General features: G+C 72.7%; 43 protein-coding genes. 32 read left to right on the top strand and 11 right to left on the bottom strand.

The annotated features are described in order from the left end of the window. Window positions 1-572: 572 nt before the first annotated feature. The 12 genes from OHL10_RS17970 to OHL10_RS18025 all read left to right on the top strand — a co-directional run bounded on the left by OHL10_RS17970 (window position 573) and on the right by OHL10_RS18025 (window position 13,529). Window positions 573-1,238 carry a tetratricopeptide repeat protein gene (locus tag OHL10_RS17970; protein ID WP_265523624.1) on the top strand — a complete coding sequence of 222 codons (666 nt, stop codon included), beginning with the start codon at window positions 573-575 and terminating at the stop codon, window positions 1,236-1,238. Then, entirely contained in the window at window positions 1,235-2,254 is a 1,020-nt protein-coding gene (locus OHL10_RS17975; RefSeq protein WP_265523625.1) for an HAD-IIA family hydrolase, read from the top strand. The genes OHL10_RS17970 and OHL10_RS17975 overlap by 4 nt, the downstream gene beginning before the upstream one ends. A gap of 132 nt (window positions 2,255-2,386) precedes the next feature. Continuing rightward, on the top strand, window positions 2,387-2,614 hold the full coding sequence (locus OHL10_RS17980) for a hypothetical protein (protein ID WP_265523626.1): 228 nt from the start codon (window positions 2,387-2,389) through the stop codon (window positions 2,612-2,614). Further along, the gene (locus OHL10_RS17985) at window positions 2,611-3,564 is read left to right on the top strand and encodes a TlyA family RNA methyltransferase (RefSeq protein ID WP_265523627.1); all 954 of its coding nucleotides are present in this window, start codon (window positions 2,611-2,613) and stop codon (window positions 3,562-3,564) included. Before OHL10_RS17980 ends, OHL10_RS17985 begins: the two co-directional genes overlap by 4 nt. Continuing rightward, complete coding sequence (locus OHL10_RS17990) at window positions 3,561-4,571, top strand: NAD kinase (protein WP_265523628.1); 1,011 nt, start codon at window positions 3,561-3,563, stop codon at window positions 4,569-4,571. Before OHL10_RS17985 ends, OHL10_RS17990 begins: the two co-directional genes overlap by 4 nt. 1 nt (window position 4,572) lies before the next feature. Then, on the top strand, window positions 4,573-6,327 hold the full coding sequence (gene recN, locus OHL10_RS17995; RefSeq protein ID WP_265523629.1) for a DNA repair protein RecN: 1,755 nt from the start codon (window positions 4,573-4,575) through the stop codon (window positions 6,325-6,327). A 6-nt stretch (window positions 6,328-6,333) separates the two neighbouring features. Next, the gene (steA, locus tag OHL10_RS18000) at window positions 6,334-7,518 is read left to right on the top strand and encodes a putative cytokinetic ring protein SteA (RefSeq protein WP_265523630.1); all 1,185 of its coding nucleotides are present in this window, start codon (window positions 6,334-6,336) and stop codon (window positions 7,516-7,518) included. Between the two features lie 79 nt (window positions 7,519-7,597). Next, on the top strand, window positions 7,598-8,671 hold the full coding sequence (locus OHL10_RS18005) for a copper transporter (protein WP_265523631.1): 1,074 nt from the start codon (window positions 7,598-7,600) through the stop codon (window positions 8,669-8,671). Window positions 8,672-8,673: 2 nt separating this feature from the next. Then, a complete protein-coding gene (locus OHL10_RS18010; protein WP_265523632.1) occupies window positions 8,674-9,528 on the top strand; it encodes a hypothetical protein in 855 nt (284 codons plus the stop codon). After that, the gene (gene murJ, locus OHL10_RS18015) at window positions 9,525-11,159 is read left to right on the top strand and encodes a murein biosynthesis integral membrane protein MurJ (RefSeq protein WP_265523633.1); all 1,635 of its coding nucleotides are present in this window, start codon (window positions 9,525-9,527) and stop codon (window positions 11,157-11,159) included. The genes OHL10_RS18010 and murJ overlap by 4 nt, the downstream gene beginning before the upstream one ends. 71 nt (window positions 11,160-11,230) lie before the next feature. Next, window positions 11,231-12,904 (top strand): CTP synthase, encoded by a 1,674-nt coding sequence (gene pyrG, locus OHL10_RS18020; protein ID WP_265523634.1) that lies wholly within the window; start codon window positions 11,231-11,233, stop codon window positions 12,902-12,904. A 1-nt stretch (window position 12,905) separates the two neighbouring features. Continuing rightward, entirely contained in the window at window positions 12,906-13,529 is a 624-nt protein-coding gene (locus OHL10_RS18025; protein WP_265523635.1) for an NUDIX domain-containing protein, read from the top strand. Here OHL10_RS18025 and OHL10_RS18030 read toward each other — a convergent pair. The 3 genes from OHL10_RS18030 to OHL10_RS18040 form a co-directional block, all read right to left on the bottom strand. After that, window positions 13,526-14,527: a COX15/CtaA family protein gene (locus OHL10_RS18030; protein ID WP_265523636.1), complete on the bottom strand. Its 1,002-nt coding sequence runs from the start codon at window positions 14,525-14,527 to the stop codon at window positions 13,526-13,528. The genes OHL10_RS18025 and OHL10_RS18030 overlap by 4 nt on opposite strands. Window positions 14,528-14,690: 163 nt before the next feature. Then, window positions 14,691-15,494, bottom strand: coding sequence for an ABC transporter permease (locus tag OHL10_RS18035; RefSeq protein ID WP_265523637.1), 804 nt, complete (start codon window positions 15,492-15,494; stop codon window positions 14,691-14,693). Then, window positions 15,491-16,435 (bottom strand): ABC transporter ATP-binding protein, encoded by a 945-nt coding sequence (locus OHL10_RS18040; protein WP_265523638.1) that lies wholly within the window; start codon window positions 16,433-16,435, stop codon window positions 15,491-15,493. Before OHL10_RS18040 ends, OHL10_RS18035 begins: the two co-directional genes overlap by 4 nt. A 269-nt stretch (window positions 16,436-16,704) precedes the next feature. Between OHL10_RS18040 and OHL10_RS18045 the strand changes: the two genes are divergently transcribed. The 8 genes from OHL10_RS18045 to OHL10_RS18080 all read left to right on the top strand — a co-directional run bounded on the left by OHL10_RS18045 (window position 16,705) and on the right by OHL10_RS18080 (window position 23,744). Continuing rightward, complete coding sequence (locus OHL10_RS18045; protein WP_265523639.1) at window positions 16,705-17,439, top strand: helix-turn-helix transcriptional regulator; 735 nt, start codon at window positions 16,705-16,707, stop codon at window positions 17,437-17,439. A gap of 55 nt (window positions 17,440-17,494) precedes the next feature. After that, entirely contained in the window at window positions 17,495-18,964 is a 1,470-nt protein-coding gene (gene sufB, locus OHL10_RS18050; RefSeq protein WP_265523640.1) for a Fe-S cluster assembly protein SufB, read from the top strand. After that, a complete protein-coding gene (sufD, locus tag OHL10_RS18055; protein WP_265523641.1) occupies window positions 18,965-20,257 on the top strand; it encodes a Fe-S cluster assembly protein SufD in 1,293 nt (430 codons plus the stop codon). Next, window positions 20,254-20,607: a non-heme iron oxygenase ferredoxin subunit gene (locus OHL10_RS18060; RefSeq protein ID WP_265523642.1), complete on the top strand. Its 354-nt coding sequence runs from the start codon at window positions 20,254-20,256 to the stop codon at window positions 20,605-20,607. The genes sufD and OHL10_RS18060 overlap by 4 nt, the downstream gene beginning before the upstream one ends. A gap of 72 nt (window positions 20,608-20,679) precedes the next feature. After that, on the top strand, window positions 20,680-21,441 hold the full coding sequence (gene sufC, locus OHL10_RS18065) for a Fe-S cluster assembly ATPase SufC (protein WP_265523643.1): 762 nt from the start codon (window positions 20,680-20,682) through the stop codon (window positions 21,439-21,441). A gap of 29 nt (window positions 21,442-21,470) precedes the next feature. Further along, on the top strand, window positions 21,471-22,775 hold the full coding sequence (locus tag OHL10_RS18070; protein WP_265523644.1) for a cysteine desulfurase: 1,305 nt from the start codon (window positions 21,471-21,473) through the stop codon (window positions 22,773-22,775). A gap of 10 nt (window positions 22,776-22,785) precedes the next feature. After that, a complete protein-coding gene (gene sufU, locus OHL10_RS18075) occupies window positions 22,786-23,409 on the top strand; it encodes a Fe-S cluster assembly sulfur transfer protein SufU (RefSeq protein WP_322645591.1) in 624 nt (207 codons plus the stop codon). Next, on the top strand, window positions 23,406-23,744 hold the full coding sequence (locus OHL10_RS18080; RefSeq protein WP_265523645.1) for a metal-sulfur cluster assembly factor: 339 nt from the start codon (window positions 23,406-23,408) through the stop codon (window positions 23,742-23,744). The genes sufU and OHL10_RS18080 overlap by 4 nt, the downstream gene beginning before the upstream one ends. Before the next feature lie 49 nt (window positions 23,745-23,793). On the opposite strand, the gene OHL10_RS18085 is transcribed toward OHL10_RS18080, so the two are convergent. Together OHL10_RS18085 and ypfJ are read right to left on the bottom strand one after the other, a co-directional pair. Beyond that, on the bottom strand, window positions 23,794-24,723 hold the full coding sequence (locus OHL10_RS18085; protein WP_265523646.1) for a DUF559 domain-containing protein: 930 nt from the start codon (window positions 24,721-24,723) through the stop codon (window positions 23,794-23,796). A gap of 139 nt (window positions 24,724-24,862) precedes the next feature. Then, window positions 24,863-25,753, bottom strand: a complete 891-nt coding sequence (gene ypfJ, locus OHL10_RS18090; protein ID WP_265523647.1) for a KPN_02809 family neutral zinc metallopeptidase — start codon at window positions 25,751-25,753, stop codon at window positions 24,863-24,865. Between the two features lie 101 nt (window positions 25,754-25,854). Here ypfJ and OHL10_RS18095 point away from each other — a divergent pair, with 101 nt between their 5' ends. Then, a complete protein-coding gene (locus tag OHL10_RS18095) occupies window positions 25,855-27,453 on the top strand; it encodes an ABC-F family ATP-binding cassette domain-containing protein (RefSeq protein WP_265523648.1) in 1,599 nt (532 codons plus the stop codon). A 21-nt stretch (window positions 27,454-27,474) separates the two neighbouring features. On the opposite strand, the gene OHL10_RS18100 is transcribed toward OHL10_RS18095, so the two are convergent. The 3 genes from OHL10_RS18100 to OHL10_RS18110 are packed head-to-tail and all read right to left on the bottom strand — an operon-like array spanning window position 27,475 to window position 29,122. Then, complete coding sequence (locus OHL10_RS18100) at window positions 27,475-28,455, bottom strand: SURF1 family cytochrome oxidase biogenesis protein (protein ID WP_265523649.1); 981 nt, start codon at window positions 28,453-28,455, stop codon at window positions 27,475-27,477. Continuing rightward, window positions 28,452-28,697: a hypothetical protein gene (locus tag OHL10_RS18105; protein ID WP_265523650.1), complete on the bottom strand. Its 246-nt coding sequence runs from the start codon at window positions 28,695-28,697 to the stop codon at window positions 28,452-28,454. The genes OHL10_RS18100 and OHL10_RS18105 overlap by 4 nt, the downstream gene beginning before the upstream one ends. After that, window positions 28,694-29,122: a DUF3099 domain-containing protein gene (locus OHL10_RS18110; protein ID WP_265523651.1), complete on the bottom strand. Its 429-nt coding sequence runs from the start codon at window positions 29,120-29,122 to the stop codon at window positions 28,694-28,696. Before OHL10_RS18110 ends, OHL10_RS18105 begins: the two co-directional genes overlap by 4 nt. 244 nt (window positions 29,123-29,366) lie before the next feature. Here OHL10_RS18110 and OHL10_RS18115 point away from each other — a divergent pair, with 244 nt between their 5' ends. From OHL10_RS18115 to OHL10_RS18125, 3 genes are all read left to right on the top strand, one after another. Continuing rightward, window positions 29,367-30,107, top strand: a complete 741-nt coding sequence (locus tag OHL10_RS18115) for a beta-ketoacyl-ACP reductase (protein WP_265523652.1) — start codon at window positions 29,367-29,369, stop codon at window positions 30,105-30,107. Between the two features lie 135 nt (window positions 30,108-30,242). Then, on the top strand, window positions 30,243-31,010 hold the full coding sequence (fabI, locus tag OHL10_RS18120) for an enoyl-ACP reductase FabI (RefSeq protein ID WP_265523653.1): 768 nt from the start codon (window positions 30,243-30,245) through the stop codon (window positions 31,008-31,010). A 7-nt stretch (window positions 31,011-31,017) separates the two neighbouring features. Beyond that, a complete protein-coding gene (locus OHL10_RS18125) occupies window positions 31,018-31,548 on the top strand; it encodes a SixA phosphatase family protein (protein ID WP_265523654.1) in 531 nt (176 codons plus the stop codon). 16 nt (window positions 31,549-31,564) lie between these two features. Here the strand turns inward: OHL10_RS18125 and serB are convergent, their stop codons facing one another. Then, window positions 31,565-32,263: a phosphoserine phosphatase SerB gene (gene serB, locus OHL10_RS18130; RefSeq protein ID WP_265523655.1), complete on the bottom strand. Its 699-nt coding sequence runs from the start codon at window positions 32,261-32,263 to the stop codon at window positions 31,565-31,567. Next, the gene (locus OHL10_RS18135) at window positions 32,256-33,494 is read right to left on the bottom strand and encodes a glucose-1-phosphate adenylyltransferase (protein ID WP_265523656.1); all 1,239 of its coding nucleotides are present in this window, start codon (window positions 33,492-33,494) and stop codon (window positions 32,256-32,258) included. Before OHL10_RS18135 ends, serB begins: the two co-directional genes overlap by 8 nt. A gap of 135 nt (window positions 33,495-33,629) precedes the next feature. Here OHL10_RS18135 and glgA point away from each other — a divergent pair, with 135 nt between their 5' ends. Beyond that, window positions 33,630-34,838: a glycogen synthase gene (gene glgA / locus OHL10_RS18140; protein ID WP_265523657.1), complete on the top strand. Its 1,209-nt coding sequence runs from the start codon at window positions 33,630-33,632 to the stop codon at window positions 34,836-34,838. A 28-nt stretch (window positions 34,839-34,866) separates the two neighbouring features. Here the strand turns inward: glgA and OHL10_RS18145 are convergent, their stop codons facing one another. Then, the gene (locus OHL10_RS18145; protein ID WP_265523658.1) at window positions 34,867-35,670 is read right to left on the bottom strand and encodes a hypothetical protein; all 804 of its coding nucleotides are present in this window, start codon (window positions 35,668-35,670) and stop codon (window positions 34,867-34,869) included. Between the two features lie 27 nt (window positions 35,671-35,697). On the opposite strand from OHL10_RS18145, the gene OHL10_RS18150 reads away from it, so the two are divergent. From OHL10_RS18150 to OHL10_RS18180, 7 genes are all read left to right on the top strand, one after another. Next, window positions 35,698-36,486: an ABC transporter ATP-binding protein gene (locus tag OHL10_RS18150; RefSeq protein WP_265523659.1), complete on the top strand. Its 789-nt coding sequence runs from the start codon at window positions 35,698-35,700 to the stop codon at window positions 36,484-36,486. 109 nt (window positions 36,487-36,595) lie between these two features. Then, window positions 36,596-37,075 carry an NfeD family protein gene (locus tag OHL10_RS18155; protein ID WP_265523660.1) on the top strand — a complete coding sequence of 160 codons (480 nt, stop codon included), beginning with the start codon at window positions 36,596-36,598 and terminating at the stop codon, window positions 37,073-37,075. A gap of 54 nt (window positions 37,076-37,129) precedes the next feature. After that, window positions 37,130-38,350 carry an SPFH domain-containing protein gene (locus tag OHL10_RS18160; protein WP_265523661.1) on the top strand — a complete coding sequence of 407 codons (1,221 nt, stop codon included), beginning with the start codon at window positions 37,130-37,132 and terminating at the stop codon, window positions 38,348-38,350. A 117-nt stretch (window positions 38,351-38,467) separates the two neighbouring features. Next, on the top strand, window positions 38,468-40,204 hold the full coding sequence (locus OHL10_RS18165) for an ABC transporter ATP-binding protein (RefSeq protein ID WP_265523662.1): 1,737 nt from the start codon (window positions 38,468-38,470) through the stop codon (window positions 40,202-40,204). Window positions 40,205-40,257: 53 nt separating this feature from the next. Next, window positions 40,258-42,216 (top strand): ABC transporter ATP-binding protein, encoded by a 1,959-nt coding sequence (locus OHL10_RS18170; protein WP_265523665.1) that lies wholly within the window; start codon window positions 40,258-40,260, stop codon window positions 42,214-42,216. Between the two features lie 42 nt (window positions 42,217-42,258). Continuing rightward, complete coding sequence (locus tag OHL10_RS18175; RefSeq protein WP_265523663.1) at window positions 42,259-43,218, top strand: TrmH family RNA methyltransferase; 960 nt, start codon at window positions 42,259-42,261, stop codon at window positions 43,216-43,218. A gap of 42 nt (window positions 43,219-43,260) precedes the next feature. Continuing rightward, entirely contained in the window at window positions 43,261-44,130 is an 870-nt protein-coding gene (locus tag OHL10_RS18180; protein WP_265523664.1) for a TrmH family RNA methyltransferase, read from the top strand. Window positions 44,131-44,187 lie beyond the last annotated feature (57 nt).

A 44,187-nucleotide genomic window follows, 5' to 3' on the forward strand; every position in this document is an offset into this window, starting at 1 on the left:
CCGGAAGCTAAGCCCTTCAGCGCCGATGGTACTGCCCTGGAGACGGGGTGGGAGAGTAGGACGCCGCCGAACACCCATTCACCAAAGGCCCACCCCACCGGGGTGGGCCTTTGGCATACCCCCACACCCCCCCCACGCGTGGGATGATGATGGGCGCACCACACGGATCGAAGGGACAGCTAGTGAACGACAGGCCACATCGGTCCGACGACGCCCGCGGCGATCGCCGCCCGCCACGCGACGACGCCCGCGGCGATCGCCGCCCGCCACGCGACGGCGAACGCCAAGGCGGTTCCCGCGGCGGTGACCGCGCGGGCGGTTCCCGCGGCGGCGCCGGTCGGTCGGGTGTCTCTGGACGGAGCGGAGCGGAGGGGCGTGGGCCCGCTCGCTCGGGTGGCCGGTCCGGTGGCGACGATCGCCCCGCTCGCCCTCGTCGTGACACTCCCGAGCCTCGAGACCCCGGGCCGGAGATCGCGGAGGACGTCCAGTTCTCCGACCTCGACCGGACCGTCCGCGGTCGCCTGCGCACGCTGAGCAAGGAGAACGCGGAGGCGGTCGGTCGCCACCTCGTGATGGCCGGACGGCTCATCGACGACGAGCCGGAGCTCGCCTACGAGCACGCCCAGGCCGCGGTGCGCCGTGCGGGCCGGGTCGACGTCGTGCGTGAGGCCGCGGGTCTTGCCGCCTACCGCACTGGACGGTACGCCGAGGCGTTGCGTGAGCTGCGGACCGTGCGTCGGCTCAACGGTTCGTCCGAGCACCTGGCGGTCATGGCCGACTGCGAGCGGGGACTCGGGCGGCCGGAGCGTGCGCTCGCCCTCGCGTCGTCCGACGAGGCCGGCACCCTCGACCCTGTCGGCCGTGCCGAGCTCGCGATCGTCGTCAGCGGCGCCCGGCTCGACCTCGGTGAGCACGAGGCCGCGCTCGCAGCGCTGGACCAGGTGTCCGCTGCCCCGACCACCGAGCTCGGGCTCCGGGTCCTGCAGGCCCGCGCCGGCGTGCTCGAGGCCTCCGGCCGTGACGCCGAGGCCGTCGAGCTGCTCGCGTCGGTCGACCCTCGAGCACTGGCCGCCGCGATCGGTGCCGACCTGGGGGACGAGGACGTCGTCGTCTACGACCTGCAGGACGAGACGGAGGGCGTCGGCGACGAATCCGACGAGGCGTCCGACGACACCGGGAGCCGTGACGGCCCCGCTGCGCGGGGCTCCGCACCGGCCGCGGGACGGGGTGAGCGATGACCGCCGGACTGCTCGGCTCCGACGTCCCGCTCGCGCAGAAGTACGACCTCGCCCTCGTCGACCTCGACGGGGTCGCGTACCGCGGGCACGAGCCGATCGCGCACGCCGCGCCCAGCCTCGCTGGTGCCCGCAGGGCCGGGATGCGGCTCGTCTTCGTGACGAACAACGCCTCGCGCGAGCCCGGTTCCGTGGCCGAGCAGCTCACGGGGCTCGACATCCCGACGACCGCCGACGAGGTGATGACGGCCGCGCAGGCTGCCGCCGCGCTGCTGCGGACGCGGCTCGAGCCAGGCGCCCGGGTCCTCGTGGTGGGTGGTGCAGGTCTGATCACCGCGGTGCACGACGCGGGGTTCGTCATCGTGGAGTCCGCCGACGACGAGCCGGTCGCGGTCGCCCAGGGCTTCGCGCCCGAGCTCGGCTGGGCACAGCTCGCCGAGGCCGCGTACGCGGTCGGTCGGGGTGCCTGGCACGTCGCGAGCAACCTCGACCTCTCGTTGCCGACCGCTCGGGGATTCGCCCCGGGCAACGGATCGCTCGTCGGAGCGGTCCAGGCCGCGACCGGGGTCCGACCGGACAGCGCGGGCAAGCCCTCCCCGACGATGTACCGGTTGGCCGTCGAGCGGGCGGGCGCCGCGGCACCGCTCGTGATCGGTGACCGCCTCGACACCGATCTCGCCGGAGCGCGGGCCGGTGACTACCCGGGTCTGCACGTGCTCACCGGTGTCAGCACGGCGCGCGACACGATCCTCGCCGCACCCGGTCTGCGCCCGCACTTCGTGGGTGAAGACCTGCGCTCCCTGCTCGAGACGCACCCGCTCCCTGCGCGCACCGACGGCTGGTGGACCTGCGGGTCGGCGGCCGCGCGCGTGGTGGACGGTCGGCTCGAGCTCGACGAACGGGCGCCAGCGGACCTCGACACCGTGCGTGCGGCGGCCGCGGCAGCCTGGGCCGCGACCGACCAAGGGGTGCAGCTCGACGCCGCCAGCGTGCCGGACCTCCCGGTCGGCCACCACTAGGTCTCCACAAGTGCCTGTCGGAGGCGCCTGGCACCCTCTCACGGCGGGTAGCGTGGACGCGGGATCCACGGAGGGTCCCGGGCGGATGTCCGGCGCGCCGGGCTCCCGGCGGGAAGCGACGAGGGGTGACGGATGCGGCAGCAGGGCGACCACGAGACTCCCGTGCCCGGGCCGCCCAGGAGCGTGCCGACCACCGGGCCGGGTGAGCCAGGCCAGGATGGCGCGGTCGCCGAGGCCCTCGCCCGCCTGGAAGGCCTCGACGACGCGCCCCTGCGCGACCACGTCGCGGCGTTCGAGGTCATCCACGAGTCGCTCCAGCGGCAGCTGACCGAACCCGCGGACGAGCGGGGCGGCGTGTGAACCTGCGCGTCGACGCCGAGCTCGTGCGCCGCGGGCTCGCCCGGTCCCGTGGGCACGCCGCAGCACTGATCGGTGAGGGCCGGGTCCGGGTCGGGGAGACCGTCGTCACGAAGCCCGCAGCACCTGTGACGGCGGCGCACGTGCTCGTGGTGGAGCCGGACCCGGCCGACCCGGGGTACGCGTCGCGCGCGGCCTACAAGCTCGCGGGTGCGTTCGACGCCCTCGCAAGCGAGGAGGGTCGCGCCCTGGGTGGCGTCCACGTGTCCGGCGCCTACTGCGTGGACCTCGGTGCCTCGACGGGCGGCTTCACCGACGTCCTGCTGCGCCGCGGCGCACGGCACGTCGTGGCGGTCGACGTGGGGCACGGCCAGCTCGTCGAGGCGCTGCGGACGGACCCGCGCGTGACCGTCCACGAGGGCCTCAACGTTCGCGACCTGTCGACCGCCCAGGTGAAGGAGACCCCCGGGCTCGTGGTGGCCGACCTGTCCTTCATCTCCTTGACGACCGTGCTGCCGGCCGTCGCGGGCGTCGTCGGGCCGTCGACCGACCTGCTGCTGATGGTCAAGCCGCAGTTCGAGGTCGGCAGGGAGCGCCTCGGCAGCGGGGGAGTCGTCCGTGACCCCGCGCTGCACGCGCTCGCCGTCGAGACGGTGGCGTCGAGGGCGGCCGGTCTGGGCCTGCGTCCTCTGGGCATCGTCCCGAGCCCGTTGCCCGGGCCGAGCGGGAACCGGGAGTTCTTCTGGTGGCTGCGGGCAGCGCCGCACCTCGGGCGCGTGCAGGTCGACGTCCGAGACCTCGCGAGGGTCGCGACCGACGCCGTGTCGTGGAAGCCTGCTGCGGCCTCGTCGTCCGGCCCCGCCGGCCCCGGGGTGCCGCCGCTCTTCACGCTCGGTACGACCTCGCCGCCGTCCCGCTCGACGATCTCGTCCCCGACCGGAGGAACCTCGTGACCCGAAGAGTGCTCATCGTGACCCACGGCGGCCGCCCGGAGGCGGTCGTGGCCCTGAGCGAGGCCGTCAAGGAGCTCGAGAGCGCGGGCTTCGAGGTCGGGCTGCACGACGACGAGCTTGCCGAGACGTTCGGCGACCACATGGCCCGGAACCGGGTCCGTGAAGGTGTGACCGAGTCCGAGGTCGTGATGGTGCTCGGCGGCGACGGCACGATCCTGCGCGCGGCCGAGCTCACGCACGGCACGGGCGTCCCGTTGCTCGGGGTGAACCTCGGGCACGTCGGGTTCCTCGCGGAGAGCGAGCGCGAGGACCTGCACGCGGCCGTGCAGCGGCTGGCGGCGAACGACTACGTCGTCGAGGAGCGGCAGGTCGTCGACGTCCGCGTCCACCTCCCGGGCGTCGTGGAGCCCGTGGTGGGCTGGGCGCTCAACGAGGCGACGGTCGAGAAGGCGCAGCGCGAGCGGATGATCGAGGTGGCCATCGGGGTCGACGGTCGCCCGTTGTCCTCGTTCGGCTGCGACGGGGTCGTCGTGTCGACCGCGACCGGGTCGACCGCGCACGCGTTCTCGGCCGGTGGCCCCGTGATGTGGCCCGACGTGGACGCCGTGCTGCTCGTCCCTCTGGCCGCGCACGCGCTGTTCGCCCGGCCGCTGGTGGTCGGCCCGTCGTCGACGTGCTTCATCGACGTGCTGGATCGGTCCGCCTCTCCAGGGGTGCTGACCTGCGACGGGCGGCGGCGCATCGACCTGCCGGTCGGCGCACGCGTCGAGATCCGGCGCGGGGCGGTGCCCATCCGGCTGGCGCGCCTGAGCCCGGCCCCGTTCACCGACCGGCTCGTCTCGAAGTTCTCGCTCCCCGTCGTCGGGTGGCGGGAGCGCGCCGCGGCACGCACCGCGAGCGACCTCGCCCGGGAGGACCGTTCCGGTGAGGCTGACGGGTCGGTCGAAGCCTCGGCCGCGGTGACCGACGACCCCGCCGCCGACCCGACCGCCACCAGGGAGGTGTGACGTGCTCGAGGAGATCGCGATCGAGAACCTCGGGGTGATCCGGTCCGCACGGGTCCCCCTGGGGCCAGGGCTCACCGTCATCACGGGGGAGACCGGCGCGGGCAAGACCATGGTGCTCACGGGTCTTGGCCTGCTCATGGGGGGCAAGGCCGACCCGGCGACCGTCCGCCCGGGCGCGCCGTCCGCGGCGGTCGAAGGTCGCGTCCACGTGGCAGCACGACCCGAGGTGCTGCGGCGGGTGGACGAGGCCGGCGGGACGGTGGACGACGACGGCACGGTCGTCATCCTGCGGACGGTCGCGGCCGAAGGCCGGTCGCGGGCGCACCTCGGGGGGCGCAGCGTGCCGCAGGGTGTGCTGGCGGACATCGCCGACGAGCTGGTGACCGTGCACGGCCAGTCCGACCAGCTGAGGCTGCGCACCGCGAGCCACCAGCGGAGCGCGCTGGACGCGTTCGCCGGCGCCGACCACTCGCGCCTCCTCGAGTCGTACCGGACCGGGTGGACGGAGCGCTCGGCGGTGCTGGCGGAGGTCGAAGACCTCACGGCCCGTGCGAAGGAGCGTGCGCGGGAGGCGGAGCTGCTCAAGCTCGGTCTCGCCGAGATAGAACGGATCGACCCGTCGCCGGGGGAGGACGCCGAGCTCACCGCTCTCGTGGCCCGGCTCGGCCACGCCGAGGAGCTGCGCCAGGCGGCGCAGCAGGCCCACGAGGCGATCGTCGGCGACGAGACGGGCGAGCCGCAGGAGAACGCCGTCGTCGCCGTCGACCGGGCACGACGCGCGCTGGAGGCTGCGAGCCACACGGACCCCTCCCTGGGACGGTTCGTCGAACGGCTCGCTGAGGTGGGGTACGTGCTCGCGGACGTCGCGACCGATGTGTCGTCCTACGCCGAGGACCTCCAGGCGGACCCGACGGGTCTGGAGACCGCGCACACGCGCCTCGCCGACCTGGGGACGCTCACGCGCAGCTACGGGGAGACGATCGACGACGTGCTCGCCTGGGCGAGCGACGCCGGACTGCGCCTGATCGACCTGGACGACGGCGGCGAGCGGTTACGGGCACTGACCGAGCGGCGCGACGAGCTCACCGCGCGCCTCGCGGAGCTCGCGGAGCAGATCAGCGCGTCACGCCGGGCAGCTGCCGCGGCGCTCGCCGAGGCGGTGACCGCTGAGCTCAACGGGCTCGCGATGGCGGGTGCGAGCCTGGTCGTGGACGTCGACCCCGCAGAGGAGCCCGGCCCGTTCGGCGCCGACGCGGTGACCTTCTCCCTCGTGCCGCACCCGGGGTCGCCCCCCCGCGCGCTCGGCAAGGGTGCCTCGGGCGGCGAGCTCTCACGCGTGATGCTCGCGATCGAGGTGGCGCTCGCAACGGCTGGTGCGGCGCAGGACGGCTCGGCCTCCCTGCCGACCTTCGTGTTCGACGAGGTCGACGCCGGGGTGGGCGGCCGGGCCGCCGTCGAGGTCGGGCGCCGCCTGGCGTCCCTGGCGCGCAGCGCGCAGGTCGTCGTGGTGACCCACCTCGCCCAGGTGGCTGCCTTCGCGGACTCCCAGCTCGTCGTGACGAAGACCGCGGACCCAGCGGGCGAAGGGCCGGGCGGTCCCGGATCCGGCGACGGTGTGACCGTCACGGGCGTGCGCGAGGTCACGAGCGAGGAGCGGGTCCGCGAGCTCGCGCGGATGCTGTCGGGCCAGGAGGAGTCCGACGCCGCGCGCCAGCACGCGGTGGAGCTGCTCCGGTCATCGGTCGTGGGACGATAGTGCACGATGAGACTCACCCTGCGCAGATCTGCTGCTCCGACGACGGACCCGGGCTCCACCGGTCCGGCACGTGTCGACACCCGCACCAAGGCCCTGACGAAGCGTCTGCGACCTGGTGACATCGCGGTCATCGACCATCTCGACATCGACCGGGTCGCCGCCGACGCCCTCGTGTCCGCCAAGCCGCTCGCCGTGCTCAACGCGTCGCGGTCCATCTCCGGCAGGTACCCGAACCTCGGTCCGGACATCCTCGTCGAGGCCGGCATCATCCTCATCGACGACCTCGGTGACGCGATCATGCAGGTCCCCGACGGGCGTCCGCTGCGCCTGGACGGTGACCGAGTGCTCGACGGCGACACGCTGGTCGCGCAGGGCGAGCTCCAGACCACGGAGTCGGTGGCGGCGTACCTGGAGAAGGCCCGGGAAGGCCTGTCGCTCGAGATCGAGTCGTTCGCCGCGAACACGATGGACTACCTACGACGCGAGCGCGCGCTGCTGCTCGACGGTGTCGGTGTGCCCGACATCCGCACGTCGATCGACGGCCGTCAGGTGCTCATCGTCGTGCGCGGGTACCACTACCGGGAAGACCTCGCGACACTGCGGCCCTACATCAAGGAGTACCGCCCGGTGCTCATCGGTGTCGACGGCGGCGCCGACGCGATCCTCGACGCCGGCTGGAAGCCCGACATGATCGTCGGTGACATGGACTCGGTCTCCGACCGCGCCCTGAGCTGCGGCGCGGAGATCGTGGTCCACGCGTACCGCGACGGCAAGGCACCGGGGCTCGAGCGGGTGCGCGAGCTCGGCGTCGACCCCGTCGTCTTCCCCGCGACCGGCACGAGCGAGGACATCGCGATGCTGCTCGCCGACGACAAGGGCGCCGAGGTCATCGTCGCCGTGGGCACCCACGCCACGCTCGTCGAGTTCCTCGACAAGGGCCGCGCCGGGATGGCCAGCACGTTCCTCACCCGTCTGCGGGTCGGCGGCAAGCTCGTCGACGCCAAGGGCGTGTCCCGGCTGTACCGGCACCGCATCTCCAACGTCCAGCTCACGCTGCTCTCCGTCGCCGGGATCTTCGCCGTCGTCATGGCACTGATGTCGACGTCGGCCGGGCAGACGTTCTTCGGGATCATCGGAGCCCGCATCGACGACTTCACGTCGTGGATTGGCTCGCTCGTCGGCGCTGCCTGAGCCGGCACGCCCGGGACCGCCGTCGCTCCCGCACCTCACCGCACGTCATTCCGCACGGACAGAAGGACCACACCGCACCGTGATCGACTTCAGGTACCACATCGTCTCGCTGATCTCCGTCTTCCTCGCGCTCGCGGTCGGCATCATCCTCGGCGCCGGCCCTCTCCAGGGCGCGATCGGCGACCAGCTCACCGGCCAGGTGGAGCAGCTGCGCGTGGAGCGCAACGAGCTCCGCGACCAGCTGGACGCAGCCACCGTGACGGTGGGCAACGACACGGAGTTCATCGAGGCGACGGGTCCGCAGCTCCTCGCCGACTCCCTGACGGACCGGCGGGTGGCCGTGGTCGACCTCGGCGCCGTCGACGCCGAGCGCTACGACGTCATCGCCGGCAAGCTCGAGGCGGCCGGCGCGTCGGTCGCCGGCCACGTCCAGATCACCGACCAGTGGACCGCGGAGTCGGAGGAGTCTGCCCGCCGCACGGTGGCCGAGGGGCTCGGCGAGTACCTCGACCCGGTGGAGGACGCCGCCCCGGAGCAACGCCTGGCGACGGCGCTCGCGGTCGCGCTCACGGAGGCTTCGTCGACCGACGCCGACGCTCGCAGCGAGACCGCGATCGAGCTCGAGTCCCTCCTCGTGAGGTTCGACCTGCTCACCGTCACCAACGAGCAGAGCGAGCCCGCCGACGTCATCCTGCTCCTCTCCGGTGCGGCACCCGTGCCGACCACCCCGCAGGAGCTCGACGAGGCCGAGGAGGGCGCCGAGCAGGTCGAGCCCGACACGTACGTGGTCGACATCGAGGTCGAGCTCGCCGTCGCCGCGCAGCAGGTCTCCCAGGCCGCGCTCGTCGTCGGTCCCACGGCCGTCTCAGGGGACCTCGTGTCCACGATCCGTGGCCGGGACGAGGTGGCGCGTACGGTGAGCACCGTGAGCGGTGTCGAGGCCGAGCCGGGGCGCATCGCGGTGCCGCTCGCGCTCGCCGCCCGGCTCGACGGTCAGGTCGGCCAGTTCGGGTTCGAGGAGAACGCGACCGCGGTCCTCCCGCCGAGCGTCGAGCTCGAGCCTGTCGACCGCACGCCCGCCGAGAGCGAAACCCCGACGGGCTCCTCGAGCAGCGCGGACCAGCAGAGCACCGACACCGAGGACGAGGGCTGACGATGGGCGCACGTCGTCGCCTCCTGGTCGTCGCCGTCTCCGCCGCCGCGACGGCCGCCGTCCGATCGCTCGCCGGTGCGGCGCTGCCCGCCGGGTCGCCGCGCTGGACACGGACCAACCACCGCGGGGAACCCATCACTCTGCTCGAGGGCCCGGCCGTCGCGGTAGGCCTCGTCGCCGGTGCCGCCGCCGCGGCTCCGGACGCCCGCACCCGTGCCGCTCTCCTCACGGCGACGACCGGAGGTGCGGCGTTCGGCCTCGTCGACGACCTGGCGGAGGACGCGTCCACCCGGACCAAAGGGCTGCGCGGGCACCTGGGCGCGCTCGCGCACGGTGAGCTGACCACGGGCGGGCTGAAGGTCCTGGGCATCGGCACGACGTCGTTGCTCGCCGCAGCTGTCGGCACGCCTCGGCGGGGCGGGCTGTTCGGCCACCTGTCGGACGTCGCGCTCAACGGGACGCTCATCGCGACCGGCGCGAACCTCGTCAACCTCCTCGACCTGCGCCCCGGCCGTGCGCTCAAGGCGAGCGCCCTGATGACGCTGCCTCTGGCCGCCGGTCGGACCGGTCCCGTGTCGGGTGCGGTCCTCGGCGCGGGCCTCGCGGCCGCGCCGGGTGACCTCGGCGAGCGGGACATGCTCGGCGACGGGGGAGCCAACGCCCTCGGCGCGCTGCTCGGGACGCAGGTCGCGCTCGGCGCGCCGCGGTCGGTGCGGTGGCTGGCGCTCGCCGGGGTCGTCGGGCTGACGCTCGCGAGCGAGAAGGTCAGCTTCTCCGCCGTCATCGAGCGCACCGACGTGCTGCGCCGGCTCGACGGGTGGGGGCGCCGCCCGGTCGTCGAGGACACGCGCGCTTGAACGCCGGGCGCCTGCGCGGCGCGACGCAGACGCTCGCGGGCGCGGCGGTGATGATCACCGTCGTGACGATCGCTAGTCGGCTGGTCGGGTTCCTGCGGTCGATGGCCCAGGTGAAGTACGTCGGGACCGAGGGGGTCGGCGCCGCCTACGCGGCGGCGAACGTGCTGCCGAACGTGCTGTTCGAGGTGGCTGCCGGTGGAGCGCTCGCGGGCGCCGTCGTGCCGCTCCTGGCGGGGCCGCTCGCTCGCCGTGCCGGGGTGGAGACCTCCCGGATCGCCTCGGCGCTGCTCGGCTGGACCCTGGTCGCGCTCGTGCCGCTCGCGCTGCTCGTCGTCGTCGTCGCGCACCCCGTCGCGTCGTTCCTCTCCGACGACCCCGAGATCGTGCGGCTCGTCGCGGCGTTCCTGCGGGTCTTCGCGCTGCAGGTCCCGCTCTACGGGCTCGCGGTCGTGCTCGGCGGGATCCTGCAGGCGCACAAGCGCTTCTTCTGGCAGGCGGCGGCACCGCTGTTCTCGAGCCTCGTCGTGATCGCCGTCTTCATCGGCTTCGGCGTCCTGGCCCAGGGCGACCCGCGCAGACCGGAGTCGGTCTCGGCCGCGTCCTTGGAGTGGCTGGCGTGGGGGACGACGGCGGGTGTCGCCATGCTGGCGCTGCCGCTCGTCGTCCCCGTGTGGCGGACGGGGGTGCGGCTGCGCCCGACGCTCCGCTTCCCCGGCGGGGAGGGCCGCAGGGCGGCGCACCTCGCCTTCGCGGGCATCGGCGCGCTCGTTGCCCAGCAGGCCTCCGTGCTCGCTGTCATGAAGTCGGCCTTCGACGCCGGGCCGGCGAGCACGTTCGCGGTCTACCTCCAGGCCCAGCAGGTCTACCTCCTGCCGTACGCCGTGCTCGCGTTCCCGTTGGCGACGAGCAGCTTTCCACGCCTCGCGGAGCACGTGGCGCACGCGCGGCACGCGGCCTACCGCCGGCTGCTGTCGACCACGACCAGAGCTCTGCTCACCGTCACCGGCGCCGGGACGGCCGCGCTGGTCGCCGCCAGCGTCCCGGTCGAGTCGGCGTACGCCGACTTCGCGACGGGCTCGGTGCTCGGCATGGCCCTCGCACTGGCGTGGATGGCACCCGGGCTGATCGGCTTCGCGCTGATCCTGCACCTCACCCGCGCCCTGTACGTCATCGACCGGCAGCGGGCGGCCGTCGTCGCCACCGCGTCCGGGTGGGCGGTCGTCGCCGGCGCGGCGCTCGTGCTCCCCACGGCGCTCGGGGCCACCGAGCAGCCGGCGGTCTTGCGCCTGCTCGGTCTGGCGACGACGCTCGGGATGGCCGTGGCGGCGACGGGCCTGCTCGTCGCGGTGCGCCGGGCGGCCGGTGGTGACGCGGTCGCCGGTGTCCCGCGCACGCTGAGCGTGGTGACGGCCGGGACCGCGCTCGGAGCCTGGGCCGGCGCGTCGATCGCCGGGGTGCTCCTGCCCGACGGCGCGTCGCTCCTCGTCGCCCTCGGCGTGGGGATCGTCGCGGCGCTCGTCGCGACCGTCGTGGTTCTCGCGTCGTCGTTCGTGGCCGACCGCGCGGCGCTCGGCGCCATCCTGCGACGGGGCCGTGGGACGCCGTCGGACGTCGAGGCCCAGAGCGACTGAGACGCTCGACACGCCGCGCCGCGAGCCACCCCGAGGGGCCGTCCCGCGAACCGCTGATAGGATCGAGTTCCGTGGCAGACCACTCGAACAGACCTCATTCCCTCAGCGGTGGACGCTCGGACCACACCACACGTCACATCTTCGTGACCGGTGGCGTGGCCTCCTCCCTCGGCAAGGGGCTGACCGCCTCCAGCCTGGGCCGCCTCCTGCGATCGCGCGGACTGCGCGTGACGATGCAGAAGCTCGACCCCTACCTCAACGTCGACCCGGGAACGATGAACCCGTTCCAGCACGGCGAGGTCTTCGTCACCGAGGACGGCGCAGAGACCGACCTGGACATCGGGCACTACGAGCGCTTCCTCGACGTCGACCTCACCTCGTCGTCGAACGTCACGACCGGCCAGGTCTACTCCCAGGTCATCGCCAAGGAGCGCCGGGGGGAGTACCTCGGCGACACGGTCCAGGTGATCCCGCACATCACGGACGAGATCCGCGCACGGATGCGGGCACAGGCCGGGGACGACGTCGACGTCATCATCACCGAGATCGGCGGGACCGTCGGCGACATCGAGTCCCAGCCGTTCCTGGAGTCTGCGCGCCAGGTCCGCCACGAGCTCGGCCGGGACGACGTCTTCTTCCTGCACGTCTCCCTCGTTCCGTACATCGGCCCCTCGGGCGAGCTGAAGACGAAGCCGACGCAGCACTCGGTCGCGGCGCTGCGCAGCATCGGCATCCAGCCGGACGCCATCGTGCTGCGCGCCGACCGCGAGGTCCCCGAGCCCGTCAAGCGCAAGATCGCGCTCATGTGCGACGTCGACAACGAGGCCGTGGTCAACGCGATCGACGCGCCGAGCATCTACGACATCCCGCGCGTCCTGCACTCCGAGGGTCTCGACGCGTACGTCGTGCGTCGCCTCAACCTGCCCTTCCGCGACGTCGACTGGGACGGGTGGTCACAGCTCCTGGAGCGTGTGCACACCCCTGCCCACCAGGTCGAGGTCGCGCTCGTCGGCAAGTACATCGACCTCCCGGACGCCTACCTCTCCGTCACCGAGGCGCTGCGGGCAGGCGGCTTCGCGAACGACGCGAAGGTCGTGATCCGCTGGGTCACGTCCGACGACTGCCAGACGCCCGAGGGCGCGCAGACCGCGCTCGGCGGTGTGGACGCCGTGCTCGTCCCCGGCGGCTTCGGGGTCCGGGGCATCGAGGGCAAGCTCGGTGCCCTGCGGTGGGCGCGCGAGCACAAGGTCCCGACGCTCGGCATCTGCCTCGGCCTGCAGTCGATGGTCATCGAGTACGCCCGCAACGTGCTCGGGATCGCGGACGCGTCCTCGACCGAGTTCGACCCGGACACCACGAACCCGGTGATCGCCACCATGGAGGAGCAGCTGGCGATCGTCGGGGGCGACGGCGACCTCGGTGGCACGATGCGCCTCGGGTCGTACGCCGCCGCGCTCGTCCCGGGATCGGTCGTCGCCACGACCTACGGCTCCGAGCACGTCTCGGAGCGGCACCGGCACCGGTACGAGGTGAACAACACCTTCCGTGCCCAGCTCGAGGAGGCCGGTCTGGTCGTGTCCGGTGCGTCGCCGGACTCGTCGCTCGTCGAGTTCGTCGAGCTCCCCGCGGACGTGCACCCGTACTACGTGAGCACGCAGGCCCACCCGGAGTTCAAGTCGCGCCCGACCCGCGCGCACCCGCTGTTCGCCGGCCTGGTCGCCGCTGCGCTCGCCGCGCGGTCCTGACGTGGACCTCCGCGACGAGGCCGTCGACCGTCCGGTCAGCGCGTCCACGACGGTCCACGACGGTCGGATCTTCGCGCTGCGCTCGGAGACGGTCGACCTCGGCGCCGGGGGGCAGGTGACCCGCGAGTTCCTGGACCACCCCGGCGCCGTGGCGATCGTGGCGCTCGACGACGAGGAGCGGGTGCTGCTCCTGCGGCAGTACCGCCATCCCGTCCGGCGCGAGCTGTGGGAGCCCCCGGCCGGCCTGCTCGACGTCGACGGTGAGGACGCGCAGGCGGCAGCGGCTCGCGAGCTGGCCGAGGAGGCGGACCTGCGCGCTGCGCGTTGGGACGTCCTGGTGGACTACCTGACGACTCCCGGCGGCAGCAACGAGGCCATCCGGGTCTTCCTCGCCCGTGACCTGTCCCTCGTGCCCGAGGGCGAGCGGCACGTGCGCGAGGCGGAGGAGATCGGCATGGAGGCGCGCTGGGTGCCGCTCGACGAGGCGGTCACGGCCGTCCTGGGCGGCGACGTGCACAACCCGTCCGCCGTCGTCGGCATCCTCGCCGCGGCCGCCGCGAGGTCCGCCGGGTGGGCGACCCTCCGGCCGGTGCGCACGCCCTGGCCGGAGCGCCGCGGCGGCTAGGGGACGGGTGACGGGCGTACCGGTGTCCGGACCACCAGGTGGCGCTCGCGCAGGGTGAGCAGCGTCCAGGTGGTCGACACCACGAGCAGAGCGGCCCCGAGCATGTGGAGCCCCACCAGGAGCTCGGGCAGGCCGGTGAAGTACTGCACGTAGCCGATGGCGCCCTGCAGGAGGGTCACGGCGACGAGCACGAGCACGGCGCGGCGTGCCCGGCTCGTCGTCGCGGCGGGCGCGCCTGCTCGCCAGACCAGGACCACGAGGACCGCGAGGGCCACGAGGAACGCCCAGACCGACAGTGCGTGGTAGCGGGTAACGAGCACCGGGTCCAGCGCGAAACGGTAGGGGACGTCGTCGTCGCCGCCGTGCGGCCCCGACCCGGTGACCAGTACGCCGAGCACGAGGACCGGCACGAGCAGCGCCCCGAGCACCCGGCCGGTCCGGGTGGCGGTCGTGCCGACGACCTGCCGCGGAGCGCCGTCCCCCTCGCGATACCGGTACAGCAGGTAGGTCGAGACCCACACCAGGGCCGCCGAGACGAGGAAGTGGACCGCGACCACGGCCGGGTGGAGCTCGAGCAGGACCGTGATGCCGCCGATGACGGCCTGGACCGCGACCCCGGCGAGCGGGACGAGCCCCAGCCGACGGAACGCGTCCGTCCTGGAACGGTCCGTCCACAGCATCACCGCGACGGCCAGCGCGATCACGGCGAGCACTCCGGTCAGCGTCCGGTTGCCGAACTCGATGTACGGGTGCAGCGAGGTGGCCTCGTGGAACACCGGTGTGAACTGCCCGGGCTCGCACTGCGGCCACGTCGAGCACCCGAGACCGGAGCCGGTGAGGCGCACCGCACCGCCCGTGACGATGATCCCGACCTGTGCGACGACGTTCGCGACGAGGAACCCGCGGGTCGTCGGACGCCAACGGGCGAGACGGTCGTGGGGGGCGGCGGTGTCAGGGTCGGTGCGGTCGTCCGCCGTCGCGGCTGGCTCGGTGCTCACACCCCTACGCTATCGGGGCTCCTGGCGCCGGACGGCCGTCGTGCCCGCCACCCGCTGTGACATCCGCCATCGCGTGGTGACATCCGCCATCGCGTGGTGACGTCCGCCGTCGCGCTCGGGAAGGACCCGGCCGGTCTTGCGGGTGCGACCGGGAGTTGACGGGTCAGTGCCAGCGGAAGAGCTTGCCGGCACCCCACCCCAGGGCCGCGGTCCACCCGAGGAGCACGACGACGGAGAACGCGGGCACGGCGCCGTCGACCAGGGCGCCCCGCATGGCCTCGCCCAGCGCTCCGGACGGGAGCAGCACGGCGACGTGCGCGAGCGCGCCCGGGAGCTGCTCGGCGGGAACCAGGACACCACCCGCGACCGTCAGCAGGACGAGGACGAGGTTCGCGACGGCGAGCACACCCTCGGCGCGCAGGGTCCCGGCGAGCAGGAGCGCGAGCGACGTGAACGCGGCCGTGCCGAGGAGGACGGCGAGCAGGGCGGGCGCGAGCCCGGCGGGGTGCGGCTGCCAGCCGAGCGCCAGGGCGACGCCGCCGATGACGACGACCTGCACGAGCTCGACGACCAGCACACCGAGGACCTTGCCCGCGAGCAGCCCGCCCCGGCCGAGCGGGGTGGTCGACAGCAGCCGCAGGACCCCGTTGCGCCGGTCGAACGCCGTCGCGATCGACTGCGACGTGAACGCCGTCGACATCACCGCCAGAGCGAGGACGCCGGGTGTGACGAAGTCCACCCGGTCCGCACCGCCGGTGTCCAGGTCGATGAGGGAGGTCCGCACGAGCCCGACGAGCAGCAGCACGGGCAGGATCACCGTGATGAGGAGCTGCTCGCCGTTGCGCAGGATCATCCGGGTCTCGAAGACCGTCTGGGCCGCGACCCGGCGCCACGGCGCCGCGGGGGCTCCCGGCCGCGTCGTCGCCGCGTGCGGGCTCGGTGTCGAAGAAGCCTCGGGCGCGCTCATCGCAGGTGCCGTCCTGTCAGGTCGAGGAAGACGTCCTCGAGTGTCCGTCGTCCGACCGTGATCCGTGCGGCCAGCACGTCACGGTCCGCCAGCCACCGGGTGAGCACGGCGAGCGTGCCCGGGTCGGCCGGGCCCGTGACGGTGTACGCCCCGGGCCGGAGCTCCTGGCAGGTCCAGCCGTGCGCCGCCGCGGGGTCGAGCAGCGGGGACAGCCCGGTGAGGTCGAGACCCGGGGTTGCGTCGAAGCGCACGGTCCGGGTGCCGTCCGAGCCCTCGGCGGCGAGGAGCGAGCTCGTCGTCCCCGACGCGATGACAGACCCGTGGTCGACGACGTGGACGACGTCCGCGAGGTCCTCCGCCTCGTCCATGAGGTGCGTCGTCAGCACGATCCCGACGCCGTCGGCGCGCAGCTCGCGGACCAGCTCCCACACGGCGTGCCGGCTCTGCGGGTCCATCCCGGCGCTGGGCTCGTCGAGGAAGACGACCTCGGGCCGCCCGACGATCGCCGCCGCGAGGGCGAGGCGCTGGCGCTGGCCGCCGGAGAGCCTGCGCACGGTCGTGCGGGCGAACCCGGCGAGCCCCAGCCGCTCGGTGAGCTCGTCGACGTCGCGGGGGCGGGCGTACATCGACGCGACGTGGCGCAGCATCTCGAGCGCGCGCACCCCGGTCGGCAGACCGCCGTCCTGCAGCATGACCCCGACCCGGGGACGGAGCTCGCGCGCGTCGCCGATCGGGTCCAGCCCGAGGACGCGTGCGGTGCCGGCGTCCGGGGCGCGCAGGCCCTCGCAGCACTCGACGGTCGTGGTCTTGCCGGCGCCGTTGGGGCCGAGGATCGCGGTGACCTCACCGCGTGCGGCGGTGAGGCTCACGCCGTCGACGACCGGTCGGCCGTCGTAGCGCTTGACGAGGTCGCGCAGGACGACGGCGGGGGAGTCTGGCACGGTGGAGAGTCTAGGACGTGCGACCCGGCGGCCGTTCCGCCACCTTCCGCCACGTCCCGCCGCGGGTCGGTGAGGTGCACCTTGGTTGCATCGGAGCATTTAGCCAACGACAATGTTTCCTATATCGATCGTCCATCGATCGTCGTCGTGCGGCACGAGCCGCGCCCGCCGATCGGCCCCGCCCCTGAGCGGTGTCGCGCCTCGCCCTCGGCCCGCGCGCCAGCCGACCTGCGGGGCACCGTCGTCCGACCGGAGCTGGAGGTGAACGTATGGCCGGAGTGATCCGCGACCGTCCGGGCGCCCTCGCGCACCCCTCGCACCACGGCGAGCTCGACGGCACCACGCGCGAGCGGGTGCTCGAGCTCATCATCTCCGAGGGCCCGGTCAGCGCCGCGACCCTCGCGACGTCGCTGGGCCTGACGCCTGCGGCCGTGCGCCGCCACCTGTCGTCCCTCGAGGACGAGGACCTGATCGTCGTCCACGAGGCCGGGCAGCCCACCGGCCTGCGCGGGCGTCCGGCGCGGCGCTACGTCGCCACCACCCGTGGTCAGGCCGAGATGTCCGGCGCCTACTCCGACCTCGCGACCCAGGCTCTGCGGTTCCTGCGCGCGACCGCGGGCGACGCGGCCGTGGAGCAGTTCGCCCACGACCGCCTCGACGACCTCGCGCGCCGGTACGCACCGCGCATCACCGCGCCGGACGTCACCGGTCGGGCGCACCAGCTCGCCGACGCGCTCTCCGCGGACGGCTACGCCGCCAGCGTGCGGCCGGTCGCCGGGACGTCGACCGTCCAGCTCTGCCAGGGCCACTGCCCCGTCCAGCACGTGGCGGAGGAGTTCCCGCAGCTCTGCGAGGCGGAGGCCCAGGTCTTCTCCCGCCTCCTCGGCTCGCACGTCCAGCGGCTCGCGACCCTCGCGGGTGGCGGCCACGCGTGCACCACCAGCGTCCCGACCCCCGACGCCCGGGCACGGCCCGGACCTCCGGGCGAACCGACCACCGCATGACCTCACGACCCCCCGACCGCCCCCACCCGTCTCGACGGAACGTGGAAGGAACACCATGAGCGCACCCACACAGGACACGGCAGGCGTGACCGGCACCGGTCCCGCCCAGGCCGAGCGCCAGAGCGACGACCAGATCATCGCGTCGATCGGCTCGTACGGCTTCGGCTGGCACGACCGCGACGAGGCGGGCGAGACCGCGCAGCGCGGGCTGTCCGAGGCCGTGGTCAGGAACATCTCCCAGCTCAAGAACGAGCCGGAGTGGATGCTCAAGCACCGCCTCAAGGCGCTGCGCCTGTTCGACAAGAAGCCCATGCCGAACTGGGGCAGCGACCTGTCCGGCATCGACTTCGACAACATCAAGTACTTCGTGCGGTCCACGGAGAAGCAGGCCACCAGCTGGGAGGACCTGCCCGAGGACATCAAGTCCACCTATGACAAGCTCGGCATCCCCGAGGCGGAGAAGCAGCGCCTCGTCGCCGGCGTCGCGGCGCAGTACGAGTCCGAGGTCGTCTACCACCAGATCAACGAAGAGCTCGAGAAGCAGGGTGTGCTCTTCCTCGACACGGACACCGCGCTGCGCGAGCACCCGGAGATCTTCGCCGAGTACTTCGGCACCGTGATCCCCTCGGGCGACAACAAGTTCGCCGCGCTGAACTCCGCCGTGTGGTCGGGCGGGTCGTTCGTCTACGTGCCGCCGGGCGTGCACGTCGAGATCCCGCTGCAGGCCTACTTCCGGATCAACACCGAGAACATGGGCCAGTTCGAGCGGACGCTGATCATCGCCGACGAGGGCTCGTACGTGCACTACGTCGAGGGCTGCACCGCGCCGATCTACTCGAGCGACTCGCTGCACTCCGCGGTCGTCGAGATCATCGTCAAGAAGAACGCGCGCGTGCGCTACACGACCATCCAGAACTGGTCGAACAACGTCTACAACCTCGTGACCAAGCGGGCCACCGCGGCCGAGGGCGCCACCATGGAGTGGGTCGACGGCAACATCGGCTCCAAGGTCACCATGAAGTACCCCGCGATCTACCTCCTCGGCGAGCACGCTCGTGGCGAGACCCTGTCCATCGCCTTCGCCGGCGAGGGCCAGCACCAGGACGCCGGCGCCAAGATGGTGCACGCGGCGCCGCACACGTCGTCGTCGATCGTCAGCAAGTCGGTCGCGCGCGGCGGGGGTCGTACCTCGTACCGCGGCCTCGTCCAGGTGCTCGAGGGCGCGGAGCACTCGGCCTCGACGGTGCTGTGCGACGCGCTGCTCGTCGACCAGATCTCCCGGTCCGACACGTACCCCTACGTCGACGTGCGTGAGGACGACGTCTCGATGGGGCACGAGGCGACCGTCTCGCGCGTGAGCGAGGACCAGCTGTTCTACCTCATGTCCCGCGGCATGGCCGAGACCGAGGCCATGGCCATGATCGTGCGCGGGTTCGTCGAGCCCATCGCGCGCGAGCTGCCCATGGAGTACGCGCTCGAGCTCAACCGCCTCATCGAACTGCAGATGGAAGGGTCCGTCGGCTAAATGACGAACATCGCGACAAGCACCACCCCGCCCACGGACACAGCCGCGGGCCTCGCCACCGACCACTCGCGCGCGACCGCGGACGGTACCCACACCCACGGGACCGGCGGCACGCCGCAGGGGTCGCGCGCCGAGCGGGTGACGTCCTTCGACGGCGGCGTGATCGGAGTCCCCGACGGTCGTGAGGAGGAGTGGCGGTTCTCGCCGGTCTCCCGCCTCGCGCCGCTGTTCGACACCCGGCTGGCGGGGCACGGCGTGCTCACGACGGTCGTCGAGGCGCCCGAGGTCACGGTCGAGATCGTGCCCCGGGACGACGAGCGCCTCGGTCGGGCCGGTGTGCCCGGCGACCGCGCCGCCGTCGCCGCCTGGAACTCCTTCGCCGAGGCCACGGTCGTCTCGGTCCCCGCCGACGCCGTCGCCTCCGACATCACGTCGATCCGCGTCGAGGGAGTCTCCGAGGACCCGACCGCGAGCCACCTGCTCGTGCACGCCGGACGCCACAGCGAGGCCGTGGTGGTCCTCGACCACCTCGGCACCGCGAACCTCACCGAGACGGTCGAGATCGTCGTCGAGGACGGCGCCCACCTCACGCTCGTGTCCGTGCAGGACTGGTCCGCCGGTGCGGTCCACGCCTCCTCGCACCGGGCGCGCCTGGGCCGGGACGCGAAGCTCAAGCACGTCGTCGTGACCTTCGGCGGCGACGTCGTGCGCCTCACCCCGGACGCGGAGTTCACCGCCGAGGGCGGTGAGGTCGAGATGGTGGGCCTGTACTTCGCGGACGCCGGTCAGCACCAGGAGCACCGCCTGTTCGTGGACCACGCCGTGCCGCGCTGCACCTCCCGGGTGACCTACAAGGGCGCGCTGCAGGGCGAGGGCGCGCACGTCGTGTGGGTCGGCGACGTCCTCATCCGTGCCGCTGCCGAGGGCACGGACACCTACGAGCTCAACCGGAACCTCGTCCTCACCGACGGTGCGCGCGCGGACTCCGTGCCGAACCTCGAGATCGAGACCGGTGAGATCGAGGGTGCCGGGCACGCGTCGGCGACCGGTCGCTTCGACGACGAGCAGCTCTTCTACCTCCAGGCACGAGGCATCCCGGAGACCGAGGCGCGCCGCCTGGTCGTGCGCGGCTTCTTCGCCGAGCTCATCCACGAGATCGGCGTCGCGTCGGTCGAGGAGCGTCTGCTGGCCTCGATCGAGGCCGAGCTGGCCAAGTCGATGAGCGTCATCGAGGGCACGGACGGTTCCGCCGGTGCCGCCGAGCAGGTGGCGGGCGCAGAAGGCGCGGCATGACCGCACAGCTGGCCTGCACCACCGCGGACGTCGGCCCCGAGGAAGCCCTGCGGGTCGAGCTGGAGGGGACGTCCGGGCCGGTCGAGGTCGCCGTCGTCCGCGACGGCGACGGCGGCTGGCACGCCATCTCCGACATCTGCTCCCACGGCGCGGTCTCGTTGTCCGACGGCGAGGTCGAGGGCTGCTTCATCGAGTGCTGGCTGCACGGCTCGCAGTTCGACCTGCGCACCGGTATGCCGACCGCGCTGCCCGCCATGCGACCGGTCCCGGTCTACCCCGTGACCATCGACGGCGAGCGTGTGCTCGTCGACCTCGACGGCCGGCTCGACGGCTCTGCCGACGGCTCCTGATCCTGCTCCTGCCTCACGGCACCCGCTCCCTGCGAGCGCACGACACTTCCCAGAACTTGGAGAACACCACTGATGTCCACTCTTGAGATCCGCGACCTGCACGTCAGCGTCGAGACGAAGGAAGGCGCCAAGCCCATCCTGCGTGGCGTCGACCTGACGCTCGACAGCGGCAAGATCCACGCGATCATGGGCCCGAACGGCTCCGGCAAGTCCACGCTCGCCTACTCCCTCGCGGGCCACCCGAAGTACCAGATCACCGCGGGCACGGTCACGCTCGACGGCGAGGACGTCCTCGCGATGACCGTCGACGAGCGCGCTCGCGCGGGCCTGTTCCTCGCGATGCAGTACCCCGTCGAGGTTCCCGGCGTCAGCGTCTCGAACTTCCTGCGGACCGCGAAGACCGCGATCGACGGCGAGGCGCCCGCGCTGCGAACGTGGGTCAAGGACGTCAAGCGGGCGATGGAAGACCTGCGCATGGACCCGGCCTTCGCCGAGCGCTCCGTGAACGAGGGCTTCTCCGGTGGCGAGAAGAAGCGCCACGAGATCCTGCAGATGGAGCTCCTCTCCCCGAAGTTCGCGATCCTCGACGAGACGGACTCCGGCCTCGACGTCGACGCCCTGCGCGTCGTCTCCGAGGGCGTCAACCGCGTGCATGCCAAGACCGACGTCGGGGTGCTGCTCATCACGCACTACACGCGCATCCTGCGGTACATCAAGCCCGACTTCGTGCACGTCTTCGTCGACGGCAAGATCGCCGAGGAGGGCGGCTCCGAGCTCGCCGACCGCCTCGAGGCCGAGGGCTACGACCGGTACCTCGTCCCGGCGTCCGCCTGAGACGTCCCGCCGTCCGAGGAGAGACCGACATGACGATCACCCCGTCCGTGAGCCGGACCGCGCACCTGAGCGTGACCGAGCTCGCCGCGGTGCGCGCGGACTTCCCGCTGCTCGCCCGCACGGTGCGGGGTGGTCGTCCGCTCGTCTACCTCGACTCGGCAGCGACGTCCCAGAAGCCGCAGGTCGTCCTCGACACGGAGGTCGACTTCTACGAGGAGCGCAACGCCGCCGTGCACCGCGGTGCGCACCAGCTCGCGGAGGAGGCGACCGAGGCGTTCGAGGACGCGCGGGGCGACGTCGCGGCGTTCGTCGGGGCCGACCCGGGCGAGATCGTCTGGACGTCCGGCGCGACCGCCGCGATCAACCTCGTCGCCTACGGGCTGTCCAACGCGTCGCTGGGACGGGGCGGCGAGGCCGCGCGCCGGTTCGCCCTCGCACCCGGCGACGAGATCGTCCTCACCGAGGCGGAGCACCACGCCAACATCGTGCCGTGGCAGGAGCTCGCCGCCCGCACGGGGGCCGTGCTGCGCTGGTTCGAGGTGGACGACGACGGGCGCGTGCGCGTCGAGGACGCCGCCACGGTGATCACCGAGCGCACCCGGGTCGTCGCGTTCACGCACGTGTCGAACGTGACGGGCGCCGTGACGCCGGTGGCCCCGATCGTGTCCCGGGCGCGTGAGGTCGGCGCGCTCACCGTGCTCGACGCGTGCCAGTCGGTGCCGCACCTGCCGATCGACCTCCCCGCGCTCGGGGTGGACTTCGCGGTCTTCTCTTCGCACAAGATGCTGGGTCCGACCGGCGTGGGCGCGCTCTACGGGCGGCGCGAGCTGCTCGAGGCACTGCCGCCGGTGACGACGGGCGGGTCGATGATCGAGGTCGTCACGATGACCTCCTCGACCTACCTGCCGCCCCCGCAGCGCTTCGAGGCGGGCACCCAGGCGGTCGCGCAGATCGTCGGGTTCGGTGCGGCGGCGCGCTACCTCGACGAGCTGGGCATGGACGGACTGGCCGCGCACGAGCAGGAGATGACCGACGAGCTGCTGCGCATCGGGGAGATCCCCGGTGTGCGGATCATCGGGCCGACGACGTCGGCCGACCGGCTCGCGGTCGTGTCGTTCGTCGTGGACGGGGTGCACTCCCATGACGTCGGGCAGGTGCTCGACGACGCGGGTGTGGCCGTCCGGGTCGGGCACCACTGCGCGCAGCCCCTGCACCGCCGGTTCGGCGTGGCCGCCACGGCGCGGGCCTCCGCGTCGGTCTATACGACCGCCGAGGACGTCGCGACGTTCCGGGAAGCGTTGAGCGGTGTCCGAGCGTTCTTCTCGGTGGAGTGAGGAGAGACAGATGAGCTCGATCGAGCAGATGTATCAGCAGGTGATCCTCGACCACGCCAGGGCGCCGCACGGACGCGGGCTGGTCGAGGTGGACGGGAGCACCCTCAGCGGGGAGTCCCACCAGGTCAACCCCACGTGCGGGGACGAGGTGACGCTCCGGGTCGAGATCGACCGGCCGGGTGAGGGTGGCGCCGACGGCGCTGCCGGTGGGGCGACGATCCGTCGCCTCAGCTGGGACGGACAGGGGTGCAGCATCTCCCAGGCGTCGCTGTCCGTGCTGAGCGACCTCGTGACCGGGACCGGCGTCGAGGAGTCCGAGCACCTCGGAGGTCTCTTCCGCGACCTCATGGGCTCGCGTGGCAAGGGCCTCGACGAGGACGCGGAGGACCTGCTCGGCGACGCGACCGCCTTCACCGGCGTCTCGCAGTACCCGGCGCGCATCAAGTGCGCGCTGCTCGGCTGGGCCGCGCTGCGCGACGCGCTGGCGGTCTCCGGCGCGCGTACCGTCGTGACCGGCACCTCTACCGGCACCGCTTCTGGCACCATCACCGACCTTCCCGCCGGCACGTCTGCCGGCACCGACCAGCAGACGCCGACCCTCGTGCCGACGTCCGACGTCCAGGAGAACTCATGAGCACCGAGACACCGACCAGTCCGTCCCCGCCGAGCGCCGCCGACGTCGAGGAGGCCATGCGCGACGTCATCGACCCCGAGCTGGGCATCAACGTCGTGGACCTCGGCCTGGTCTACGGGATCCAGGTCGACCAGAACAACCACGCGGTCGTCGACATGACCCTCACGTCGGCGGCGTGCCCGCTGACGGACGTGATCGAGGACCAGACGTCCCAGGCCCTCGACGGCCTCGTCGACGGTTTCCGGGTCAACTGGGTGTGGATGCCGCCGTGGGGCCCGGAGAAGATCACCCAGGACGGCAAGGAGCAGCTGCGCGCCCTGGGCTTCAACGTCTGACCTCCTGTTCCGCTGTGGGCGGGATGGTGGTGTGAATCCGTGGCCGGATTCACACCACCATCCCGCCCGCACGCGTCTGGTGGAGTGCCCGGCGAACGCGGGCGAGGAACGGCGCCGGGTCGCGCACGATGTCGTCCGCGACCACGACGACCACCGTCCAGCCGAGCTCCTCGAGCCGGCGGCGGCGCCGGACGTCGTCCCGCCACTGCTGCTGGTCGGTGCGATGGTGGTCACCGTCGTACTCGATGGCGATCCGCAGGTCGCGGTAGAGGAGGTCGACCCGCTTGACGTAGCGCCCGTCCGGGTCGAGGACGACCCCGTTGACCTCCGGGCACGGCAGGCCGGCGCCGACGAGCGCGAGCCGTGCTCGGGTCTCCATGGTCGAGTCCGTCCCCGGTCGTAGCTGCCCGAGGACCGACCGGACCTGGACGATGCCCTTGACCTTGACCGTCCGCCGGGAAAGGTCCGCGAGCTCGGCGGGCGTCGTCAGCGGGCGTCGACGCTGCATCATCGCGTCCCCGAGCACCACGACGTCGTCCGGCGAACGGAGCCCGACCGCGACGTGCACGAACGTCTGGGCGGGCGACGTGACGGTGAGCCCGTCGGTCTCGACGACGTCGAGGAAGCGTTGCCGGGACCGGTGCGCCACGACCCCGGTGCGCTCCGGGCGGTCGCTCGCGGTGCGGGTCACGACGTGCAGGCGGTCGTCGTCCTCGAGCCGCCAGGGCACCTCGACCCCCAGGAGCCGGAGCGCGGTGGTGCGGGAGAAGACGACGCTCTCGTCGAGGACGGTCGCGAGGGCCCGGCACCGCGCGGGCAGGTCGGCGGTCGTCGTCGCCAGGGTCCGCACGCCGGTGAACGGCGCGGCGAACGTCCGGGTCCGCAGGTGGTGCCTGCTCACCCCGGCGCTCAGTGCGTGCGCGGTGGTGAACGGACCGGGAGGGAGACGGTGGTCGGGCGGGGGAGCGGGGCGTGCCATCCGGCCAGGGTGCCGAACCTCCGAGGCGACCACGTGCTCCCTCCACACCCTCACCCCCTGTGGACGGCTGTGGGCGGGACGGTGGCGGGAATCGGAAGCCGGATTCCCGCCACCGTCCCGCCCACACGCGAGAGCCGGGTCAGAGGGTCGTGGCCTCGAAGGCGTTGCAGTCGTCGAAGGTGCCGCCGTCATAGCCGGTCATGAACCAGCGCTGGCGCTGCTCGCTCGAGCCGTGGGTCCACATCTCCGGGCTGACCGTGCCGGTCGCCTGCTTCTGGATGCGGTCGTCCCCGACGGCGGCCGCGGCCGAGAGCGCGTCGCGCAGCTCGTCGGGGGTGATGGGCTCGAGGAAAGGCTCCCCGGTCTGCGGGTCGATCGTGGTCGCCGCGTTCCCCGCCCACATCCCTGCCAGGCAGTCGGCCATCAGCTCGATGCGCACCGAGTCCGACTCCGGCCCCGACCCGGAGCGGTCGGCCTGCGCCATCACGCCGGTGATCTGCTCGATGTGGTGCCCGAACTCGTGCGCGATGACGTACTCCTCGGCGAGCGGCCCGCCCGTCGACCCGAACCGGTCGCGCAGCTCGTCGAAGAACGACAGGTCGACGTACACCGACTGGTCGGGCGGGCAGTAGAAGGGACCGGTCGCGCTGCTCGCGGAACCGCACGCCGTGGCGACCGCGGCCGTGAAGCTCACCACACCCGGCTCGGTGTACTCGACGCCGGTCTGCGCGGGCAGCGTGTCCCTCCAGTACTCGTCGAGCGTGATCGCCGTCGCGACCAGGCGGCACTCGCGCGTGGTGTTGGCCTCGGCTCCTGTGCAGTCCTCGAGGACGTCCTGCCCGGTGTCCTGGCTCGCGGCCTGGTCAGAGCCCAGGAACGGGGTGATGTCGATGCCCTGGCTGCTCGCGAAGACGGCGAGCAGCGCGACCAGCACGGCGCCGATCCCGCCGCCGGCGATGGCCGTCGTGCGTCCGCGCCCACCCTTGCGGACGCGGCTCCCGTCGAAGGAGCTGCCCTCGTTGAACGTCACGCGCTCACCGTACCGCCCGCGGGCTATGGCGCACCGGCGCTGCCGCCTAGTATGGATGGCGTTTGTGCCTTGCCCCCCGCACCTCGTTCGAAGGACCCTCTGTGATCACTGCCCAAGCCGTCGAGCTGCGTGTCGGCGCCCGTGTCCTGCTGCACGAGGCGACGTTCCGCATCGCGGCTGGTGACCGCATCGGCCTGGTCGGGCGGAACGGAGCCGGCAAGACGACGCTGACCAAGACGCTCGCGGGGGAGGGCCAGCCCGCCGCCGGGAAGATCGTGCGCGGCGGGGACATCGGCTACCTACCGCAGGACCCGCGCACCGGGGACCTCGAGGTCATCGCGATGGACCGGGTGCTCTCCGCGCGCGGGCTCGACGCGATCATCCGCAAGATGCGGGATGCCGAGGGGGAGATGGCCAGCGCGGACGAGGCCACCCACCTCGACGCCATGGAACGCTACCCGCGGCTGGAGGAGCGCTTCACGGCGGCCGGCGGTTATGCGGCGGAGAGCGAGGCGCAGCGCATCACCTCGAACCTCGGTCTCGACGACCGGATCCTCGCGCAGCCGCTCGGTACGCTCTCCGGCGGGCAGCGCCGACGCATCGAGCTCGCGCGGATCCTCTTCTCGGGGGTGGAGACGCTCCTGCTCGACGAGCCGACGAACCACCTCGACGCCGACTCGATCATCTGGCTGCGGGAGTACCTCAGGTCCTACAGCGGCGGGTTCGTGGTCATCAGCCACGACAACGACCTGCTGCGCGCGACGGTGAACAAGGTCTTCCACCTGGACGCCAACCGCGGCGAGCTCGACCAGTACAACCTCGGCTGGGACGCCTACCTCGAGCAGCGCGAGACCGACGAGCGCCGTCGACGCCGCGAGCGGCAGAACGCCGAGAAGAAGGCGAGCACACTGCTGGCCCAGGCGGAGAAGATGCGCGCGAAGGCCACGAAGGCGGTCGCCGCGCAGAACATGATCCGCCGCGCGGAGCGCATGCTCGGTGGTCTCGAGGGCGAGCGCGTCAGCGATCGCGTCGCCAAGCTGCGCTTCCCCACCCCGGCGCCCTGCGGGCGGACCCCGCTCACGGCGTCGGGCCTGTCGAAGGCGTACGGCTCGCAGGAGGTGTTCACCGGTGTCGACCTGGCGATCGACCGCGGCAGCCGCGTGGTGATCCTCGGCCTCAACGGTGCCGGGAAGACGACGCTGCTGCGGATCCTCGGCGGCGTCGAGGACCCCGACACGGGGGAGGTCCACGCGGGGCACGGCCTGAAGATCGGTTACTACGCGCAGGAGCACGAGACGCTCGACATGAGCGCCACGGTCGTCGAGAACCTGCGCCACGCCGCGCCGGACCTCACCGACACGCAGGTCCGGTCCGTCCTCGGGTCGTTCCTGTTCTCGGGCGACGACGCGGAGAAGCCCGTGCACGTCCTGTCGGGCGGGGAGAAGACGCGTCTCGCGCTCGCGACGCTCGTCGTCTCGGCGGCGAACGTGCTGCTCCTCGACGAACCGACGAACAACCTGGACCCGGCGTCCCGCGCGGAGATCCTCGGCGCGCTGAAGACGTACGAGGGTGCCGTCGTGATGGTCACGCACGACGACGGCGCGGTCGAGGCGCTCGAGCCGGAGCGGGTCCTGCTGCTGCCGGACGGCGACGAGGACATGTGGAACGACAGCTACGCGGAGCTCGTCTCGCTCGCTTAGCAGGAGGGCGGCCGTCGGCGCTCAGCGGAGCTGGGCGTCGATGAGCGCGTCCTCCTCCTCCTCGGCGCTCGGCCGCCGGGTGCGGGTGTCCCGTCGCGGGCGGTTGCCGCCCGCGCCCGTCGGCCCGGCGCTCTCGTCCGAGGCGGCAGCCTGAGCGGCGAGGAGGTCGCCGACCGACACGGGGCCGTGCTCGTCGCCCTGGGCGTCGCGCCGGTCCCGCCGGACCAGCAGGAGGAACCCGAGGACCGCGCCGGCCGCGAAGACCCCCCACTGGAACGCGTACGACAGGTGCGAGCCGGGGTCGGTGTCGGGCGGCGGCAGCGTCCGCAGGGCCGTCGCGGGGGCCGGGTCCTCCGACCGCAGCGCGCCGTACGCGCCCACCGTGGCGCCGGTGGCCCACGCCGCGTCCTCGACGCCGGCCGCGGCGAGCACCTGCGCCGTCGAGATCGCCTGCACCTGCCCGGGCGGCGCGTCCCTGTCCGACGGCGGTTCGTCGGCCCGCAGCGTCATGGTCACCTCGACGACGCCCTCGGGTGGTGCGGGGACGACGTCGGGCGAGCTGGCGTCGGTCCCCAGGGGCACGAAGCCCCGGTTGACGACGACCACCAGGCCCGGGCTGCCGGGCTCGTCGACGACCAGGGGGACGAGCACGTGGAAGCCGGCCTGCGACCCGACGGGCCGGTTGCGCAGCAGCACGGTCGCGTCCGGCTCGTAGCGGCCGTCCACCGTGACGGGACGCCAGACGTCGTCGGGGTCGAGCACCGCACCCGGGCCGGGCAGGACGTCGGTGAGCGGGACGGCGTCGGCCGTGTAGTTCGCCTCGATCGCGGCGATCTGCTCCTCACGCTCGACGTACCGGTTCCACTGCCAGCGCCCGGCGACCAGGCAGAGCGCGACGAGGACCAGCACGCCCACGGCGAGGGTCACCCACTCGCGGCGCGTGCGTGGCTCGCGCCGGACGTCGTGCGCGGGCGCGGGCGCCGGGCGGATCGCGGTCGTCATGGGCGAGGTGCGCGCTCGAGCTCGTCCACGGAGACGGTCCGCCGCAGGAAGCTCCGCGCACCGAGGAACGTCTCCAGGTGCTCGCGGTGCTCGTCGCACGCGAGCCAGACCTTGCGCCGCTCGGGCGTGTGGATCTTCGGGTTGTTCCACAGCAGGCCCCAGGTGGCCTGCGCCCGGCATCCCTTGGCGCTGCACACCAGGTCGTCGCCGACGGGGTCGGCGGTGCCGAGGAGGTCGATCATCGCTCGTCCTTCGGGTCGTCGGGCGTCGGGGTCGCCGGGGGTGGTGTCGTGGGAGCCGCCACGGGCGGGAGCGTCGACGGCGCGGCAGGGAGCTCGCGGTACTCCATGGCGGACACGTCGTACGTCTGCTGGTCGCGACCCGCGTTGGCGAGCAGGACCGCGACGTAGGGCAGCACGACGGCGGCGGCGATGAGGATCCAGGTGAGCCAGCCGCCGCCCGCGACGACGGCGAGCAGGAAGCACACCAGCCGCAGGCCCATCTGCCACAGGTAGCGGCGGGTGCGGCGGCTCTGCTCCTCCGTGAGCGGTGTCTGCGCGCCCGTGATGCTCGGTACGTCCTCGGCGCGTTCGCGTCGCGCCCGTCGGTCCCCGCCCCGGCGTCCGGGGCGCGAGGTCCCGGGCGGCGGGGCGGCGCGGTTGCTCACTCGCCCAGTCTACGTTTGTCGATACCCCACAAACGCCCTGGCGCCGGTGTGACGGTGACCGCAGGCCGTCCGCGCCGTGCGCGCGGTACGGTCGGTGCGGCAGCCTGCGCCCCACGAACCGCGGTCCCCCACGAACCGCGGCGAGGAGCCGATCACGGTGGTGACACCCGACTGTGACACGCACGACACCGATCAGCCAGCATCCACGAACCAGACCCAGCACCCCACGAACCAGGAGGCGACCGTGCCGACAGCGCCCACGTCCGACCAGCCCGTACCCGCACCGCGCACCGTCGTGGTCACCGGCGCGAACCGGGGCATCGGGCGTGCGATCGCCGAGCGCTTCGTCGCGAACGGCGACCGGGTCGCGACGCTGTACCGCGGTGGCGACCTGCCCGACGGTGTCCTGGGTGCGGTGGCGGACGTCACCGACACGGCCGCCGTCGACGCCGCGTTCACGCAGATCGAGCAGGAGCTCGGCGCCGTCGAGGTCCTCGTCGCGAACGCGGGGGTGACGCGCGACCAGCTCCTCATGCGGATGAGCGACGAGGAGTTCACGTCCGTCCTGGACGTCAACCTCACCGGGACGTTCCGCTGCGTGCGCCGCGCCTCGAAGGGCATGATCCGCCAGCGTCGTGGCCGGATCGTGCTCATCTCCTCGGTGATCGGCCTCTACGGCGGCGCCGGGCAGGTCAACTACGCGGCGTCGAAGGCCGCGCTCGTCGGGATGGCCCGGTCGATCACCCGCGAGCTCGGCGGTCGCGGGATCACCGCGAACGTCGTCGCCCCCGGCTTCATCGAGACCGCGATGACCGCCCAGCTCCCGCAGGAGCGTCAGGACGCCTACAAGGCGACCATCCCGGCCGGGCGTTTCGCACAGCCGGACGAGGTCGCCGCCGCCGTGCAGTTCCTCGCCTCCGACGAGGCCGGCTACATCAGCGGCGCTGTGCTGCCGGTCGACGGTGGCCTCGGCATGGGGCACTGAGCGCCGGCCGCACGACCGCTCCTGGCGTGTCCCACGCCTCGACCCGCCGCCGGGCCCACCCGGTGGCCGCACTGACACCTCGTGGTGCACGCTCCAGTAGGATCGGGGCGCACCACGACGAACGGAAGGAAACCGATGGGTCTGCTCGACGGCAAGAAGCTCCTGGTCACAGGAGTCCTCACCGACTCCTCGATCGCGTTCCACGTGGCGCGGCTCGCGCAGCAGGAGGGTGCCGAGGTCGTGCTGACCTCCTTCGGGCGGCAGTTCCGGCTCACGCAGGCGATCGCCAAGCGCCTTCCGGCGCCCGCGCCCGTCGTCCAGCTCGACATCACCTCGGACGAGGACCTCGCGGCGCTGGCCGACCGGGTCTCCGAGCACGTCGACCGTCTCGACGGGGTGGTGCACTCCATCGGGTTCGCCCCGCAGTCGGTCATGGGTGGCAACTTCCTCGCCGGCGAGTGGTCGGACGTCGCCACGGCCCTCGAGGTCTCCGCGTTCTCGCTGAAGTCCCTCGCCGTGGCCGCCAAGCCGCTGATGGCCTCGGGCGGCTCGATCGTCGGGCTCACGTTCGACGCGAGCTTTGCCTGGCCCGTCTACGACTGGATGGGCGTCGCGAAGGCCGCCTTCGAGTCGACCAGCCGCTACCTCGCGCGCGACCTCGGGCCCGAGGGCATCCGGGTCAACCTCGTCTCCGCCGGGCCGATCCGCACCACCGCGGCCAAGTCCATCCCCGGGTTCTCCGCGATGGAGGACGGCTGGCCAGAGCGTGCGCCGCTCGGCTGGGACCAGACCGACCCCGAGCCCACGGCCCGCGCCGTCGCGGCGCTCCTGTCCGACTGGTTCCCCGCGACGACCGGAGAGATCGTGCACGTCGACGGTGGCGTGCACGCCATGGGCCTGTGACGGTGCGATGACCTCTCTCGAGTCGACGACGCACCGTCTGGTGCTCCTGCGTCACGCCAAGGCCGAGCCTGCCGGGAGCGTTGACGACGTGCTGCGCCCCCTGGCGCTCAACGGCCGGCGGCAGGCCGGCCGGGTAGGCGCTGCGCTCGCCGGTGCCGGGCTCGTTCCCGAGCTCGTCCTGTGCTCCACCGCGCTGCGCACGCGTCAGACCTGGGAGCTGCTGTCGCCGCACCTCGGCGAGGCCGCTCCCGAGCTGGGTCTCAGCGACACCTTGTACGCCGCGGGTGTCGACGACGTCCTCGAGCTCGTGCGCGACGCCGGCAACGGCGTGCGCACGCTGCTCGTCGTCGGCCACGAGCCGACCATGGCGGCGACGGCCGCGTTCCTCGCCGGGCCCGGCTCCGACTCCGGTGCCGTGGCGCAGGTGCGGGTCGGGGTGCCGACCGCGACCTACAGTGTGCTCGAGTCGCCTGACCCGTGGTCGGAGTGGGGCGAGGGCGTTGCGTCGCTCACCTACGTCGGGCGTCCCGCCGCGTAGGTGGTCGTGCGTCGGCTCAGCGGGAGCCCGCGGTCGCGACGTCCGCGCCGTCGACGACACCGTCGATGACCGCGAGCACGGCGTCCAGCCGGGGGCCGTCCACCGCGTAGGGCGCCTGCGCCCGCACCACGGGCTTGGCGGCGAACGCGATCCCGATCCCCGCGGCGTCGATCATGTCGAGGTCGTTCGCGCCGTCGCCGATCGCCACGGTGTCCTCGGTCGGGATCCCTTCGACGATGGCGAACTCGCGCAGCGCCTGGGCCTTCGCCGCCCGGTCGACGACGGGGCCGGTGGTCCGACCCGTCAGCTTGCCGTCGACGACCTCGAGGCGGTTGGCGCGGAACCGGGTGATGCCGAGATCGGCGGCCAGGTCGGCGACGAGCTCGGCGAACCCGCCCGAGACCAGCGCCACGGTCCAGCCCCGGCGGTGGCACTCCGCGACCAGTTCGCGGGCGCCGGGCGTGTAGCTCGTTCGCGCGAGGACGTCGGCGAAGGCGGCGACGGGTACTCCGGCCAGGGTGGCGACCCGCTCGTGCAGCGACGCGGCGAAGTCGATCTCGCCCCGCATCGCTCGCTCGGTGATCTCCGTGACCTCACGGCGTGTGCCCGCGTGGTCGGCGAGGAGCTCGATGACCTCCTGGGAGATGAGCGTCGAGTCGACGTCCATGACGACGAGCCGACGCCGGTGGTCGGCGGCCGGTGACTGCTCAGTCAATGATGCTTCCCTTGGGGACGACGGTGATGCCCGAGGCGGTGACGGTGAAGCCCCGCGCACGGTCCTGCTCGGTGTCGAGGCCGATCCGGGCGCGTTCGCCGACGATGACGTTCTTGTCGATGATCGCCCGGTGGACCTGGGCGTGGCGGTGCACCTGGACACCGTCCATGAGGACGCTGTCGGAGACCGACGCCCACGAGTGCAGGTGGACGCCCGGGGAGAGCACCGACCCGACCGCTGTCGCGCCCGAGATGAGGACTCCGGGCGAGACGATCGAGTCCGCGGCGTGGCCGAGACGGCCCTGACCGGCGTGCACGAACTTCGCGGGCGGCAGGCCGGTGTACCCGGTGTGCAGCGGCCACTCGTCGTTGTAGAGGTTGAACACCGGGGTGACGGCGATGAGGTCCTTGTTGGCGTCGTAGTACGAGTCGATCGTCCCCACGTCGCGCCAGTAGTCCCGGTCGCGGTCGGCGGACCCCGGCACGTCGTTGCGGATGAAGTCGTAGACGCCCGCGGTACCGCGCTCGACGAACGCGGGCACGATGTCCCCGCCCATGTCGTGGCGGGAGGTGGGGTTCGACGCGTCGGCGGTCACGGCGTCGACCAGGGCGTCGGCGTCGATGACGTAGTTGCCCATGGAGGCCAGGATCTCCTGGGGCGAGTCCGAGAGCCCGACAGGGTCAGTGGGCTTCTCGAGGAACGCCTTGATCCGCTCGGGGTCCTGCGGGTCGGTCTCGATCACACCGAACTGGTCCGCCATGGTGATGGGCTGGCGGATGCCCGCGACGGTCAGCTGGGCGCCCGAGGCGATGTGGGCGTCGACCATCTGCGAGAAGTCCATGCGGTAGACGTGGTCCGCACCGACCACGACCACGATGTCGGGCCGCTCGTCGTCGATGATGTTGAGGCACTGGTAGATGGCGTCGGCGCTGCCGAGGTACCAGTGCTTGCCCACCCGCTGCTGTGCCGGGACGGGCGCGACGTAGTTGCCGAGGAGCGCCGACATGCGCCATGTCTTGGTGATGTGGCGGTCGAGGCTGTGCGACTTGTACTGCGTGAGCACGACGATGTGCAGGTAGTGGGAGTTGACGAGGTTCGACAGCGCGAAGTCGACCAGGCGGTAGATCCCTCCGAAGGGCACGGCAGGTTTCGCCCGGTGTGCCGTCAGTGGCATCAGGCGGTTGCCTTCTCCGCCCGCGAGGACGATGGCGAGGACGCGTGGTGCAGCCATGCTCAGACCGTAGTCCCTCCGGCGCCCGGTCGGTACCGGGACTCGCATGGTGGGCAGCGTGCGCAGCCGGCGAGTCCTGGACTGCGTCCGGACGGCGTGGCGACGAACGGGGCCGCACACGCTAGCGTGACGTCTGTGAGAGTCGACCTGCTGACCCGTGAGTACCCGCCCCACGTCTACGGTGGCGCCGGTGTGCACGTCGCCGAGCTGTCTGCGGTCCTGCGCCCCCACGTCGACGTGCGCGTGCGGTGCTTCGACGGCCCCCGTTCCGAGGAGGGCGTGACCGGCTACAGCGTGCCCGCCGTGCTCGCCGGGGCGAATGCCGCGCTGGGCACCTTCGGCGTCGACCTGGAGATGTCCGGCGACGTCGCGGGTGCCGACCTCGTCCACTCGCACACCTGGTACGCGAACCTTGCCGGCCACCTCGCCGGCCTCCTGCACGGGGTGCCGCACGTGCTCTCGGCGCACTCCCTCGAGCCGCTGCGGCCGTGGAAGGCCGAGCAGCTGGCGGGCGGCTACGCGCTGTCGTCCTGGGCGGAGCGCACGGCCTACGAGGGCGCGGCCGCGATCATCGCCGTCTCCGCGGGGATGCGGGCCGACATCCTGCGCGTCTACCCGCAGCTCGACCCGGACAAGGTCCACGTCGTGCACAACGGCATCGACCTGGACGGCTGGCGGCGTCCCGAGGGCACGGCCCAGGAGGCCGCGGCGGACCGTGTCGCCCGTGACCTGGGGATCGACCCGGACCGGCCCGCCGTCGTGTTCGTCGGCCGGATCACCCGGCAGAAGGGCCTGCCGTACCTGCTGCGGGCGGCGGCCGCGCTGCCCGACGACGTCCAGCTCGTGCTGTGCGCCGGTGCGCCGGACACCCCGGAGATCGCCGCAGAGGTCAGCGGCGCGGTCGCGGAGCTGCAGAAGACCCGCGCCGGGGTCGTGTGGATCGAGCAGATGCTGCCGCGCGCCGAGCTGGTCGCGGTCCTCGCCGCGTGCACGGTCTTCGTGTGCCCGTCGATCTACGAGCCGCTCGGGATCGTCAATCTCGAGGCGATGGCGGTCGGGCTCCCGGTCGTCGGCAGCGCCACGGGCGGGATCCCCGAGGTCGTCGACGACGGCGTGACCGGGGTCCTCGTCCCCCTCGAGCAGGCGGACGACGGCACGGGCACGCCCCTGGACCCGGACCGGTTCGTGCGGGACCTCACGCAGGCGCTGCGCTCGATGGTCGAGGATCCAGCGCGCGCCGCCGAGATGGGCGTGGCCGCTCGTCGCCGCGTCGAGGACCACTTCGCGTGGCACGCGATCGCGGAGCGTACGCTCGACGTCTACCGCGCGGTGCTGCCGGGCTGAGCGGTCGTCGCCGGGCGAGCAGCGGTCGTCACAGGGCGAGCGTGGCGGCCGACATGGCCCGGCGGGCGCCCCGCTCGACCTCGCGCAGCGCGCTCGAGCGCTGGTCGGCCTGCCAGAGGTTCACCGCACCGCCGTCGTCCGCGGTGGCCAGGTCGACGATCCCGCGCAGGCGCGCCGCCTGGGAGAGCACCCGCACCGTACGACCGTCCAGGTCGGGGGGCAGGAGGGTGCCCGGCAGGGTCCCCGAGCGCAGCTGCGCGATCTGATCGGCGGCGTCCTCGCGCCAGCGCGCCACGTCGAGGGACATGAGCGCCTCGGTCGCGGTGAGCAGCGCGGTCCGCAGGTCACGCTCGGCGTCGGAGAGCGAGCCGACCACCCCCAGCACCCGGTCCGTCCAGGCCGGCACGGGCTCGACGTGCCAGGTCACGAGGTGGCCTGGCTCGTAGACGCTGCCGAACTCCTCGACCTCGGGCACCGCGGCCCACGACCCGTCGCGAGTGGTCACCAGCACGCACTCGCCGGCGTCGGCTGCGGCGGGGGACACGGGGGCGGGGACGCCCAGCACGTCGCCCGGCGCCGGCAGGAGGGCGACGACCTGCCGCGGGCCGCCCGACCACCGCCCGACCAGGTCGGCGAGGGTGCGCGGGGTCGAGACGAGCACGTCCTCGTCGCCGATCCGCCCGACGACGGCGTGCGCCTCGTCGTCGCCCTGCACTGCCCGCAGGAGAGGGTCGCCAGCACCGGTCACCGATGGTGCCGGGCGCGGCGATGACCGCAGCCACAGGGCGAGCAGGACGCTGCGCGGCAGGTGCGGGGCGGAATGGGAATCCACGCCGCCCAACCTATAGGGTCGGGTCCCATGAGCGCGGTTCTGGACCTTCGGAGCGTCACCGTCAGACGCGGCACCAAGACCATCCTCGACTCCGTGGACTGGCAGGTGAACGAGGGCGAGCGGTGGGTGATCCTGGGCCGCAACGGCGCCGGGAAGACGACGCTCCTGCAGATCGCCGCGGCGCGCATGCACCCGACGGCGGGCACCGCGGACCTGCTCGACGAACGCCTCGGTCGGGTGGACGTCTTCGAGCTGCGCCCCCGGATCGGGCTGGCCAGCGCGGCGCTCGCGGACCGCATCCCCGGCTCGGAGACCGTGCGCAACGTCGTGCTCACCGCGGCCTACGGCGTGACGGGTCGCTGGCGCGAGACGTACGAGGAGTTCGACACGCAGCGTGCGGACGACCTCCTGGCCGCCTTCGGGGTCGGGGACCTCGCGGACCGCTTGTTCGGGACCCTCAGCGAGGGGGAGCGCAAGCGCACCCAGATCGCCCGCGCGCTCATGACCGACCCGGAGCTGCTCCTCCTGGACGAGCCCGCCGCCGGGCTCGACCTCGGGGGACGCGAAGAGCTGGTCGGCGCGCTCGCAGAGCTGGCCGGCGACCCGGTGTCGCCCGTGCTGGTGCTCGTCACGCACCACGTCGAGGAGATCCCGCCGGGCTTCACGCACCTGCTGCTCCTCAAGGACGGCCGCGTGCACGCGGCCGGCCCGATCTCCGAGGTGCTCACGGCGCAGAACCTCAGTGACGCCTACGACCTCCCGCTCGTCGTCGCGCACGGCGGTGGCCGGTGGATGGCGCGCGCGGCGCGGCCCTGATCGTCCCGTGCCGGTCTGTCGACCGCCCTCCGAAAGATGCGAGATGCGCGGAAACTCGGTAAAGTCTGAGTAAAGGTTGCGGGCGTCGTCCTGCAGATCGGGGGTCGTCATGGACTGGTTGTGGTGGGTCGGGGCGGGGCTCCTCCTCGTCGTCATCGAGATCATCTCCCTGGAGCTCGTCCTCATCATGTTCGCCGGCGGTGCGTTCGCCGCGGCCGGCGTCAACGCGGCCGGTGGCCCCGTGTGGCTGCAGGTCCTCACCTTCGCCGTGGTGTCCGCGGCGCTGCTGTTCACCCTGCGCCCCTGGCTCCTGCGCCACCTGCGCGACCGGGTGCCCTTGACCGAGACCAACGCCGCCGCGCAGGTCGGTCGCCCGGCTCTGGTCGTCGACACGGTCACCGAGTTCGACGGCCGGGTGAAGCTCTCCGGCGAGGTCTGGAGCGCGCGCACCGAGGACGGCGCCCCGTCGCTGCGGACCGGCACCGAGGCGCGCGTCGTACGGATCGACGGCGCGACGGCGGTCGTCCGCAGGGAATCGGCGGACCACCCGCCGGCCGACCACCCGCCGGCCGACCACCCCACCGCGTGAGGCGGGCCCACCGACGCTCGACCACTCGTCCGCACCACACCCTGGAGCTCCTTGATGAACGATCTTGAACCCGGCACCCTCGTCCTCTACGTGGTGATCGTCCTCGCCGTCGTCGTCGTGCTCGTCGCACTGGCCAAGGCGGTGCGGATCGTCCCGCAGGCCACGGCGCAGATCATCGAGCGGCTCGGGCGCTACTCGAGGACCCTGGAGCCCGGGCTGCACCTGCTGATCCCGTTCATCGACCAGGTGCGGGCCGGCGTCGACCTGCGCGAGCAGGTCGTGTCCTTCCCGCCCCAGCCGGTCATCACGTCCGACAACCTCGTCGTGAGCATCGACACCGTCATCTACTTCCAGGTCACCGAGCCCAAGTCCGCGGTCTACGAGATCGCGAACTACATCACGGCGATCGAGCAGCTGACCGTCACGACGCTGCGTAACGTCATCGGGTCCATGGACCTCGAGCAGACGCTGACGAGCCGTGACCAGATCAACGGCCAGCTGCGCGGTGTGCTCGACGAGGCGACCGGACGCTGGGGCATCCGCGTGAACCGCGTCGAGCTCAAGTCGATCGACCCGCCGGCGAGCGTGCAGGGCTCGATGGAGCAGCAGATGCGTGCCGAGCGTGACCGTCGTGCGGCGATCCTCACGGCCGAGGGGGTCAAGCAGTCGCAGATCCTCACGGCCGAGGGCGAGAAGCAGGCCGCGATCCTGCGGGCCGAGGGTGACGCGCAGTCCAAGATCCTCACGGCCGAGGGCGAGTCGCGTGCGATCCTCCAGGTCTTCGACGCCATCCACGAAGGTGACGCCGACCCGAAGCTGCTCGCGTACCAGTACCTGCAGATGCTCCCGAAGATCGCGGACGGGACGGCCAGCAAGCTCTGGGTCGTGCCGACGGAGTTCACGGCCGCCCTCGGGTCGATCGCGCAGGGCTTCGGCGGGGTGCCCACGCCTCCCGCGGCGGACGGCGCCGCCGCGAGCACCGAGGCTCGCCCGCACCGCGAACGGAGCCGGGTGCGCTTCGACACCCCCTCGCTGGCGGACCCGGCGGAAGCGCTCGCCGAGGCACGCCGGCAGGCCGAGGCGGCGACCGCCGACGCCACGAGCGCCGGGACCTTCTCGGGCTCGCCGTTCGACGCCGGTGCCGAGCGCGGTCAGCAGCCGGGCGCCGGTCGTCGCTTCGCCCCGTCGCACGACCAGGGATCGGTCTCGCCGCGCCCGCTCGGGACGGGCGAGCCGCAGGACGAGGTGACCGACGCTCCCGACGAGCAGCGCTAGCAGCGCCCTGCCGGACGACACGCTCACGAACGACGCCCTGCGGCCCGGTGGCCGCGGGGCGCTCGTGGGTGCGGACGCCTACGGTGAGAGCGTGCACCCCACGCCCCGAGGACGCCGATGCTCCTGCGCCTGCTGACCACGTCCCTGCGGCCCTATCGCGGGCTCGTCGTCGCGCTGCTCGTCCTGCAGCTGCTGGCGACCATGGCGTCGCTGTACCTGCCGAGCCTCAACGCGGACATCATCGACCAGGGGGTCACGCAGGGGGACACGGGGTACGTCCTGCGGACCGGGGCGGTCATGCTCGGCGTGAGCCTCGCGCAGGTGGTGTGCGCGGTCGGCGCGGTCTACCTCGGCGCACGGGCCGCCATGTCGTTCGGGCGGGACCTGCGCGGCGACGTCTTCCGCCGGGTGCAGACCTTCTCGGCGCAGGAGATGAGCCGGTTCGGTGCCCCGACCCTCATCACGCGGACGACGAACGACGTGCAGCAGGTCCAGATGGTCGTGCTGCTCGGCTGCACGATCATGGTGACGGCACCGATCATGCTCGTGGGCGGCGTCGTCATGGCGTTGCAGGAGGATGTCGGCCTGTCCGGGCTGCTGCTGGTCGTGGTGCCCGTTCTGGCGCTCGTCGTCGGGCTGATCGTCTCGCGCCTGGTCCCGTACTTCCGCCAGATGCAGCGTCGCATCGACGCGATCAACGGTGTGCTGCGGGAGCAGATCTCCGGCATCCGGGTGATCCGCGCGTTCGTCCGTGAGCGGCACGAGGAGCGGCGGTTCGCCGTCGCGAACGACCGGCTCTTCGAGACGTCGCTGCGGGTCGGCACGCTCATGGCGCTGATGTTCCCGGCGGTGATGCTCGTCATGAACGTCTCGAGCGTCGCCGTGCTGTGGTTCGGCGCCGGTCGCATCGAGGCGGGCGCCATGCAGGTCGGCTCGCTGGTGGCGTTCCTCAGCTACATCATGTTCATCCTCATGGCCGTGCTGATGTCGACGATGATGTTCGTCATGGTGCCGCGCGCCGCGGTGTCGGCCGAGCGGCTCACCGAGGTGCTCGACACGGCGCCGAGCGTCGTCGAACCGGCCGACCCGGTGCCGCTCGCCGCACCCCGTCGAGGGGTCGTGACGTTCGACGCGGTCGAGTTCCGCTACCCCGGGGCGCAGGACCCGGTCCTGCACGACGTGAGCCTCACGGCGATGCCGGGCCAGACCACCGCGATCATCGGGTCCACCGGCGCGGGCAAGACGACGCTCGTCCAGCTCGTCCCGCGGCTCTTCGACGTCACGGGTGGTGCCGTCCGCCTCGACGGGGTGGACGTGCGCGAGCTGGCCACCGCGGACCTCGCCTCGATGATCGGCTACGTCCCGCAGAAGGCCTACCTGTTCTCGGGCACGGTGGCGGACAACGTCCGCTACGGCCGTCCGGACGCGAGCGACGCCGAGGTGTGGGAGGCGCTCGAGGTCGCCCAGGCGCGCGAGTTCGTCGAGGCCCTGCCCGACGGGCTGGCCGCCCCGGTGTCGCAGGGCGGCACGAACTTCTCCGGCGGGCAGCGCCAGCGGCTGGCGATCGCGCGCGCCGTCGTACGCCGGCCCGCGGTCTATCTCTTCGACGACTCCTTCTCGGCGCTCGACCACACGACCGACGCGGCGCTGCGGCGCGCGCTCGCCCCGCGCACCCGGACCGCGAGCGTCCTCGTCGTGGCGCAACGGGTCGCCTCCATCCGGCACGCCGAGCGGATCGTCGTGCTCGACCACGGCCGCGTCGTGGGGTCCGGGACGCACGACGAGCTCTGGGCGTCGTGCGGCACGTACCAGGAGATCGTCAGCTCCCAGCTCTCCGCCCAGGAGGCGTCGTGAGCACCGCGCGCCCGGCACCCGTCCGGCCGCCCCACCGCACGGGACCAGGTCCCATGGCCGGTCCGGGCGTCCCGGCCGAGAAGCCGATGGACTTCCGTGGGTCGCTGCGCCGGTTCGGCGGGAACCTGCGCCCCGAGCGGGTGCGTGTGGTGGGGGTCGTCCTGCTCGCCGTGGCGTCGGTCGCGCTCACCGTCACCGGGCCCCGCCTGCTCGGGGACGCGACGAACGTCATCTTCGCCGGGGTGATCGGCTCCCGCCTGCCGGCGGGCCTCACGCAGGACCAGGCCGTCGCTCAGCTGCGCGCCGACGGGCAGGACGCGTTCGCCGACCTGCTCGGCGGGATGAGCGTCGTGCCCGGGCAGGGCGTCGACACCGGCGCGCTCGCGACGATCCTCGCCGCGGTGCTCGCGGTGTACGCCGGCGCGTTCGTCTTCGGCTGGGTCCAGGGCAGGGTGACGACCGTCGTCGTGCAGCGCACGGTCCGGCGCCTGCGCGAGGACGTCGAGCGCAAGCTCGGGCGTCTCCCGCTCGCCTACTTCGACAAGCAGAAGAAGGGCGAGGTGCTCTCGCGCGTCACCAACGACATCGACAACATCTCCCAGACGCTCCAGCAGACCCTCTCCCAGCTCGTCACCGCCGTCCTGACGGTGGTCGGTGTGCTCGCGATGATGTTCTGGATCTCCCCGCTGCTCGCGGTCGTCGCGCTCGTGACGGTGCCGCTGTCCTTCCTCGTGACGGTCGCGATCGCCCGGCGGTCCCAGCCGCAGTTCATCGAGCAGTGGGCCGCGACCGGGCGGCTGAACGCCCACGTCGAGGAGATGTTCACCGGGCACTCCCTGGTGACCGTCTACGGCCACCAGGCGGCAGCGCTCGAGACGTTCGACGAGGAGAACGAGCGGCTCTTCGCCGCGAGCTTCAGGGCGCAGTTCGTCTCCGGGGCCATCCAGCCCGCGATGGGCTTCCTCGCGAACCTCAACTACGTCGTCGTCGCCGTGGTCGGCGGGCTGCGGGTCGCGTCGGGCTCCCTGAGGCTCGGTGACGTCCAGGCGTTCATCCAGTACTCGCGCCAGTTCACCCAGCCCATCACCCAGATCGCGTCGATGATGAACCTCCTGCAGTCCGGCGTCGCGTCGGCCGAGCGGGTCTACGCGCTGCTCGACGCGGCCGAGCAGGACCGGGACCCGTCGCCCGCCGTGCCCCTGCGCGACCTGCGGGGGCGGGTGGCGTTCGAGGACGTCTCGTTCGGCTACAGCCCTGACGCGCCGCTGATCGAGCACCTGACGTTCGTCGCGGAGCCCGGGCAGACGGTGGCGATCGTCGGCCCCACGGGGGCGGGCAAGACCACCCTCGTCAACCTGCTCATGCGCTTCTACGAGGTCGACGGCGGACGCATCACCCTCGACGGCGTGGACGTGCGCACCACGACCCGCGACGCGCTGCGCTCCCAGATCGGCATGGTCCTGCAGGACACCTGGCTCTTCCGGGGCACCATCGAGGAGAACCTGCGCTACGGCGTGCCCGACGGCGCGGAGGTGAGCGACGAGCAGTTCCTCGCCGCCACCCGCGCGACCCACGTCGACCCGTTCGTGCGGACCCTGCCCGACGGCTACGCGACGCTCCTCGACGACGAGGGGGCGGGGGTCAGTGCCGGGGAGAAGCAGCTCCTGACGATCGCGCGGGCCTTCCTCGCCGACCCGGCCATCCTCGTCCTCGACGAGGCCACCAGCTCGGTCGACACCCGCACCGAGGTCCTCGTGCAGCAGGCGATGAACGCGCTGCGCGCCGGACGGACGTCGTTCGTCATCGCGCACCGGCTCTCCACGATCCGTGACGCCGACGTCATCCTCGTCATGGAGCAGGGCGCGATCGTCGAGCAGGGCAGCCACACCGAGCTGCTCGCCGCGGGTGGTGCCTACGCGCGGCTGTACGCCAGCCAGTTCGCGGGGACGGACCCCGAGGATCCCGATGTTCCTCGGTCGCAGAGCGACGGGCAGCAGGGCGACGAGCGGTAGGCGCGTGCCCGCGACGCCCCGTGAGCACGAGAGAATGCTCGGGTGCCACCGACGAACATCTCCGCGCCCGGCCCGCTCCACGTCGTGCGCGTCACCGACCCCGCCGACGAGCGTCTCGCCGACTACAACCGGCTGACCGACGTCGTGCTGCGCGCGAAGCACGAACCCGCCAAGGGTCTGTACATCGCGGAGAGCTCGACCGTCATCCGGCGTGCGCTCGCCGCCGGGCACCGCCCGCGCTCGTTCCTCATGGCGCAGCGGTGGCTCGCCGACCTCGAGGACGTGATCGCCGCCGCCACCGACGACGCGGGCGAGCCCGTGCCCGTCTACGTCGCCGAGGCCGACGTGCTCGAGGCGATCACCGGCTTCCACCTGCACCGCGGGGCGCTCGCGGCCATGCACCGCCCGCCGCTCGCCGGGGTCCACGACCTGCTGGCCGCCGCCCGCGGCGGCCAGGGCGCCCGCCGCGTCGCGGTGCTCGAGGACCTCGTGGACCACACGAACGTCGGCGCGGTCTTCCGCAGCGCGGCGGCCCTCGGCGTCGACGCGGTGCTCGTCTCGCCGCGGTGCGCCGACCCGCTCTACCGTCGCTCGGTGCGCGTGAGCATGGGCACGGTCTTCCAGGTCCCGTGGACACGGCTCGAGTCCTGGCCCGGAGGGCTGCGCGACCTGCAGGACGACGGGTTCACCGTCGCGGCGCTCGCGCTCGCCGACGGTGCGCTCACGCTCGACGAGCTGGTCGCCGATCCTCCCGAACGCCTCGCGCTCGTGCTCGGGACCGAGGGCGACGGGCTCTCGCGCGGGGCGATCGGCACGGCCGACACCGTGGTGACGATCCCCATGGCCGGGGGAGTGGACTCCCTGAACGTCGCCGCGGCGTCGGCCGTGGCCTTCTGGGCCACCCACGCGCGGCTGTACGCCAGCCAGTTCGCGGGGACGGACCCCGAGGATCCCGATGTTCCTCGGTCGCAGAGCGACGGGCAGCAGGGCGACGAGCGGTAGGCGCGTGCCCGCGACGCCCCGTGAGCACGAGAGAATGCTCGGGTGCCACCGACGAACATCTCCGCGCCCGGCCCGCTCCACGTCGTGCGCGTCACCGACCCCGCCGACGAGCGTCTCGCCGACTACAACCGGCTGACCGACGTCGTGCTGCGCGCGAAGCACGAACCCGCCAAGGGTCTGTACATCGCGGAGAGCTCGACCGTCATCCGGCGTGCGCTCGCCGCCGGGCACCGCCCGCGCTCGTTCCTCATGGCGCAGCGGTGGCTCGCCGACCTCGAGGACGTGATCGCCGCCGCCACCGACGACGCGGGCGAGCCCGTGCCCGTCTACGTCGCCGAGGCCGACGTGCTCGAGGCGATCACCGGCTTCCACCTGCACCGCGGGGCGCTCGCGGCCATGCACCGCCCGCCGCTCGCCGGGGTCCACGACCTGCTGGCCGCCGCCCGCGGCGGCCAGGGCGCCCGCCGCGTCGCGGTGCTCGAGGACCTCGTGGACCACACGAACGTCGGCGCGGTCTTCCGCAGCGCGGCGGCCCTCGGCGTCGACGCGGTGCTCGTCTCGCCGCGGTGCGCCGACCCGCTCTACCGTCGCTCGGTGCGCGTGAGCATGGGCACGGTCTTCCAGGTCCCGTGGACACGGCTCGAGTCCTGGCCCGGAGGGCTGCGCGACCTGCAGGACGACGGGTTCACCGTCGCGGCGCTCGCGCTCGCCGACGGTGCGCTCACGCTCGACGAGCTGGTCGCCGATCCTCCCGAACGCCTCGCGCTCGTGCTCGGGACCGAGGGCGACGGGCTCTCGCGCGGGGCGATCGGCACGGCCGACACCGTGGTGACGATCCCCATGGCCGGGGGAGTGGACTCCCTGAACGTCGCCGCGGCGTCGGCCGTGGCCTTCTGGGCCACCCGGGTCTGACGCTCGGCCCGCTCGCCGGACACCCCGCAAGAGCAGGCTCACCCTGCTCAAGCGGTG

The sequence above is a fragment of the Oerskovia flava genome (genome assembly GCF_026163685.1).
Classification (GTDB): domain Bacteria; phylum Actinomycetota; class Actinomycetes; order Actinomycetales; family Cellulomonadaceae; genus Oerskovia_A; species Oerskovia_A flava.

What these genes read in the sequence shown, in the direction of transcription:
- OHL10_RS17970 (WP_265523624.1), top strand. Translation starts at nt 573, where the DNA reads ATGGCCGGACGGCTCATCGACGACGAGCCGGAGCTCGCCTACGAGCAC.
- OHL10_RS17975 (WP_265523625.1), top strand. Translation starts at nt 1,235, where the DNA reads ATGACCGCCGGACTGCTCGGCTCCGACGTCCCGCTCGCGCAGAAGTAC.
- OHL10_RS17980 (WP_265523626.1), top strand. Translation starts at nt 2,387, where the DNA reads ATGCGGCAGCAGGGCGACCACGAGACTCCCGTGCCCGGGCCGCCCAGG.
- steA (WP_265523630.1), top strand. Translation starts at nt 6,334, where the DNA reads ATGAGACTCACCCTGCGCAGATCTGCTGCTCCGACGACGGACCCGGGC.
- OHL10_RS18010 (WP_265523632.1), top strand. Translation starts at nt 8,674, where the DNA reads ATGGGCGCACGTCGTCGCCTCCTGGTCGTCGCCGTCTCCGCCGCCGCG.
- OHL10_RS18035 (WP_265523637.1), bottom strand. Translation starts at nt 15,494, where the DNA reads ATGAGCGCGCCCGAGGCTTCTTCGACACCGAGCCCGCACGCGGCGACG.
- OHL10_RS18045 (WP_265523639.1), top strand. Translation starts at nt 16,705, where the DNA reads ATGGCCGGAGTGATCCGCGACCGTCCGGGCGCCCTCGCGCACCCCTCG.
- sufB (WP_265523640.1), top strand. Translation starts at nt 17,495, where the DNA reads ATGAGCGCACCCACACAGGACACGGCAGGCGTGACCGGCACCGGTCCC.
- sufD (WP_265523641.1), top strand. Translation starts at nt 18,965, where the DNA reads ATGACGAACATCGCGACAAGCACCACCCCGCCCACGGACACAGCCGCG.
- OHL10_RS18060 (WP_265523642.1), top strand. Translation starts at nt 20,254, where the DNA reads ATGACCGCACAGCTGGCCTGCACCACCGCGGACGTCGGCCCCGAGGAA.
- sufC (WP_265523643.1), top strand. Translation starts at nt 20,680, where the DNA reads ATGTCCACTCTTGAGATCCGCGACCTGCACGTCAGCGTCGAGACGAAG.
- OHL10_RS18070 (WP_265523644.1), top strand. Translation starts at nt 21,471, where the DNA reads ATGACGATCACCCCGTCCGTGAGCCGGACCGCGCACCTGAGCGTGACC.
- sufU (WP_322645591.1), top strand. Translation starts at nt 22,786, where the DNA reads ATGAGCTCGATCGAGCAGATGTATCAGCAGGTGATCCTCGACCACGCC.
- OHL10_RS18080 (WP_265523645.1), top strand. Translation starts at nt 23,406, where the DNA reads ATGAGCACCGAGACACCGACCAGTCCGTCCCCGCCGAGCGCCGCCGAC.
- OHL10_RS18085 (WP_265523646.1), bottom strand. Translation starts at nt 24,723, where the DNA reads ATGGCACGCCCCGCTCCCCCGCCCGACCACCGTCTCCCTCCCGGTCCG.
- OHL10_RS18100 (WP_265523649.1), bottom strand. Translation starts at nt 28,455, where the DNA reads ATGACGACCGCGATCCGCCCGGCGCCCGCGCCCGCGCACGACGTCCGG.
- OHL10_RS18105 (WP_265523650.1), bottom strand. Translation starts at nt 28,697, where the DNA reads ATGATCGACCTCCTCGGCACCGCCGACCCCGTCGGCGACGACCTGGTG.
- fabI (WP_265523653.1), top strand. Translation starts at nt 30,243, where the DNA reads ATGGGTCTGCTCGACGGCAAGAAGCTCCTGGTCACAGGAGTCCTCACC.
- OHL10_RS18125 (WP_265523654.1), top strand. Translation starts at nt 31,018, where the DNA reads ATGACCTCTCTCGAGTCGACGACGCACCGTCTGGTGCTCCTGCGTCAC.
- OHL10_RS18135 (WP_265523656.1), bottom strand. Translation starts at nt 33,494, where the DNA reads ATGGCTGCACCACGCGTCCTCGCCATCGTCCTCGCGGGCGGAGAAGGC.
- OHL10_RS18150 (WP_265523659.1), top strand. Translation starts at nt 35,698, where the DNA reads ATGAGCGCGGTTCTGGACCTTCGGAGCGTCACCGTCAGACGCGGCACC.
- OHL10_RS18155 (WP_265523660.1), top strand. Translation starts at nt 36,596, where the DNA reads ATGGACTGGTTGTGGTGGGTCGGGGCGGGGCTCCTCCTCGTCGTCATC.
- OHL10_RS18160 (WP_265523661.1), top strand. Translation starts at nt 37,130, where the DNA reads ATGAACGATCTTGAACCCGGCACCCTCGTCCTCTACGTGGTGATCGTC.
- OHL10_RS18165 (WP_265523662.1), top strand. Translation starts at nt 38,468, where the DNA reads ATGCTCCTGCGCCTGCTGACCACGTCCCTGCGGCCCTATCGCGGGCTC.
- OHL10_RS18170 (WP_265523665.1), top strand. Translation starts at nt 40,258, where the DNA reads ATGGCCGGTCCGGGCGTCCCGGCCGAGAAGCCGATGGACTTCCGTGGG.